40 protein-coding genes, 1 tRNA gene, 1 rRNA gene, 3 pseudogenes and 1 other annotated feature (1 of these 46 cut by a window edge) are annotated in these 46104 nt (G+C 64.8%); of the genes and pseudogenes, 34 read left to right on the top strand and 11 right to left on the bottom strand.

Annotation, left to right across the window (positions count from 1 at the left end):
• Positions 1 to 8: 8 nt before the first annotated feature.
• A 5S ribosomal RNA gene (gene rrf / locus ACP16H_RS19360) occupies positions 9 to 123 on the top strand.
• A 45-nt stretch (positions 124 to 168) separates the two neighbouring features.
• Positions 169 to 245, top strand: a tRNA-Met gene (locus ACP16H_RS19355).
• Positions 246 to 609: 364 nt separating this feature from the next.
• Here the strand turns inward: ACP16H_RS19355 and ACP16H_RS19350 are convergent.
• Positions 610 to 1826 (bottom strand): IS3 family transposase gene (locus tag ACP16H_RS19350; protein WP_425073887.1). Its coding sequence is split into 2 segments (ribosomal slippage): positions 610 to 1538 and positions 1538 to 1826, totalling 1218 coding nucleotides; the frame shifts between segments, so codons are not numbered across the junction.
• Positions 1429 to 1545 (bottom strand) — a sequence feature (AL1L pseudoknot). (Overlaps the previous gene by 117 nt.)
• Between ACP16H_RS19350 and ACP16H_RS19345 the strand changes: the two are divergent.
• From ACP16H_RS19345 to ACP16H_RS19320, 6 genes and pseudogenes are all read left to right on the top strand, one after another.
• A pseudogene (locus tag ACP16H_RS19345) lies at positions 1825 to 1968 on the top strand (transposase); the annotation flags it as partial. The gene ACP16H_RS19350 and the pseudogene ACP16H_RS19345 sit on opposite strands and share 2 nt — an antisense overlap.
• Before the next feature lie 547 nt (positions 1969 to 2515).
• Positions 2516 to 2896: pseudogene (locus ACP16H_RS19340) on the top strand (transposase); the annotation flags it as partial.
• A 93-nt stretch (positions 2897 to 2989) separates the two neighbouring features.
• Positions 2990 to 3340: pseudogene (locus ACP16H_RS19335) on the top strand (integrase core domain-containing protein); the annotation flags it as partial.
• A 293-nt stretch (positions 3341 to 3633) separates the two neighbouring features.
• Positions 3634 to 4083 carry a hypothetical protein gene (locus ACP16H_RS19330; protein ID WP_425073886.1) on the top strand — a complete coding sequence of 150 codons (450 nt, stop codon included), beginning with the start codon at positions 3634 to 3636 and terminating at the stop codon, positions 4081 to 4083.
• Positions 4080 to 6653: an HWE histidine kinase domain-containing protein gene (locus ACP16H_RS19325; RefSeq protein WP_425073885.1), complete on the top strand. Its 2574-nt coding sequence runs from the start codon at positions 4080 to 4082 to the stop codon at positions 6651 to 6653. Before ACP16H_RS19330 ends, ACP16H_RS19325 begins: the two co-directional genes overlap by 4 nt.
• 136 nt (positions 6654 to 6789) lie before the next feature.
• Entirely contained in the window at positions 6790 to 7407 is a 618-nt protein-coding gene (locus ACP16H_RS19320) for a PAS domain-containing protein (protein WP_425073884.1), read from the top strand.
• A gap of 12 nt (positions 7408 to 7419) precedes the next feature.
• On the opposite strand, the gene ACP16H_RS19315 is transcribed toward ACP16H_RS19320, so the two are convergent.
• On the bottom strand, positions 7420 to 8124 hold the full coding sequence (locus tag ACP16H_RS19315; protein WP_425073883.1) for a hypothetical protein: 705 nt from the start codon (positions 8122 to 8124) through the stop codon (positions 7420 to 7422).
• Positions 8125 to 8129: 5 nt separating this feature from the next.
• Positions 8130 to 8369, bottom strand: a complete 240-nt coding sequence (locus ACP16H_RS19310) for a hypothetical protein (RefSeq protein ID WP_425073882.1) — start codon at positions 8367 to 8369, stop codon at positions 8130 to 8132.
• A 187-nt stretch (positions 8370 to 8556) separates the two neighbouring features.
• On the opposite strand from ACP16H_RS19310, the gene ACP16H_RS19305 reads away from it, so the two are divergent.
• Positions 8557 to 9081, top strand: coding sequence for a hypothetical protein (locus ACP16H_RS19305; protein WP_425073881.1), 525 nt, complete (start codon positions 8557 to 8559; stop codon positions 9079 to 9081).
• 147 nt (positions 9082 to 9228) lie between these two features.
• Here ACP16H_RS19305 and ACP16H_RS19300 read toward each other — a convergent pair whose 3' ends face one another.
• Positions 9229 to 9711 (bottom strand): ureidoglycolate lyase, encoded by a 483-nt coding sequence (locus ACP16H_RS19300; RefSeq protein WP_425073880.1) that lies wholly within the window; start codon positions 9709 to 9711, stop codon positions 9229 to 9231.
• A 118-nt stretch (positions 9712 to 9829) separates the two neighbouring features.
• On the opposite strand from ACP16H_RS19300, the gene ACP16H_RS19295 reads away from it, so the two are divergent.
• A complete protein-coding gene (locus ACP16H_RS19295; RefSeq protein ID WP_425073879.1) occupies positions 9830 to 11218 on the top strand; it encodes a hypothetical protein in 1389 nt (462 codons plus the stop codon).
• A 1-nt stretch (position 11219) separates the two neighbouring features.
• Here ACP16H_RS19295 and puuE read toward each other — a convergent pair whose 3' ends face one another.
• Entirely contained in the window at positions 11220 to 12632 is a 1413-nt protein-coding gene (gene puuE, locus ACP16H_RS19290; protein ID WP_425073878.1) for an allantoinase PuuE, read from the bottom strand.
• Between the two features lie 492 nt (positions 12633 to 13124).
• Between puuE and smpB the strand changes: the two genes are divergently transcribed.
• The 4 genes from smpB (at position 13125) to ACP16H_RS19270 (ending at position 16117) form a co-directional block, all read left to right on the top strand.
• Positions 13125 to 13598: an SsrA-binding protein SmpB gene (gene smpB / locus ACP16H_RS19285; protein ID WP_425073877.1), complete on the top strand. Its 474-nt coding sequence runs from the start codon at positions 13125 to 13127 to the stop codon at positions 13596 to 13598.
• 105 nt (positions 13599 to 13703) lie between these two features.
• Positions 13704 to 13985 carry a hypothetical protein gene (locus ACP16H_RS19280; protein WP_425073876.1) on the top strand — a complete coding sequence of 94 codons (282 nt, stop codon included), beginning with the start codon at positions 13704 to 13706 and terminating at the stop codon, positions 13983 to 13985.
• A gap of 90 nt (positions 13986 to 14075) precedes the next feature.
• Positions 14076 to 14933 (top strand): 3-mercaptopyruvate sulfurtransferase, encoded by an 858-nt coding sequence (gene sseA, locus ACP16H_RS19275; RefSeq protein ID WP_425073875.1) that lies wholly within the window; start codon positions 14076 to 14078, stop codon positions 14931 to 14933.
• Positions 14933 to 16117 (top strand): aromatic amino acid transaminase, encoded by a 1185-nt coding sequence (locus ACP16H_RS19270; RefSeq protein WP_425073874.1) that lies wholly within the window; start codon positions 14933 to 14935, stop codon positions 16115 to 16117. Before sseA ends, ACP16H_RS19270 begins: the two co-directional genes overlap by 1 nt.
• A gap of 321 nt (positions 16118 to 16438) precedes the next feature.
• On the opposite strand, the gene ACP16H_RS19265 is transcribed toward ACP16H_RS19270, so the two are convergent.
• Together ACP16H_RS19265 and ACP16H_RS19260 are read right to left on the bottom strand one after the other, a co-directional pair.
• Positions 16439 to 16786: an antibiotic biosynthesis monooxygenase family protein gene (locus ACP16H_RS19265; RefSeq protein ID WP_425073873.1), complete on the bottom strand. Its 348-nt coding sequence runs from the start codon at positions 16784 to 16786 to the stop codon at positions 16439 to 16441.
• A 96-nt stretch (positions 16787 to 16882) separates the two neighbouring features.
• Positions 16883 to 17200: an NIPSNAP family protein gene (locus ACP16H_RS19260; protein ID WP_425073872.1), complete on the bottom strand. Its 318-nt coding sequence runs from the start codon at positions 17198 to 17200 to the stop codon at positions 16883 to 16885.
• 69 nt (positions 17201 to 17269) lie between these two features.
• Between ACP16H_RS19260 and ACP16H_RS19255 the strand changes: the two genes are divergently transcribed.
• Positions 17270 to 17833, top strand: coding sequence for a transcriptional regulator (locus ACP16H_RS19255; protein WP_425073871.1), 564 nt, complete (start codon positions 17270 to 17272; stop codon positions 17831 to 17833).
• Here the strand turns inward: ACP16H_RS19255 and ACP16H_RS19250 are convergent.
• Entirely contained in the window at positions 17818 to 20895 is a 3078-nt protein-coding gene (locus ACP16H_RS19250) for an error-prone DNA polymerase (protein WP_425073870.1), read from the bottom strand. The two genes, ACP16H_RS19255 and ACP16H_RS19250, sit on opposite strands and share 16 nt — an antisense overlap.
• Before the next feature lie 331 nt (positions 20896 to 21226).
• Here ACP16H_RS19250 and ACP16H_RS19245 point away from each other — a divergent pair, with 331 nt between their 5' ends.
• From ACP16H_RS19245 to rlmH, 6 genes are all read left to right on the top strand, one after another.
• A complete protein-coding gene (locus tag ACP16H_RS19245) occupies positions 21227 to 22309 on the top strand; it encodes a hypothetical protein (protein ID WP_425073869.1) in 1083 nt (360 codons plus the stop codon).
• Between the two features lie 51 nt (positions 22310 to 22360).
• Complete coding sequence (deoC, locus tag ACP16H_RS19240; RefSeq protein ID WP_425073868.1) at positions 22361 to 23368, top strand: deoxyribose-phosphate aldolase; 1008 nt, start codon at positions 22361 to 22363, stop codon at positions 23366 to 23368.
• Between the two features lie 78 nt (positions 23369 to 23446).
• Positions 23447 to 23731, top strand: coding sequence for a hypothetical protein (locus tag ACP16H_RS19235; protein ID WP_425073867.1), 285 nt, complete (start codon positions 23447 to 23449; stop codon positions 23729 to 23731).
• Position 23732: 1 nt separating this feature from the next.
• Positions 23733 to 26066 (top strand): aldehyde dehydrogenase family protein, encoded by a 2334-nt coding sequence (locus ACP16H_RS19230; protein WP_425073866.1) that lies wholly within the window; start codon positions 23733 to 23735, stop codon positions 26064 to 26066.
• 225 nt (positions 26067 to 26291) lie between these two features.
• Complete coding sequence (gene rsfS / locus ACP16H_RS19225) at positions 26292 to 26690, top strand: ribosome silencing factor (RefSeq protein WP_425073889.1); 399 nt, start codon at positions 26292 to 26294, stop codon at positions 26688 to 26690.
• A 7-nt stretch (positions 26691 to 26697) separates the two neighbouring features.
• Positions 26698 to 27168 (top strand): 23S rRNA (pseudouridine(1915)-N(3))-methyltransferase RlmH, encoded by a 471-nt coding sequence (gene rlmH / locus ACP16H_RS19220; RefSeq protein ID WP_425073865.1) that lies wholly within the window; start codon positions 26698 to 26700, stop codon positions 27166 to 27168.
• Between the two features lie 85 nt (positions 27169 to 27253).
• Here the strand turns inward: rlmH and ACP16H_RS19215 are convergent, their stop codons facing one another.
• Positions 27254 to 28057 (bottom strand): undecaprenyl-diphosphate phosphatase, encoded by an 804-nt coding sequence (locus ACP16H_RS19215; RefSeq protein ID WP_425073864.1) that lies wholly within the window; start codon positions 28055 to 28057, stop codon positions 27254 to 27256.
• Between the two features lie 231 nt (positions 28058 to 28288).
• Here ACP16H_RS19215 and ACP16H_RS19210 point away from each other — a divergent pair, with 231 nt between their 5' ends.
• The 13 genes from ACP16H_RS19210 to ACP16H_RS19150 all read left to right on the top strand — a co-directional run bounded on the left by ACP16H_RS19210 (position 28289) and on the right by ACP16H_RS19150 (position 45219).
• A complete protein-coding gene (locus ACP16H_RS19210; RefSeq protein ID WP_425073863.1) occupies positions 28289 to 29728 on the top strand; it encodes an NAD(P)-dependent oxidoreductase in 1440 nt (479 codons plus the stop codon).
• A gap of 195 nt (positions 29729 to 29923) precedes the next feature.
• Complete coding sequence (locus ACP16H_RS19205; protein ID WP_425073862.1) at positions 29924 to 30595, top strand: hypothetical protein; 672 nt, start codon at positions 29924 to 29926, stop codon at positions 30593 to 30595.
• Between the two features lie 86 nt (positions 30596 to 30681).
• A complete protein-coding gene (locus tag ACP16H_RS19200; RefSeq protein ID WP_425073861.1) occupies positions 30682 to 31065 on the top strand; it encodes a GFA family protein in 384 nt (127 codons plus the stop codon).
• Between the two features lie 137 nt (positions 31066 to 31202).
• On the top strand, positions 31203 to 35738 hold the full coding sequence (gltB, locus tag ACP16H_RS19195; protein ID WP_425073860.1) for a glutamate synthase large subunit: 4536 nt from the start codon (positions 31203 to 31205) through the stop codon (positions 35736 to 35738).
• Positions 35739 to 35823: 85 nt separating this feature from the next.
• Positions 35824 to 36183 (top strand): putative quinol monooxygenase, encoded by a 360-nt coding sequence (locus tag ACP16H_RS19190; RefSeq protein WP_425073859.1) that lies wholly within the window; start codon positions 35824 to 35826, stop codon positions 36181 to 36183.
• Positions 36184 to 36385: 202 nt separating this feature from the next.
• Positions 36386 to 37132, top strand: coding sequence for a monofunctional biosynthetic peptidoglycan transglycosylase (gene mtgA, locus ACP16H_RS19185; RefSeq protein ID WP_425073858.1), 747 nt, complete (start codon positions 36386 to 36388; stop codon positions 37130 to 37132).
• A 103-nt stretch (positions 37133 to 37235) separates the two neighbouring features.
• The gene (locus ACP16H_RS19180) at positions 37236 to 37901 is read left to right on the top strand and encodes a glutathione S-transferase family protein (RefSeq protein WP_425073857.1); all 666 of its coding nucleotides are present in this window, start codon (positions 37236 to 37238) and stop codon (positions 37899 to 37901) included.
• 122 nt (positions 37902 to 38023) lie between these two features.
• Positions 38024 to 39055 (top strand): tRNA epoxyqueuosine(34) reductase QueG, encoded by a 1032-nt coding sequence (gene queG / locus ACP16H_RS19175; RefSeq protein WP_425073856.1) that lies wholly within the window; start codon positions 38024 to 38026, stop codon positions 39053 to 39055.
• 429 nt (positions 39056 to 39484) lie between these two features.
• On the top strand, positions 39485 to 39934 hold the full coding sequence (gene msrB / locus ACP16H_RS19170) for a peptide-methionine (R)-S-oxide reductase MsrB (RefSeq protein WP_425073855.1): 450 nt from the start codon (positions 39485 to 39487) through the stop codon (positions 39932 to 39934).
• Complete coding sequence (msrA, locus tag ACP16H_RS19165) at positions 39931 to 40437, top strand: peptide-methionine (S)-S-oxide reductase MsrA (protein ID WP_425073854.1); 507 nt, start codon at positions 39931 to 39933, stop codon at positions 40435 to 40437. Before msrB ends, msrA begins: the two co-directional genes overlap by 4 nt.
• A 238-nt stretch (positions 40438 to 40675) precedes the next feature.
• Positions 40676 to 42139 (top strand): methyl-accepting chemotaxis protein, encoded by a 1464-nt coding sequence (locus ACP16H_RS19160; RefSeq protein ID WP_425073853.1) that lies wholly within the window; start codon positions 40676 to 40678, stop codon positions 42137 to 42139.
• Between the two features lie 365 nt (positions 42140 to 42504).
• Positions 42505 to 43116, top strand: coding sequence for a class I SAM-dependent methyltransferase (locus ACP16H_RS19155; RefSeq protein ID WP_425073852.1), 612 nt, complete (start codon positions 42505 to 42507; stop codon positions 43114 to 43116).
• 78 nt (positions 43117 to 43194) lie between these two features.
• Entirely contained in the window at positions 43195 to 45219 is a 2025-nt protein-coding gene (locus ACP16H_RS19150) for an FAD-dependent oxidoreductase (RefSeq protein WP_425073851.1), read from the top strand.
• Between the two features lie 165 nt (positions 45220 to 45384).
• Here the strand turns inward: ACP16H_RS19150 and rsmD are convergent, their stop codons facing one another.
• Positions 45385 to 45954, bottom strand: a complete 570-nt coding sequence (gene rsmD, locus ACP16H_RS19145; RefSeq protein ID WP_425073850.1) for a 16S rRNA (guanine(966)-N(2))-methyltransferase RsmD — start codon at positions 45952 to 45954, stop codon at positions 45385 to 45387.
• Positions 45951 to 46104 carry the 3' end of an NAD(P)/FAD-dependent oxidoreductase gene (locus ACP16H_RS19140; RefSeq protein WP_425073849.1) on the bottom strand. It continues 1052 nt past the right edge of the window, so only the last 154 of its 1206 coding nucleotides appear in the window; its start codon lies off the right edge, out of view; it ends in the stop codon at positions 45951 to 45953. The genes rsmD and ACP16H_RS19140 overlap by 4 nt, the downstream gene beginning before the upstream one ends.

Genomic DNA, 46104 nt, shown 5'->3' with positions numbered 1-46104 from the left:
TTCCTCGGTTTGGTGGTCATAGCGAAAGCAATACACCCAGTCCCATCCCGAACCTGGCCGTTAAGTGCTTCCACGCCAATGGTACTGCGTCTCAAGACGTGGGAGAGTAGGTAACCGCCAAACCTAGCAAAGACACAACTCTCTATACAAAACATAATACAAAATTGACGCGGGGTGGAGCAGCCCGGTAGCTCGTCAGGCTCATAACCTGAAGGTCGCAGGTTCAAATCCTGCCCCCGCAACCAAATCCAAATGCCTCAAAGGCCCGCCATCACGGCGGGCCTTTGGCGTTCGCAGCAGCTCCTTTTCCTTAAAAACTTAATCGCTCACAGGCACGATATGGGTCCTTCACTCATCGCGACAGGTGTATTTGGGGATTAGGTTTCTCGTCTGGCTCAAGCGAGCGGCAGGCTTGAACCGGTGCCTGGTTCGCCAGTTGGGACAGGGTTGGCAAAAATTTCGCTTCAACCGGTGCAGATTTTGTTGGGAAGTGCGTGACCTGCCCCCTGTCGGTCCCTCACTGTGATGTAGAGTCTGCGCCAACTCTGAAGGAGCAGACTTATGCGAAGGTGAACCGCCCCGGGTTTGCCGGAGGCTGATTTTCGTTAGTTAAGCGGCCATGTCTTCTGCGTAGAGGTTGGCTTCTGCCTCGGCTGGCGGGATATTCCCGACGGGCTCGAGCAGGCGGCGGTTGTTGAACCAGTCCACCCATTCCAGCGTGGCATATTCGGTTGCCTCGAAGCTGCGCCATGGGCCGCGACGGTGAATGACTTCGGCCTTGTAGAGGCCGTTGATCGTTTCGGCCAAGGCATTGTCATAGCTGTCGCCAACACTGCCGACCGATGGTTCGATGCCGGCTTCGCCCAGCCTTTCGGTGTAGCGAATGTACGGATATTGCGAGCCGCGATCGCTATGATGCACCAGCGGCATGGCCGTTGTCGGCCTTCGGTCATGGACTGCCTGCTCCAGTGAATCCAGGACAAGACCCGTCTGAGCCGAGGTGCTGGCGCGCCAGCCGACGATCTTGCGCGCGTTGGCGTCGATGACGAAAGCGACATATACGAACCCCTTCCAGGTGGCGACATAGGTGAAATCGCTGACCCACAGCATATTGGGCGCGGGGACGCGGAACTCGCGTTTCACCTTGTCCAGAGGACACGGGGCGTTCTTGTCGGTGATCGTTGTCCTATGTGGCTTGCCGCGGATAATGCTCTGGATATCCATGTCCCGCATGAGCCGTGCCACCGTGCAACGCGCGACAACGAAGCCTTCCCGGACAAGCTGCCGCCAGACCTTACGGACGCCGTAGATCTTGTAGTTCTCCTCCCAGACACGTTCGATCTCGGGCCGCAGGACAGAATCACGACGGGCGCGGTCCGACAAACGGGCCGGATTGGCCCGCTTCGCAAAATGATCATAGTAGGTGGAGGGGGCGATCGGCAGCACCGTGCAGATCGGCTCGACCCCATGCGCATCACGATGCGCCTCAATGAAATCCACCATTACTTCGACCGGCGGTCGAGCTCCGCCATCGCAAAATATGCGCTCGCTTTCCGCAGGATCTCGTTGGCCTGCCGGAACTCTCGGTTCTCCCGCTCCAGCGCCTTCATCCTCTCGGCCATGTCGCTGGGTATGCCTGCGCGCTTGCGACTGTCGACCTCGGCCTTCTTGACCCAGTCGTTCAGCGTGTTCGCCGAACACCCGATCTTCGCTGCGATCGACGTGATCGCCTGCCAGCGGGAGCCATGCTCGCCCTCGTTGCCGAGAACCATCCGCACCGCGCGCTCGCAGACTTCGGGGGAAAACTTATTCGTGGTCTTGCTCATGATGCTCCAACCTACTCAAGAGTTGGAGCCTCCGGCAAACCCGGAGCGGTTCAAACGGCAGTTGATGTGGCAGTCGGACTACAACCTGCTGTTCCGGTGGTTCGTCGGCCTGGGGATCGATGATCCTGTATGGGTCGCAACCGTGTTCACGAAGAACAGGGACCGACTGCTGACCACAGATATGTCCCGCAAGATCATGGCCGCCATCCTGGCGCATCGGGAGGTGGCACCACTGCTGTCCGACGATCACTTCTCGGTCGATGGGACTCTGGTGAAGGCATGGGCGTCGATGAAATGCTTCCAGCCGAAGGTCAACGAAGCGCCCGACGGGGACGACGACCCGGGTGATCCGCCAGATGACGGTGCCTCGCCCGTATCCTCCCCTGACCAATCCTCCACCAAGCCTGAACCGATGACCCGCCCCACACGCCGCAACGGTAACGCCGGAGTCGACTTCCGAGGTGAACGACGCTCGAACGCGACACACGCGTCGATGACCGATCCCGAGGCCCGGCTGTTCAAAAAGTCGCCCGGCGCCGGCGCCATGCTGTGCTTCATGGGGCATAGCCTGATGGAGAACCGTTCCGGCCTGATCGTGCAGGCCGATCCCACACGGGCGGATGGCCACGCCGAGCGCCGTGCCGCTATCGACATGCTCCATCGGCACTCGCCCGGTTCGACGCGGCGCCTGGGCCACGCGCCGCGTCCTGGCATGGCGGGTGTCGATAACGCTGGACGCAGGCTTCTGCATCGAGGCGCTGGAGGAAGCCTTGGCCCGCCACGGTCAGCCCGAGATCTTCAACTCGGATCAGGGCAGCCAGTTCACATCCACCGACTTCATCAAGGTTCTGGCGGCCCGGCAGATCAAGATCAGCATGGACGGTAAAGGCGCATGGCGCGACAACGTCTCCGTCGAGCGCCTGTGGCGGAGCATCAAGTACGAGGAGGTCTACCTTCGGGCCTACGCCAGCGTGTCCGAGGCGCGTGCCGGGATCGGGCGTTACATCGGCTTCTACAACGGCCGCCGTTCCCACTCATCGCTTGACGGCAGGACGCCTGATCAAGCCTACTCAACCCGCTTCTGCTCGATCTGGCAGCGGCGTAACCGAGGCGGAAAACCACTTAGAAAACGCCCGGAACCTGTTCAGGCAAACCGAACCACCTCTGAGTTCACCAGCCGGGCCATCCTGAAATGGGCCGACGAGAACACCGTGCCGTGGCATTACATCGATCCCGGCAAGCCGCAGCAAAACGCCTTCATCGAAAGCTTCAACGGCAGCTTGCGCGACGAGCTTCTGAACGAGGAGATCTTCGACAGTCTCGATGACGCGCGACGTAAGCTGGCCCTGTGGCGCTACGACCACAACACGGTCAGGCTGCACTCATCCCTGGGAAACCTGACGCCATAGCAAGCGCGCCGAGCGCTTGAGCAATTTGAGGCCTCCGCGCCCGGCGCGCTTGCGCAAGACGATGAAGCCGAATACCCAAATCCAACCTGCAGAATCTCGTTATGAATGAGGGACCGGCAGGGGCAGGTCAGCTCGCCTGTCGCTGGCTCGGCCGGTCGCAACGAGTTGAAAGTTTTTTGAAAAAAATTTCGGATCGGCGGAACCATTCAATTTCCAACAGCGTTGAAACACCTAGGGGATGTGTGACCAATCGGGACAAAAGTTTAATAATGACAGCATTCGACAACAGGTCGTCCGTACATGGCGGCTTTCGCCACGTGCTCCGAGGCGAAACGAAGGCGGCGCATGATGGCGCAGAAGCAATATTCGCCCGGTTCCATGACGATCCGGAAACTGAAATGACATGGTTCTTGGCCGCGCAGCGTGCCGGGCTTGGTGCGCTGTCGCTGGCGCGGACGGAAGGCGAGAGCCGCCTTTGCGAGGTGGTGTTGGAGGATCTGATCGAACGGCTGGATTTCGACCTTGCGGTGCGCGGCGCGCGGGCGGTCCCGGTGCTGGCGGACCGTACCTTGGCGGGGGCAGGCGTGGACTACATCGTTCTGGGGTCACGTCTGGGGACGGAAGTCATGCGGCGAATGCTTTCTGAGCGCTTGGGCCGGGCCGCACTCCCGACGTATTTCCTTGCGCCAAGCGACGGCGGTCTGTGGCAGCGGCATTGCGCGGCGTTGAACGCCGTGGCGCTGCACAGTGTCGAGGCAGCGCGCATCCGCGCCGACGTGCTGCATGGGTTCGAGGTGTTCACCCGTGCTGCTGAGGCGCAGCCTGAAGTACGTGGGGAAGCCGCATGACCGCACCTGACAATCTCCAGCGGACCCAGAGCGTTGATCTGACGAACTGTGACCGAGAGCCGATCCATCAACTTGGGCGCGTGCAATCCTACGGCGCGCTGGTGGCGGTGTCGTCGGACTGGCTGGTGCAGCATGTGTCCGAGAACCTGTTGCAGATCCTTGGGGTTGATGTGGACGATGCGCTGGGGCGTCCGCTGTATGAGTTGATCGTGTCGGACGGGTTCGATCGCATCCGCGACAGCCTGCGGCTGGTGGATGCCCGGGATTCGGTCACGCGGTTGTTCGGTGTGGCCTTGAAGGCGTCGGGGCAGAGTTACGACATCTGCCTGCACCAGTCCGGCCAGACGTTGATCGTCGAGTTCGAACCGAAGACCGAAAGCCGTCAGCGCGATGTGCTGACTGAGGTCTATCCACACATTGCGGGGCTGCGGAAGACCGGCGACCTGCGGTTGCTGGCGCGGGACGCGGCGCGCAGCCTGCAGCAGATCGCGGGCTTTGACAGCGTGATGGTCTACCAGTTCCAGCCCGATCAGTCGGGCAAGGTGATAGCCGAACAGCGCCTTGACGGCAAGGCGCGCTACGACGGGATGATGTTCCCGGCCTCTGACATCCCGGTGCAGGCCCGGGCCTTGTACACGCGGTCCTTGCTGCGGTTGATCGCGGATGTGAACGATCCGGGCAGCCCCATCGTGCCCGGTGTCAGCCTGATGGGCGAGCCGCTGGACCTGTCTTTGGCCGTGACGCGCTCGGTCTCGCCGATTCATATCGAGTACCTGAAGAACATGGGCGTGCAGGCGTCGATGTCGGTGTCGATCATGAAGGACGGCAAGCTGTGGGGCCTGTTCGCCTGCCACAACGACACGCCATGCTACATCGACTACGAGCGCCGCACGGCGGTCGAGATGTTCGCGCATATGTTCAGCTACGAGCTCACCAACTTTGACGAGCGTGAGCGCAAGGCCGTGGAGGACGGGGCGCGGCGCCTTCAGACGCATCTGATGGCGCATATGGCCAACGGGGCGTCGCTGGACAAGAGCCTGCTGGCGGTGTCCGAGGAGATCCGCAACATCATCCCGCATGACGGGTTGCTGCTGTACGAGAACGAGGAATTGCGCAAGACCGGCGACGTGCCGACCGAGGACGAGTTCCGCGAGATCTGCCGGATGCTTGATCGTGGCATGGGGACGCAGGTGTTTGCCACCGACCGGATGGCGAATTTCCTTGAAACGGCGCGGGAGTACGAGGATCGGACCGCCGGGATCATGGCGATCCCGATTTCCAAGCGCCCGCGCGATTACCTTGTGCTGGTGCGCCGCCCGGTGTCCGAAACGATACAATGGGCCGGTGATCCGACGAAGCCCGTGACGGTTGGTCCGAACGGGACGCGCCTGACCCCCCGCAAGTCCTTCGACGTCTGGAAAGAGACCGTGCGCGGGCGGTCCGTCCCTTGGGCTGCGCGCGAGGTGCATGCCGCCGAACAGTTGCGGACGGTGCTGCTGGAGATTTTCCTGAAGGTCACGGATGCGCAGAACCTCGAACGCAAGCGGGCGCAGGAGCAGCAGCAACTGCTGATCTCGGAACTGAACCACCGGGTGCGCAACATCCTGAACCTGATGCGCGGTCTGCTGGCGCAGTCGTCTTCCAGTGCCCGGTCGCTGGAAGAGATGACCGCCAACCTCGACGGGCGGATTCAGTCGCTGGCGCGGGCGCATGACCAGCTGACGTCGGAGCAATGGGAACCCACTTCGCTGCGCGCCCTGATCCGCACCGAGTTGGAGGCCTTTGCCGACCGCAAGTCCGCCCGGCTGGTGATGACCGGCCCGGATGCGATGATCTCGCCGCAGGCGTTCACCACGATGGCGCTGGTGATCCACGAACTGACCACCAACTCGATCAAGCACGGCGCGCTGTGCGACCAAAGCGGCAAGGTCTATGTCGACCTCGCGGTGGATGGCAGCGGCGGCCTTTTGATCGACTGGAAGGAACGGGGCGGCCCGCCCGTGACGCCGCCGAAACGGCGCGGTTTCGGATCGACGATCATCGAGAACTCGATCCCGCACGAGCTGCGCGGGGATGCCGAGATCTCCTACAAGATGACCGGGGTGGAGGCGCATTTCCGGCTGCCGCCGCGGGCGATCTCGCAGATCGTAGAGGATCATGACACGCAACCGCCGATGGAACTGCCGTCTATGACCAATGAGGGCGGTGCGAATGGTTTGACCGGCAAGGGGATGGTGCTCGAGGATACGCTTATCATCGCCATGGACGCCGCCGAGATACTCAAGGATTTGGGGGCGGCAGACGTGAAGATCGTGTCTTCGGTCGCGGCGGCCATGTCTTGGCTCGATTCCAATACGATCGACTTTGCGCTGCTGGACGTGAACCTTGGTGACGAGCAGTCGCTGCCGGTGGCAGAACGGTTGGCGGAAGCGGGCATTCCCGTGGTGCTGGCGACAGGCTACGGCGCGGCGCAGGAACTGGTCGATCTGTATCCCAAGGGGACGGTGATCGTGCAGAAACCGTTCTCGCAAAGCGCGCTGGAAGCGGCGTTTGCCAAGGCTGACAGTTAAGGCGTTTTTCTATGTTAAACACGATTACATGCCCGCAGCAAATGTTGCGGGCAGAGCTAAGATTAGGTTAAATTATTTCTTCAGAGGTTTCGATTCCACGCAGCGTGTGCATGGGATTGTCTGAGAGGAAATGCCCATGGATGTCATCGTTGCCTCGGAGCAGGCGAATGCTTCGACCATCTCCGCGATGGTGGGCTACCTGGAACAACGCTCTGCCGTCTGCGCAAAGGTACTGAACCGGAACGGGGAGGTCGTTGCGATCAACCGCCGCGGCCTCGAACTGTTGAAGGTCGACGTTCAGGACATCTGCGGCAAGATGTGGACGGCCTTCTGGAACGGCGAGACCCAGTCCGCCGCAGAGGCATCGGTACGCGAAGCGTTTGACGGACGGCCGTCGCGGTTCGTGGGTGATTTCCACGGCACCGGCGAGCGGACGGTCTGGGAGGTTGAGACCTTTCCGCTGGAGCGCGATGACGAGGGAGTGAAGACGATCCTCGTGATTTCGGTCAACATCACGGCGGCAGCCGGAGCGGACGAGCACACACAGAATATAGAAGTGATGCGCGCCTTGTCGGACACGCTGCACGCCATTTCGAACCTCTCGAGTATCAGCACCTCCAGCGCGCGGCTGCTGTCGCGCAACCAGGATGATCCGATGGTGCAGGACGTGGCAAAGGGGCTGGACGATGCCGCACGCCGCGCGGGCGACGCGGTGAAGATGCTGCGCGAGATTGCACAGCAGATCAGGAACTGAGCCGGGGGCGGCTCAGACCATTTCGATCACGCCCTTGTCGATGGCCAGGACATAGCCCCGGCGGGCGATGTTCTTGACCAGCAGTTCCGATACGATCTGGTTGCCCAACCCGTCGCGCAGGCGTTTGATCCGCGTGGCTCCGGCGGCCTCTTCGCAGTCGGTTTCCGCCTTGCCCGAGATCATGGATTCGATCTGCGCGCCGGTCAGCATCTCGTCGTCCAGACGTGCCTCGGCCAATACGGCGAGGGTTTCCATCATGGCGTCCGTCAGCTTGAACCCCATTGTGTTGAGGTAGACGGTGTTTTCCTCGCGCGAGATGATGAGCGACGAGACCTCGATCCCGGAGCGTTCCACCTGCGCCATGCGGCGGTTCATGGCGACCAGCATGACGAGAAACACCAGCGCGGCGACCATGAGCGCGGCGGCGAAGAGCAGCAGGATCAGGATGATGATGCGGTAGCTTGTCAGCACGTCGGCAAAGGCGGTGCCGGATTGCGCCAGCACTTCGAGCAGCTTCAGTTCCGCATCGCTGGTCAGCGTGTCGTTTTCGACAAAGATGCGTTCCACCCGCGCGTTGAAGGCATTGGCGTCGGGCAGGGTGAACAGCAGGACCGCGCCCGCCAGCAGCAGGGTGCCGACGATGGCGGCGATGCCTCCGATGACGATGCGTCCGCCGGAGCGGCGGCTGTCGGAAAGCGAGACCTCGGTCGATTGCATATGGTTCAGTTCCCCGGCGTCGTGCCCGTGACTTTCAACAGGATCCAGCCGCGCGCGGCAAGGGCTGCGCGGGTGTCGGCTTCGACCTGCGCGTCCGAGGTGCAGGCGGGCAGCGTGACGGTGCCGACGTCGAGGCGCAGGGGGTCGTCCTGCTTGGCCTTGTAGGCGACGATGCAGTCGGCGGCGGCCAGCGCCGGGGCGAAAAGGGCAAGGGCCAGAAGGGCCGGGGCGATGATCTGTTTCATGCCGCCAACCTGCGCTTTGACTGCGTGAAATTCAATAACAACGGGGATCTGAGGCGCGCGATATTCGATAACGGGTGGGTGATATTGCGATGATCCGTCCGGTGGGGGAAGCGTGGTGGCACGAGGTTCAGACACATCAGGACTGCAACCGGACACAGGCCCACCTCAACCCGAAAGGACTGCCCCAATGGCCCTCAAGCATCTGAAGTTCATCACCGCGATTCTCACCGCTGGCGCGTTTGTCGCCACCTTGTCGACGGCGGCCCCGGCGCATGCGGGCAATCGGGACGGTGTGAAGATCATCCTTGGAACGGCGGCGACGATCCTGCTGCTCAACGAGGTGACCAAGCATCAGAAGAAGAAGGACCGCAAGGAGCAGCGGGCCCATGCGCCGATCTCGCCGGCACCAGCGCCGCAGATGAACAGCCATGTCCGGCAGGACCAGCGCGGCAGGGGGGAGCGTTTCCAGGGCCACCATGATCGCCACGACCGTTTCGAGCGTAGCCGCCCCACCGCGCTGCCGCGTCAGTGCCTGCGCGACACCCGTCATCAGGGGCTGGTGATGGGCGCTGGCTGCCTGAACCGCAATTACGACGGAGCGCGTGCGCTGCCGGGGGCGTGCCGGACCGAGTTCCGCAACAATGGCAAGTTCCGTCAGGGCTACGACTACAGCTGCCTGCGCAGCCGCGGGTTCGCCTTGGCGCGCCGCTGACACCGCAAAGCCATCGGCCGGTGCGCGGCGTGGGATGATCCCCCTCTCGACCGCCGCGCACCGAAATCGAGCAGAGCCCCGGACTGTCCCCCGGGGAATGGGGCGAGAGCCTCCGCGGGAAGGGCCTTTGGGCCCTTCCTTCTTGCGTCAGTCGGTGATGATGACGGGGGCGTCGAGCGGGTATTCCTGCAGGTTCGCGGTGTCGCCGATGCGGTCCACCACGGCAAACAGCCCCGGCGCGTGCAGCGGGGTCAGCACGCCGTGCCAGGTGCCGCGATGAAAGTTCACACCCTGTCCGGGCGCGGCGCGAAAGGCGTGGATCGCGCCGGGCGTGTCACCGGCCTCGGCCACGATCACCAGCCAAGGGTGGGCGTGCATCGGCAGGAAGGCCTGGCTGCCCTCGGGGTGACGCTCGACGAGGTCGAGGCGGTAGGGCAGGTCGCGCGGCTCGGCGTCGAAGATCGAGAGGCCCGCCCGCCCGCCGGGGCCGAAGTCGAGCCTCGCCCGGTCGTGAAACCGCCCGCATTTCCCGAGGTTGATGATCTTGTCGGGTGCGCCCGCCGCTTCGAGGACGTCTCCGAAGGGGGCAAAGGCCTCGGCGGTCAGGGGCTGGATCTGGATGTGTTGCATGGGGCCTCGCACGTTTTCGGAGAAGGATAGGGCGCGGGACGGGGTGGGGGAAGCGGGATGTTCGGTTGCGCTGTGCGGGCGGCTTGCTACCATGGCGGAAGCCAAACGGGGGTGTGGTATGAAACAGGCGGTCGTGATCCTGCACGGCATGGGCGAGCAGATCCCCATGCAGACGCTGAATTCCTTTGTCGATACGGTCTGGACCCGCGATCGGTCACTGGTCGACAAGGATCGCCCCGACCCGGACACCGGCGGCAAGCGCACCGGCAATGTTTCTTGGGCCAAGCCCGACACCCGCAATACCTCGGCCGAGCTGCGGCGGGTGACGACCGAGCAGGACGATGCGGGCAACTACACGGATTTCTACGAATATTACTGGGCGCACATGATGCAGGGGAACACCTGGGAACATGTGAAGGCCTGGATCATGGACCTGCTCTTTCGCAGGCCGCCCGAGCGCGTGCGTCATGCGTGGATCGTGCTATGGGTCCTGACGCTGATCGTGGGCGGGGTGACGCTGTGGGGGCTGTGGCCGCGTCCGGCGCCTGCGCCCTGGGTGGTCTTTGTCTCGGCGCTGTTCGGGATCGCGGCCACGGGGTTCGTGTCGAACGTGCTGGTCAAGCGGTTCGGCGACGTGGCGCGCTACGTGAAGGCCTGGCCCGCCAATGTCGCCCGCCGCAAGGAGATCCGCGAGACCGGGGTCAAGCTGCTGAAGGACCTGACGGAGTGCGGCGATTACGACCGGATCATCGTGGTGGCGCATTCGCTGGGCACAATCGTTGCCTATGACATGCTCACGCAGCTGTTCGCACAGTACAATTCGGACATCGGGCGCGACACCGGCCCGCAGCCGCAGCGCCACCGGCTGGAAGATATGATCCGCGCCGCGCGCGACGGCGGGACGCTGGATCTGGATGCCTACCAAGCGCAGCAGGCGAAGGTTCTGGAAGAGGCGCGGGCGCTGGGCTTCAAGTGGTGTATCAGCGATTTCGTGACGCTGGGCGCGCCGCTGACCCATGCGGAATTCCTGGTGGCGGACAGTCGTGCGGACCTGCGGGCAAAGCAGGCGCGGCGGCGCTTGCCGACCTGTCCGCCGGTGCTGGAGTTCGATGGGACGACGAAGCTGCATCACTTCACCTATTCTAACGCCCGCGGGCGCAAGCCGGAGGATCGCCGAGTGCCGCATCACGCGGCGCTGTTTGCCTACACGCGCTGGACGAACCTCTATGCGCCGGAAAAGGCCATCGTCACCGGCGATCTGATCGCGGGTCCGGTGGGCGAGGTGTTCGGGCTGGAACACGAGGGCCGCGTGATACAGGGCGTACGCGATATTGCCGTGCTGCCCCGTCTGGCGGCTGACGGATCGGTGGCCAAGGGGCATCGGCGGTCGGGCTTTGCGCACAACAATTACTGGGCGATGGACAAGGGCACCGAAACCGATGAGGTCGCGGTGCCCTGGCATATCGAACAGCTGCGCAAGGCGCTGGGCCTGTTGCAGAAAAGGTAGGTTACAGCAGCGCTTCGAGCCGCAGGCGGGCGATGCGTTCGACCTGACGGCAGGCCTCGGCGAATTCGGTCTCTGCGTCGTTGTCGAGGCGTCGCTGGAAGGCGTCGAGGATCTGCGCCTTTGTGTGGTCGCGGACGGCGATGATGAAGGGGAAGCCCTGCTTTTCCGTATAGGCGGCGTTCAGTGCCTCGAACTGGCTGCGTTCGGCGTCGGTCAGCGCGTCCAGTCCCGCCGAGGCCTGCTCGGAGGTGCTGTCCTCGGTCAGGCGCTGGGCCTTTGCCAGTTTGCCCGCCAGATCAGGGTGGGCGCGCAGCACGGCGAGGCGCTCGTCGGGCGTGGCGCGGCGGAAGGCGCGGGCCAGCGCATTGGCCAGACCTGCGGGGCGGTCGTGGGCCGGACCCAGTTCGAGGTCGAAGGCGCGTTCGGCCACCCATGGGGAGTGCTCGTAAATCCCGCCGAAGGTGCCGACAAATGTGTCGTGGTCCATCTCGCTGGGGCGGGGTTTGCGGACGGGCGGATGGGTCTTTGCCCAGTGCTGCGCGATGTCGATGCGGCGGGCGACCCAGACGTCATCGAACTGCTGGATATGGTCGAGGAAGCGCATGAGGCCCGCGATCTTGCCGGGGCGACCGACAAGGCGGCAATGCAGGCCGACGCTCATCATGGCGGGTTTGCCGGCGTGGCCCTCGGCGCGGAGCGTGTCGAAGGCGTCGATCAGGTATTCCTCGAAATCATGCCCGGTGACCCAGCCCGGCGCGCCCGCAAAACGCATGTCGTTGGCTTCGAGCGTGTAGGGAATGACCAGCTGGTCGCGGTCCCCGACACGCAGCCAGTAGGGCAGATCGTCATCGTAAGTGTCTGAGATATATCCCAGAACGCCAGTCTCGGCGGTGAGGCGCACGGTGTTCATCGAGCAGCGGCCGGTGTACCAGCCGCGCGGCGCGTCGCCCACGACCTCGGTGTGCAGGCGGATGGCTTCGGCGATCTGGGCGCGCTCGACCTCTTCGGGCATGTCCTTGTGTTCGATCCACTTGAGCCCATGCGAGGCGATCTCCCACCCGGCGTCCTTCATGGCCTCGACCTGTTCGGGACTGCGCGCCAGCGCCGTGGCGACGCCATAGATGGTCAGCGGCAGGTTGCGCTGGGTGAAAAGGCGGTGCAGGCGCCAGAACCCGGCGCGCGCTCCGTATTCGTAGATCGATTCCATGTTCCAGTGACGCAGGCCGGGCCAGGGCTGCGAGCCGGGAATGTCCGACAGGAAGCCTTCGGACCCGGTGTCGCCGTGCAACAGGTTGTTTTCGCCGCCTTCCTCGTAGTTCAGGACGAACTGGACACAGACCTTTGCCCCGTTGGGCCATTGCGGATCGGGGCGGTTCGGGCCGTAGCCGATCATGTCGCGGGGGTAGCGGTTCATATGGAAGTCCTCTTTGCCGTCGCTTCCTGCAAAGCGGATTTGCCGGGGGCTTGGCAAGGGGGAGAGTGCGCATTGTGCCATGGCATCAGGCGAGGCGCCTTGTTCGCGGGCAGGGCCATAAGGTTGACGCAGGGTGCATGGAGCGAGCGGTCGCGTGAACGCAACGCACGCTGATAGATATGGGGGCGGTCTGGGTCAAATCCACAAGGCTGTTAGTGCATGTTCACCATACTTAACCTGCTTGAAGGGGTGAACCGGCCGGATTGCCGGGGTTTTCCGGCCGGTTGTTAACCGGATTCTTGTCTGGATTGTTTTTGGAATTTTAAGTCGCCTTCATGTGGGGTGCGGGCGTTAATCGTGCAAATTTTCTGATCGCCTGAGGGCGGAGACTTGGTATTTCTCCGGGGCCCTTTCCTTGGAAGAAAGCGGCGGGATGCACCGCAAATCGGTCCATATGGACAACCGGCCCTGGCGCGCCTATCTAAACCCACCATGGCCAAGAAACCGAAGACAGACCCGAACTACAAGATCATCTCCGAGAATCGGAGGGCGCGCTACGATTATGCCATCGAGGATGACATCGAGTGCGGGATCATCCTCACGGGGTCCGAGGTGAAATCGCTCCGTGAGAAGTCCGGCAACATCGCCGAGAGTTACGCTGCCGTCGAGGAGGGCGAGCTGTGGCTGGTGAACAGCTACATCGCGCCCTACGAGCGCGCCATGTTCAAGCACGAGGAAAAGCGGCGCCGGAAGCTTTTGGTTTCGAAAAAAGAGCTTTCCAGACTGTGGAATGTGACCCAGCGCCAAGGCATGACCCTCGTTCCTCTGGTGATGTATTTCAACCATAAGGGGATCGCCAAGATCAAGCTGGGCATCGCCAAGGGTAAGAAAAACCACGACAAACGCGAGACGGAAGCCAAGCGGGATTGGTCCCGCCAGAAGCAGCGGCTTCTCAAGCAGTCGTAACGGGGAAATTTCCCTCACAGCTTCCCGTAGAAACTGGTAACACGTCTTGGTAGAGCCGGGTCGCGTCAAAGTTGGGCGCGTCTCAGCGTGAAAGGCAAGATGGGAATGGGCGTCGTGATCGGGCTGATCGCGGGCGTCTCGGGGGCAATGCTCGTGGGGCGCCTGATACGGGGATATGATCAGGGGTGGATCGTGAGCGGGCTGGCGGGCCTTCTGGGGGGCGGGCTGGCGCTGGCTGCACTGGGGTTGCCGGGTGCGCATGGTCTTGCCTATGCGCCGCAGGGGTCAGTGGTGGTCCTGCTGACGCAGCAGGCGCTGGCCGGGCTGGTCGGCGGTGCGGTGATCCAGGGCACCGTGGGATTTCTGCGCGATTTGCTGTTGAAATAAGGGATTTGCGGCGCGGCGCGGCACCGGATCACCTTGCATGATCGCGCGCGCTTGCCTAAGCGTGTGCTGCAAGGCAACGCGAGGTGCATGATGGCCACTGACGATCCCAAGGTGCTGGTTTCGACGGACTGGCTGTCGAAACATCTCAACGACCCGGACCTGCGCATTCTGGATGCCAGCTGGTATCTTCCGGACATGGGGCGCGACGCAAAGGCGGAATACGCCGAGGCGCATATCCCCGGAGCGCGGTTCTTTGACATCGACGACGTGTCCGACGCGCGGTCCGAGCTGCCGCACATGGCGCCGGAGCCGGAGAAGTTCATGTCGCGGATGCGCGCCATGGGCGTGGGCGACGGGCATCAGGTGGTGGTCTATGACGGCGCGGGCGTGTTCTCGGCGGCGCGGGTCTGGTGGCTGTTCAAGCTGATGGGCAAGGACGACATCGCCGTGCTGGACGGTGGTCTGCCGAAGTGGCAGGCCGAGGGCCGCGAGATCGAGGATCTGCCGCCGGTGATCCGCGACCGCCACATGACGGTGCGGCGTCAGGCGCATCTGGTGCGCGACGTGACGCAGGTCAGCGCCGCGGCCAAGCTGAAGGATCACGAGATCCTCGACGCGCGATCCCTCGGCCGCTTTGCCGGGGCAGAGCCCGAGCCGCGCGCGGGTCTGCGCTCGGGTCATATTCCTGGCTCAAAGAGCATGCATTATAAGCGCCTGTTGACGGAGGAGGGCAGCCTGAAGGCGCCCGACGCCCTGCGCGCGGAATTCGAGGCGGCAGGCGTCGACCTCTCGAAGCCGGTCATCACGAGCTGTGGCTCGGGGGTGACGGCGGCCATCATCAACCTGGCGTTGGAGGTCATCGGCAAGACGGACCACGCGCTGTATGACGGGTCATGGGCGGAATGGGGTGCATTCCCGACGCTGCCCGTCGCTACCGGAGAGAACTGATGTTCGAACTTCTCAAGGAACAACCCGCAGACAAGATCCTGATGCTGATGCAGGCCTTCAAGGAAGACCCGCGCGATCAGAAGATCGACCTGGGCGTCGGCGTCTACAAGGACGCGCAGGGCCGGACCCCGGTGATGCGCGCCATCAAGGCGGCGGAAAAGAAGCTGTGGGAGATCGAGGACACCAAGACCTACACCGGTCTAGCGGGCGACATCGGCTATGCCGACGCCATGGTCGACCTGCTGCTGGGCGACGCGGTCCCGCGCGACGCGGTGGCGGCGGCGGCGACGCCGGGCGGTACGGGCGCGGTGCGTCAGGGCTTTGACCTTGTGCGGATGGCGAACCGCGAGGCGCGGGTGTTCGTCAGCGATCCGACCTGGCCGAACCACCTGTCGATCCTGAAGCACATGGAAATGCACATGGTGCCCTATCGGTATTTCAATGCCGAGACGCGGGGCGTGGATTTCGACGGCATGATGGAAGACATCGCCGATGCGCGCATCGGCGACGTGGTGCTGCTGCACGGCTGCTGCCACAACCCGACCGGCGCGAACCTGACCACCGAGCAGTGGCAGCAGGTGATCGACCTCCTGAAGAAGACCGGCGCCGTGCCGATGATCGACATCGCCTACCAAGGCTTTGGCGACGGTCTGGACGAGGACGCCGAGGGCACCCGCATGGTGGCCGCCCAGCTGCCCGAGGTGCTGATTGCCGCGTCGTGCTCCAAGAACTTTGGCGTGTACCGCGAGCGCACCGGACTGTTGCTGGCCGTGGCGCACGATGAAGCGCGCCGCAAGGTCAACCAAGGGATGCTGAACTACCTGAACCGGCAGAACTATTCCTTCCCGCCGGACCACGGGGCCCGTCTGGTGACGATGGTCTTGCAGGACCCGGAGCTGCGCGCCGACTGGGAAGCAGAGGTCAAGGAAATCCGCGAGGGCGTGCTGGCGCTGCGTCAGCAGCTGGCGGCGGAACTGAAGCGGCTGACGAATTCGGACCGTTTCGATTTCCTCGCCGAGCATCGCGGCATGTTCTCGCGTCTGGGCGCCACGCCCGAGCAGGTCGAGAAGATGCGCGTGGACAGCGGCATCTACATGGTGGGCGATTCGCGCATGAACATGGCCGGCCTGAACAAGGATACCGTGCCGGTGCTGGCAAAGGCGATCGTCGACGCCGGGGTGTAAGACCGGCGTCTTGGCCCGATCGGCGGATCGCGGTTTTCCAGAAATTGAGCGGGGGGTGTGGCTGGCGCCACGCCCCCCGCGCTTTTTGTCTCGGCTGCGGCCTTTGGCCTCCGCCTCGGCGGAGCAGGCGGCTTGGGACTCACCAAGGCAAAGACCCTGGCCTGCGCCGTCCATCACCTGAGCCTTGCCTGACAGCCGCTGCCGCCCGGAGCAAGGAAAATAGCGGTTTCCCCTGCGGGGAGCCTCCGCGATTTTCCTTGCCCCGGGCCGCAGCGCCCGTCTGTCCGGTCTCAGGCGACGGACGGCTCCGAGGCAAAGGCCTCAGCCCGAATGGTGAGCGTGGCTGTCGGCGGGGGCCTCGGCGCGGTCGTGTTTGCCGTAGTCGCGCAGGACATGGGCGACGCGGAGGCGGTAGTCGTCGAAGAGCGCGTTGCGTCCGGCGGATTGTGCGGCGCGGTGCTTTTCCAGCGCGCGCCAGCGGTCGACGGCGGCCTCGTCCTCGAAGAAGGAGATCGACAGGAGTTTGCCGGGATTGGTGAGGGACTGGAAGCGTTCGACGGAGATGAAGCCTTCGACCTGTTCCACCAGAGGGCGCATGGTGGCGGCGATGTCGAGGTAGGCGTCCTGTTTGCCCTCGGCGGGGATGACTTCGAAGATGATGGCGATCAAGGTATATTCCGTTTCTTTGCTGAAGGGTGGCGGGAAACCCGGTCGACCGGAGGGAAAGGCAGGGTTTGCCGTCTCCGATCAAACGGAATGTGCCCGCTATGTTCCATGTGGTGTCGAGGTCAGCTTCAGGAAGGTGCGGTCCTCGCGCAAGATGAACCTTTCTGATTGCGCGAATTCGTAGTTCTCGCGGCCGAGTGGATCGGCGGCGAGGCTTTTCCGATATCGTTCGTAATCGGCCAGCGAGGCGACGTTGTAGATGCCGTAGGCGAGGGTGGTCGAGCCTTCGTGCGGGGCGTAGTAGCCGATGAGCTCGGCGCCGTTGCGCGGGATGCACTGGCCCCAGTTCTGGGCGTAACGTTCGAATTGCGCCTTTTTCGTCGGGTCGATCTGGTAGCGGATGATGCAGGTCAGCATGGGTCTCTCCTTTGGATGGGCCCAAGGTAGCAGCTTGCAGTGCGCGAATGCTTCGGTCGGGGTCGAAGCATGAAAACAGGTCCTGACATGGCCGCCGTGGCGGCGCTGATCGGCGATCCGGCGCGGGCCAACATGCTGGCGGCGCTGATGGGCGGGCGTGCCTTGACGGCGCGTGAGATGGCGGAGGAGGCCGGGGTCACGGCGCAGTCGGCGGGCCACCAGCGCACCCGGACGGGGCCAAAGGATGTCGCGCTGCGCGAGGCGCGGGTCTGCTACAACCACCTCGCCGGAGAGATGGGCGTGCGGATGTTCGACTCGCTTGCGAGGCGCGGACTGATCCGGGTCGAGGGCGAGGATGTGGCGCTGACCGAGGCAGGGGAGGGGTTTGCCGAGGGGTTCGGCATCGACCTTGCGCCGCTTCGCAGGGCGCGCGCGCCGCTGTGCCGCGCCTGCCTGGACTGGAGCGTGCGGCGCAGTCATCTGGCGGGCAGCCTGGGGCGGGCGCTGATGGCGCGGATGCTGGAACAGGGCTGGGCGCGGCGCGATCCGCAGGGGCGCGCGATCCGGTTCACGGCACAGGGGCGGCGGGCCTTCGATGCGGCCTTTCCGGCGATGGATCAGGAGCGCGTCTGACTGCCCTTGTGGTTTTCCCATGTCCGCGTGATCGGCCCCGGCATGTCGCGGGGGTGGCGCGCCTTGACCGTGGCAAGCTGCGTTCGTGCTTCTTTGGTTTCACAAATACCCTCGGGGGGAGCTCCGAAGGAGCGGGGGGCAGAGCCCCCTTGCGCCCCGTCCACAGCCGCGGGCGGCGTCAGCAGGTGCCGCAGCAATGCCACGGGATGGGCGCGCAGCGACAGGCGCATGGCGACGTAATCCTCGACGACCTCTTCGCCCAGGGTCATCTGCGGCAGCAGGGCGGCGGGTTCCTGGATCGCCTCGCCGTCGAGGTCCCCCGAGAACAGCGGCAGTTCCGGTCCCTTCACCAGGGCCTTGGCCTCCCACAGCGCTTCGCGGCGGTTCAGCCCCAGAGAGGTGAAGGCATCCGCCTCGGCCAGGCGCGCCAGCAGCGCGGGGGCCAGCCCGGCGCGGCGCCAGACGTCGCGCACCGTGCGGTAGCCGTTGCCCCGCGCGCCGGCGATCCAGGCGGCATCGTCTTCGGGCAGGCCCTTGATCTGGCGAAAGCCGAGCCGCAGCGCCAGACCGCCCCGCCCGTCCGGTTCCATCACGTTGTGCCAGTAGCTGGCGTTGATGTCGACGGGGCGCACCTGCACGCCGTGTTCGCGCGCATCGCGCACGATCTGGGCGGGGGCGTAGAATCCCATGGGCTGGGCGTTCAGCAACGCGCAGGCGAAGATGCCGGGGTGGTGGCATTTCAGCCAGGCGGAGGCATAGACGAGCAGGGCAAAACTGGCGGCGTGGCTTTCGGGGAAGCCATACGATCCGAACCCTTCGATCTGGGAAAAGCAGCGCTCGGCGAAGTCGGGATCATAGCCGTTCGCTGCCATGCCGCGCAGGAAGCGGGTGCGGAACTCTGACACGCTGCCATGTTTCTTGAAGGTCGCGAGGGAGCGGCGCAGGCGATCGGCCTCGGTGGGCGTGAAATTTGCCCCGGTGATGGCGATCTGCATGGCCTGTTCCTGGAACAGCGGCACGCCCAGCGTCTTGGCCAGCACGCGGCCCAGGTCGTCCGAGGGGAAGGTCACCGGCTCCTCGCCGTTACGGCGGCGGATGTAGGGATGGACCATGTCGCCCTGGATCGGGCCGGGGCGGATGATGGCCACCTCGATCACCAGGTCGTAGAAGTTGCGCGGCTGCATGCGTGGGAGAAAGTTCATCTGCGCGCGGGATTCGACCTGGAAGACGCCAAGGCTGTCCGCGCTCGAGAGCATCCGGTAGACCTTTGGGTCCTCCTGCGGGAGGGTGGCGAGGGTCCACGTCTGGTTGTGGTGCGCCTTTATCAGGTCAAAGGCCTTGCGGATGCAGGTGAGCATCCCGAGGCTGAGCACGTCGATCTTCAGGATGCCAAGCGCGTCGATGTCGTCCTTGTCCCAGCAGATCACGGTGCGCCCCTCCATGGCGGCGTTCTCGATGGGGACGAGTTCGTCGAGGCGGCCTTCGGTGATAATGAAGCCGCCGACATGCTGCGAAAGGTGGCGCGGGAAGCCGATGATCTCGTAGATCAGTTCCATCGTCAGTTGCAGGCGGCGGTCGGTGGGGTCGAGGCCGATCTCACGCATGCGTTCATCCTCGAGGCCCCTGGTGGAAAAAAACCCCCAGAGCTGGCTGGAGAGCGCGGCGAGGGTGTCGTTCGACAGGCCCATGGCACGGCCGACCTCGCGGATGGCGCGCTTGCCGCGGTAGTGGATGACGGTGGCGCAGAGGCCCGCGCGATGGCGGCCGTAGCGTTCGTAGATGTGCTGGATGACCTCCTCGCGGCGCTCGTGTTCAAAGTCGACGTCGATGTCGGGCGGCTCGTCCCGCGCCTCTGACACGAAGCGCTCGAAGACCATGGTGCCGATCTCGGGCGAGACCGAGGTGATCCCAAGGCAGTAGCAGGTGATGGAATTGGCCGCCGAGCCGCGCCCCTGGCAGAGGATGCCGCGCGAGCGGGCAAAGGCGACGATGTCGCGGACGGTCAGGAAGTAGGGCTCGTATTTCAGCTTGCCGATGAGGTCGAGCTCATGAGCCAGCTGCCGGCGCGCACTGTCGGGGGCCCCTTGGGGGTAGCGCCAGTCCAGCCCCTCGTGGGCAAGGCGGGACAGGCGCTGGGGCGCGGTTTCCTGCGCGGTGACCTCGGAGGGGTATTCATAGCGCAGCGAGGCAATGTCGAAGGTACACCGCTGCGCCAGCGCGCCGGCACGGTCTACGGCTTCGGCGTGGGGGCCAAGCAGGCGGCGCATCTCGGCCTCGGAGCGCAGGCGTAGTTCGGCATTGGCCATGGCACTGCGGCCAAGATCGTCGACCTGCTGGCCGGTGCGGATCGCGGTCAGCACATCGGCCATCCGGCGGCGGCGTCCGTGATGCATCATGGGCGCGGCGCTGGCTATCGTCGTCATGTCGAGACGTTCGGCCAGCACGGCGACCATGTCGTAATGTTCCGCGTCGAGGCCGTCATAGGCGGGAGACATCACGAGATGCATCTGCCCGGGGAAGCGGCGTGACAGCCGTTGCGCCTGTTGCAGCCAGTCTCTCGCGCCGCCCTGCACCGTTGGTCTGCGTGGCGGGTGGAGCAGGAACTCGAGTCCCGAGAGATCGCCGGGCAGGTCCTCGAGCGACAGGTGACAGTCCCCCTTCGGCGAGCGGCGGCGCCCGAGGGTGAGCAGGCGGCACAGGGTGGCCCAGCCCGCGCGGCTGCTTGCGAGGGTGGTCATCTCCAGCCCTTCGCGAAAGCACAGGCGGGCGGCGGGAATCAGACGTGGCACGATGTCTAGGGGCAAGCCGGGCGGCTTTGGCAGATGCGGCGGTGCGGGTGGCCCGATCGGGCCGGTGCGGGCCAGGGCCTCGGCGCGCTCACGGATCTGGTGGGCGATCTCCCTTGCCTGCGTGTGTGCGCGCACGATCCCTGCCACCGAGTTGCGGTCGGCGATGGCAATTGCCCCGATCCCGAGAAGGGCGGCGCGCTCCACGTACTCCTCGGGGTGGGAGGCCCCGGTGAGGAAGGTGAAGTTGGAGGTGATGCAGAGTTCGGCGAACATGACTTGCAGTTTAGTTCATGATTTGTTCCTTTTGGAGTCTTGCTGTGGGGTGGCAGTCTTACCGTTGTTCCGCGTGGCTTCGGTGTGTCGTGGACCGTAGTTGAAGAAAGGGATGGGGGCTCTGCCCCCGCCGCTCCTTTGGAGCGACTCCCCCGCGGTATTTGGATCAAGATGAAAGCAGCGGCGCGCGCTTTTCCCTTCATCTTGATCCAAATACCCTCGGAGGGGGTCGTCGGAGCGGAGCGACGGCGAAACCCGGTTGGGGGCGCCGCTTGAAGGCAGTGGAGGTTCCGTGCATAGGGCTTTGGCAGTGCGACGAAGGGATGGGTCCGTGCAGGATTTCGCGACATTGACGCTGGACGGCAGCGGGCTGGCACGGGTGCCGCGCGTGCGTGACGCGTTCCGCGAGGAGGATTACCTCGAGCGTTTCGACGCTGCGACGCTTTGGGTGGATGCGGTCTGGCGTGACGGGGTTGTGCGGCTGATCTGTCCGCGTCTGAACAACCTGCGCGGTGCAGTGGCCGGAGCGCTGTTCGCGCTGGATGGGCGGGCGGTGCGAGGACGCGTTCGCAATTACGACCGGCATTCGGTGGTGGCCTTGCGCTGTCACGAGGCGCCCGCGCGGGTATCGGTCGAGATCGGGGGCTGGCGGGGCGAGAGCATGGTGCATCGTGCCGACAGCGGACTGGACGGGTGCAACGTGCTGGTGACACTGTCGAAGGACAACGATCCGGCGTGGATCGAGGATTGGGTGCGCTTTCATGTCGTGCACCACGGCGCCGAGGCGGTGGTGTTTGTCGACAATGGCTCTGCCTATGGGGCGGAGGTCATCCGCGCGGCCATCGCGCGGGCGGGGATCGCGCCGGAGATGGCGCGGGTGCTGGTGACTGACCTGCCATATGGGCCGCGGGGCAAGAAGCCCTATGCCAATTCCGAGCTGTTCCTGCAGTTTTGCGTGTTGAACGCGGTGCGGCACAGGTTTCTTTGGAACGCCCGCGCGGTGTTGAACTGTGACATCGACGAGCTGGTGTTCTGCGAGGGCTCGATCTTTGACCGGGCGGTGGAGAGCCGTTTCGGCTATGTCGCCTTTCCCGGCTACTGGGTGCATCCTGAGCCGGGGTTCGAAGGGTTCCCGTCGCATCGTACGCATGGCTACCGCGAAGACCCGCGCAGAGAGTGCCCGGACAAGTGGTGCATGGTGCCTTCGGGGCCGCTGCGGGGGTTCGAATGGCGGCAGCACCGGCTGGAGCGGTTGCCCTTTCCGAGTTGGTTCCGGGGCGCGGCGGGATTCTGGCATTGCCGCAATGTCACCAATGGCTGGAAGCTGCTGAAGCGCACGCGCGTACAGGAGGCGACCGTGCCGGACGCGGCGTTGCAGCAGGCGGTTGCGGTCTTGCCGCAGCGGGACGCTTGAATTCGGGGCGCGCCGGGGGCAGGGTCGTCAGGCCGTGACAAGGAGGCCGCCATGAGTGTCAGCGAAGACGTGAGCATCGCGCAGGGTGTCAAGGACGCGCAGTTGCCGCAGGTCCACGAGCCGCGCAATCCGGGCATGGCGCTGGACATGGACTGGGTGCGCTCGGCACGGGCCAACCGGTCGGCCATCGAGCGGCGCGCGGCGAGCTTGCCGGGGCGGCGCACGGTGAAGAAGGATTACCAGGCGGCCTGGCTGGCGCGGGCGATTTCCTGCATCGACCTGACGACGCTGGCGGGGGATGACACGCCGGGGCGGGTGGCGCGGCTGTGCGCCAAGGCGAAGCAACCGGTGCGGGCGGACCTGCTGGAGGCTTTGGGTCTGCCGAATCTGACCGTCGGAGCGGTCTGCGTGTACCATGACATGATTGCGCCTGCCGTGGCGGCCCTGGACGGGTCAGGCATCCCGGTGGCCGCCGTGAGCACGGGGTTCCCGGCGGGGTTGTCGCCGTTCCACCTGCGCGTCGCCGAGATCGAGGAGAGCGTGAAGGCCGGTGCGGCGGAGATCGACATCGTGATCTCGCGCCGGTTGGTGCTGCGCGGCGACTGGCAGGACCTGTACGACGAGATGTGCGCCTTTCGGGCGGCCTGTGGCGAGGCGCATGTGAAGGCGATCCTGGCGACCGGCGAGTTGGGCACTCTGGCCAATGTGGCGCGGGCCTCGCTGGTCTGCATGATGGCCGGGGCGGATTTCATCAAGACCTCGACCGGCAAGGAGTCGGTGAACGCGACGCTGCCGGTGTCGCTGGTGATGATGAGGGCAATCCGCGAGTATCACGACCGGACCGGCATCCGCGTGGGCTACAAGCCTGCGGGCGGGATTTCCAAGGCGAAGGATTCGCTGGTCTACCTGTCGATGGTGAAGGAAGAGCTGGGCGACCGCTGGCTCAGGCCGGATCTGTTCCGCTTTGGCGCGTCGTCGTTGCTGGGCGATATCGAGCGGCAGTTGGAGCATCACGTGACGGGAGCCTATTCGGCGGGGTGGCGTCATGCGCTGGCCTGACCTTTCGGGTGCTCTGTCCGGGGAGTCGGGGCGAGCCCCGACCTACGCGACACTCAAGGGGCGCGCCTGATGGGCGGCATGAGCCCGCAGTGGTCGCTGGCCATGGTGGCGGTCTTTGCGGTCACGTTGGCGGGGGGCTGGCAGAAGTCGAAGATCCGCCGCGCGGTGCGCAACCTGTCGACGGCAGCGCGGCGCGCGTTGGGCGAGGGGCCGGACTATGCGCCTCCGGACGGGGAACTGACGCCGGAGTTGGCGGGATACGCGGCGCTGTACCGGCGCACGGAAATGATTGTCAAAGGCGTCTGGGTGATGGCGCTGATATGGCTGGCCTATGTGGTCTGGCTGGTGATGGGGAGCGCGTGAGATGGGCGTGAAGGAGATTTTCGACAGCATGGCCTATGGATCGGCCCCGGAGGCAGCGGGGGATGCGCTGGCGTGGATCGTGGATCGCGGCGCGGCTTTTGGCTGTTTCATCGACGGCGCGTTCAGCGAGCCGGGCGAGGCCTTCGAGACGCGCAATCCGGCCACCGGAGAGGTGCTGGCGACGCTCACCCAGGCTACGCAGGGCGACGTGGATGCGGCGGTGGCGGCGGCGCGGGCAGCCCAGCCGGAGTGGGAGGCGCTGGGCGGCAGGGGCCGGGCGCGGTATCTGTATGCGCTGGCGCGGATGTTGCAGAAACATGCCCGCCTGTTTGCAGTGCTGGAGACGCTCGACAATGGCAAGCCGGTGCGTGAGGCGCGCGACATCGACGTGCCTCTGGCGCAGCGGCATTTCTATTATCACGCCGGGTTGGCGCAGCTGATGGATCAGGAGTTGCCGGGGCGGCGCGCGCTGGGCGTCTGCGGTCAGGTGATCCCGTGGAACTTTCCGCTGCTGATGCTGGCGTGGAAGGTCGCGCCGGCGCTGGCCATGGGCAACACGGTGGTGTTGAAGCCTGCGGAGTGGACCTCGCTGACGGCGCTGCTGTTTGCGGATATCTGCCAGCAGGCGGGTCTGCCTGCGGGCGTGGTGAACATCGTGACCGGGGACGGTGCGGTGGGGGCCATGGTCGTGGATGCGGATGTGGACAAGGTGGCCTTTACCGGGTCGACCGAGGTGGGCCGCAAGATCCGCGAGGCGACGGCGGGGCGCGGGGTGGCGCTGACGCTCGAGCTGGGGGGCAAGTCACCCTACATCGTGTTCGAGGATGCCGACATGGATTCGGCGGTCGAGGGGCTGGTGGATGCCATTTGGTTCAACGGCGGACAGGTCTGCTGTGCCGGGTCGCGGTTGCTGGTTCAGGAAGGCATCGCGGAGGAGTTCCATCGCCGTCTGAAGGTGCGGATGGCGGCGCTGCGCGTCGGTGATCCGCTGGACAAGACAGTGGACGTGGGTGCCATCGTGGACCCGGAGCAGCGCGACCGGATCGCCGCGATGGTGTCGGGTTGTGGCGGAGAGGTCTTTACGCCGGAGGGCGAGATGCCGAACGGCTGTTTCTATCCGCCGACGCTGGTATCGGGACTGTCGCCCGCGGATCGGCTGATGCAGGAGGAGATCTTTGGTCCGGTGCTGGTGTCGTCGACCTTCCGCACGCCCTCCGAGGCGGTCGAGATCGCGAACAACACGCGGTACGGACTGGCGGCTTCGGTCTGGTCGGAGAACATCAACACCGCGTTGGAGATCGCGCCGAAGCTGGCGGCGGGGGTCGTCTGGGTGAATGGCACGAACATGTTCGACGCGAGCGCCGGGTTCGGTGGCGTGCGCGAGAGCGGATTTGGCCGGGAAGGTGGCTGGGAAGGTGCGCTGGCCTATACGCAGGTCGACGAGGTCTTGGCGGAACTGGCGCCGGTCGAAGCGTTCTCCGGCGAGCTGGTCGAGCCTCAGGCGGTGGATCGCACCGCCAAGATGTATATCGGCGGCAAGCAGGCGCGGCCCGATGGCGGCTATGCGCGGGTGATGTTCGATGCGTCGGGCAAGATGCTGGGGCAGGCGCCGATCGCCAACCGCAAGGACCTGCGCAACGCGGTCGAGGCTGCGCGGGGCGCGTCGGGCTGGGCCGGGGCGACGGCGCACAACCGCGCTCAGGTGTTGTATTACATCGGCGAGAACCTGTCGGCGCGGGCCGCCGAGTTCGCCACGGCGCTGGACCGGATGACCGGGCGGTCGGATGGGGCGGCGGAGGTTACGGCTTCGGTCGACCGGCTGTTCACCTATGCCGCTTGGGCAGACAAGTTCGAGGGCGCGGTCAAGCCGGTGCCTATGCGCGGCGTGGCCATGGCGCTGCACGAACCTTGTGGGGTGGTCGGGGCGCTGTGCCCGGATGAGCGGCCCTTGCTGGGGTTGGTGTCGCTGATGGCGCCGATCATCGCCATGGGAAACCGGGCCGTGCTGGTGGCGTCGGAGCCGTTCCCGCTGGCGGCGCTGGAGTTCATGCAGGTGCTGGAAACCTCGGACGTTCCGGGAGGGGTGGTGAACATCCTGACGGGCTCGGCGGCAGAGCTGGCGGGGACGCTGGCGACGCATATGGATGTGGACGCGGTCTGGAGTTTCGCCGGGCCGGACCTGTCGGGCGTGATCGAGCGCGGGGCGGCGGGTGTGCTGAAGCGGACATGGGTCGAGCGCGGGGCGCGCGACTGGCTGGGGGCGCAGGGCGAGGGCCGCGTGTTCCTGGAGGCCGCGACGGAGGTCAAGACGGTCTGGGTGCCTTACGGCGCCTGAACGGCGTCCGGTTGCAGGGGCTGCGGGGCTCCGCCCCGGCCTGTGAGGTCTGAAATCGCGGGTCCCGGGGCTTGCGTTTGCACGCGGAATCGGCATAGGAGCGCGCTCTTGTCATTCCGCTGTGCAGTGACATTGAGATTTTACGCTTTCGATGCTACCTTATGGGTATCCCGGCACCGGGGATTTGCGGTGCGAGACGCAAAGGAGGACGATGTCCTGTCTGCCATGCAACACGCGGATGCTTCCGCTGCAGCGAGTGGGCCTGTGACGGCCGCGACTCACCCGGACTACACCAGCGAGGAATTGCTGGCGGCGGTCCTCACCATCCTCGACGACAACAAGGCCGAAGATGTCGTGCAGATCGATCTGCGCGGCAAGACCTCTGTCTGCGATTACATGGTGATCGCCTCGGGGCGGTCGTCGCGTCAGGTGGCGGCGCTCGCCGAGAAGCTGTCCGAAGAGCTGAAACGCGATTTCGGGATCCTGTCCAAGATGGAGGGCAAGGAGACCGGCGACTGGGTGCTGATCGACACGGGCGACGTGGTCGTGCACCTGTTCCGCCCCGAAGTGCGCGAGTTCTACCAGCTCGAGAAGATGTGGGCGCCCCAGGCCGGTCAGGCCTGACCCAACGATGCGCGTACATCTATGCGTGGTGGGCCGGCTGCGGGCCGGTCCAGAGCGCGAACTTGTTTCCGATTACATCGACCGCTTCGACAAGACCGGGCGCGGGATGGGGCTGGGCCCCGTCACCGTGACCGAGGTGGAGGACCGCAAGGGCGGTGGCATGGCAGCCGAGGCGGTTCTGCTGCGCAAGGCCTTGCCGGGTGGTGCCAAGCTGTGTGTGCTGGATGAGCGTGGGCGGGTGATGACTTCGCCGGAGTTCGCGGGCGAGATGGCGAAGTGGCGCGATACGGGGTGTTCCGACGTGGCCTTTGTCATCGGTGGCGCGGACGGGATCGACCCGGCGCTGCGGGCCGAGGCGGACTTCGCCCTGAGTTTCGGCAAGATGGTCTGGCCGCATATGCTGGTGCGGGTGATGTTGTCGGAACAGTTGTACCGGGCGGCGTCGATCCTTGGCGGCGCGCCATACCACCGGGAGTGAGCGCTGGTGCGCTCAGCGAGAGTTCCACTCTCGCGCTCTCGGAGGTATTTGGGTCAAGATGAAGGGGCGCGGGCGGCGCCCCTTGTCATGTGAAGGCGATGGCCAGCAGGATCGCGCCAAGGATGATGCGGTAGATAACGTAGGGTGTGAAGCTGACGGAGCGCAGGAGGCGCATCATCAGGGTCAGCGCGGCGAGGGCGGCGGCAAAGGCGAAGGCGGCACCGATGGCCGCGTCGCGCAGCAGGCCGGGGGTGGTTTCGCCGATCACGTCCAGCGCCAGCAGGCCGCCCGAGGCCATGATGGTCGGGATCGACATGAGCATGGAGAGTTTGGCGGCGTCGTGGCGGGTGTAGCCCAAGAAGCGGCCCGCCGTGATGGTAATGCCCGAGCGCGAGGTGCCGGGGATCAGGGCGACGGCTTGCCAGAGGCCCATCTTGATCGCGTCCGTCGGGGTCCAGTCCGAGGCTTCGAGTTCCTGCGGGCCGGTACGGTCGGCCCACCAGAGCACGACGCCGAAGATCAGCATGGTGGCGCCAATGACGGCCGTGGAGCGCAACAGGTCGTTGAGGCCGGTGACCTTCATCACGAGGCCGATCAGGATCACCGGGATGGTGGCGATCAGCAAAAGGAAAGCGAGGCGCGCGCCGGGGGTGTCGGTCCTGCCCGTCAACATGCGGGGGGTGCCGATGGCGGCTTCGCGCACGTCGCGCCAGAAGTAGAGGATGACCGCGCCGAGGGTGCCAACGTGCACCGCCACGTCGATGGCGAGGCCCTGGTCCTGCATGCCGGTGAGGGCCGGGAGGAGGATCAGGTGGCCCGATGAAGAAATTGGCAGGAATTCGGTGATGCCTTGGATCAGGGCAAGAATCAGTAGGTGCAGCAGCGGCATGGCTGTATCCTTTGGTGAGCCTGCGCGCAGGTATAGACCCATGATTCACAATGGGAAGGGTGAAATTGGGTCCGGGATGATACCTAAATTTCCGTGAGTGGAGCGAACTTTCGCGCTCGGGACCTTGGAAAAGCGCATTTAGGTCAGCTTTTCTGACTTTTCTTTGTGCGAGGCCTTGGATATTGAGGCGCGACACACTCGAAGTCTATTCCTGCAGAAGGTTCGCGACCCATGGCAAAGCAGCCGATGTTGAAATTCGTCACCACCGCGCGTGAAATGCCGCAGAAGCGTGAGGCGGGGGTCCGCAACAAGGATTTCGACGAGATCTATGCCGAGTTCGCCAAGGCCAAGGCCGAGGAGCAGGCGTCGCGCTGCTCGCAGTGCGGTGTGCCGTATTGCCAGAGCCACTGCCCGCTGCACAACAACATCCCCGACTGGCTGCGCCTGACGGCGACGGGTCGTCTGGAGGAAGCCTACCAGATCAGCCAGGCGACGAACACCTTCCCGGAGATCTGTGGCCGCATCTGCCCGCAGGATCGCCTGTGCGAGGGCAACTGCGTGATCGAGCAGTCGGGCCATGGCACCGTGACCATCGGGTCGGTCGAGAAGTACATCACCGATACCGCCTGGGAAAACGGCTGGGTGAAGCCTGCCGCGCCTGCGGTGGAGCGTTCTGAGAGCGTCGGTATCATCGGCGCTGGCCCGGGCGGGCTGGCCGCTGCCGACATGCTGCGTCGCGCTGGTGTGCAGGTCACGGTCTATGACCGCTATGACCGCGCGGGCGGTCTGCTGACCTACGGCATCCCCGGCTTCAAGCTGGAGAAGGACGTGGTCATGCGTCGCGTCGAGCAGCTGGAGCAGGGCGGCGTGCGCTTTGTGCTGAACTGCAACGTGGGCGAGGACATGTCCTTTGAGGAGATCCGCGCACAACATGATGCGGTCATCATCGCCATCGGCGTCTACAAGTCGCGTGACCTTGGCGGGCCGGGTGCCGGTGCCAAGGGTATCGTGAAGGCGCTGGATTACCTGACGGCGTCGAACAAGACGGCGAACTTTGGCGACTCCGTGGCCGAGTTCGAGGACGGTACGCTGAACGCCAAGGGCAAGCGCGTGGTGGTCATCGGCGGTGGTGACACCGCGATGGACTGCGTGCGGACCGCGATCCGTCAGGGCGCGGAGTCGGTGAAGTGCCTCTATCGTCGTGACCGCGCCAACATGCCCGGCTCGCAGCGCGAAGTGCAGAACGCCGAGGAAGAAGGCGTGGTGTTCGAGTGGCTGACCGCGCCGGTGGGCTTCAAGGGCGGTGACGTTGTCAGCGCCGTGACCGTGCAGAAAATGCGCCTTGGTGCGCCGGATGCGTCCGGTCGTCAGAGCCCGGAGCTGATCGAAGGTTCGGATTACGACGAGCCTGCCGATCTGGTGGTGAAGGCGCTGGGTTTCGAGCCGGAAGAGCTGCCGAAGCTTTGGGGCACGGACGGGCTGGAAGTGACCCGCTGGGGCACCGTGAAGGCGGAGTTCACTACGGGCCGCACCTCGGCCGAGGGGGTCTATGCGATAGGCGACATCGTGCGCGGTGCCTCGCTGGTGGTCTGGGCAATCCGCGACGGGCGCGACTGTGTGGAGGCCCTGCTGGGAGATCTTAACGCCAAGGCGGCGGTCGCGGCAGAATGATCCAGGCGTGTGCCTTTTGGCGCACGACGACCGGATAGATTGCAAGAACCGGCCGGTTTGCCCGGTCATTCCGGCCGGTTGTTAACCCGATGTGCAGATATGCACAGGGGGCTTCTGACAAAGGTTAAGCGTCAGCGAGGCTGACCCGAAAGGCGGAAAAGGTTGAGAAAGCGTGAAGCAATGCAGGGTGTTTGCGTGGCGGGGCTGATGGCCCTTGCGCCTGCGTCCTTGCATGCGGCGCAGCTTTTCACGCCGCCGGAGGGCTGCGAGGTTTTCCTGACCGTGCAGATGAACCAGTGCCGGGTGGAGCATCACTATGAATGCGCCGCGTCCGGGACGGATCGCTGGCGGATCGTCTACCTCGAAGAGGGGCCAGTGTTCCTGAGCCGGATCGACGCCGAGGCGCAGTGGGTGTCCTCGGTCGATCTGCCCACGGGAAACGAGACGGTGACGGTACTGCCGCCGCGTGATCCGGCGTCTGTGTCCAACCTGTTGGCGACCGGTGCCGATACCTTTGATTTCGACCAGCGCCGCGCCGATGGCAGCATTGAGCGTATCCGGGGCGAGGACCGCATCGTCGAGCGCAACGTGCTGATCGACGGCGAGGTGCTGAACCGCACCGCCTTTACCGTGACCTACGAGACGGCGGACGGGCAGGAAATCGGGCGCTACACCGGGGCGGAATACGTGTCGGATACGCACCGCAAGTTCTTTGCCGGGCGGGGGACGAGCCTGTTCGACGGGGTGCAGTCGTCCTTCGACCGCACGCCGCGCGAGTTCATCTATCCGGGCGAGGCGGGCTTTGCCTCGGTCGTGCCGCTGTATGACTGCGGCGAGATGATCAGCGCGCTGGAGGTGCGGTCATGAGCGCGCGCGCCGGTGAGATTCGTGCCGGGGAACAGGTTGGTGGCTGCCTGTGCGGGGCGGTCCGTTTTTCTGCGAAAAACGTGCCCGTGGCTGTCGGTGCGTGCCATTGCGAGATGTGCCGCCGCTGGACGGGGTCTGCGCTGATTGGCGTGACGGTCCCGACGGAGGACGTGGTCTGGTCGGGGGAGGTCTCGGTCATACAGTCGTCGGACTGGGCGGAGCGCGGGTTCTGTGCGCGCTGCGGATCTGGGCTGTATTTCCGGGTGACGCGCGAGGGGCAGTGGTTCGGCAAGACGGAATTGCCGATCGGGATATTTGACGATGCCGACGGGTTCGAGATGACGAACGAGATCTACATCGACCACAAGCCGGACAGCTTTGCCTATGCGGGTGAGGGGCGGCGGTTGCTGACGCGCCAGGACTGCGTCGAGCGGTTTGGTGTGCTGGAGGGCGGTGGCCCGGAGGATTGAGGCCTGCGCGCGTGACGCCGTGGGTTTGAGTATTTGGAAAGCAGAGAAGCTGGGGCTTTGGCGCTTTTCGGGAATTGGGTCGCGAGACCCTGTGGACTGAGACGGCCCGAGAGGGCCTTGAACGGAGGGCGTGAGCCATGACCAAGTACGATGCTGAATGGGTCCGGGCCGAGGAAGCCAAGCGCAAGTGGATGTCGGAGAACGGCATGTACCACGAGAGCGAAGAGCATTCGTCGTGCGGTGTGGGTCTTGCGGTGAGCCTTGACGGCAAGCCGTCGCGCAAGGTCGTGGAGGCGGGGATTACCGCGCTGAAGGCGATCTGGCACCGCGGGGCTGTCGATGCCGACGGCAAGACCGGCGACGGGGCGGGCATCCACGTGCAGATCCCGGCACCGTTCTTTTACGACCAGGTCGAGCGGACGGGGCATACCCCGCGCAAGGATCAGCTGATGGCCGTGGGGCAGGTGTTCCTGCCGCGCACGGATTTCGGCGCGCAGGAGGCCTGCCGGACCATCGTCGAGACCGAAGTGCTGCGCATGGGCTATTACATCTACGGCTGGCGTCATGTGCCGGTGAACGTGGATTGCCTTGGCGAGAAGGCGAACGCGACCCGTCCCGAGATCGAGCAGATCCTGCTGTCGAATTCCAAGGGCGTGGACGAAGAGACCTTTGAGCGCGAGCTGTACGTCATTCGTCGTCGTATCGAGAAGGCGGCGGCGGCGGCGGGCGTGGGCCAGCTGTACATCGCGTCGCTGTCCTGCCGGTCGATCATCTACAAGGGCATGATGCTGGCGGAGCAGGTGTCGGAGTTCTATCCGGACCTGCAGGACGAGCGCTTTGAGTCGGCGTTTGCGATCTATCACCAGCGCTATTCCACCAACACCTTTCCGCAGTGGTGGCTGGCGCAGCCGTTCCGGATGCTGGCGCACAACGGCGAGATCAACACGCTGAAGGGCAACGTCAACTGGATGAAGTCGCACGAGATCCGCATGGCCTCGTCGACCTTTGGCGAGCTGGCGGAGGACATCAAGCCGATCATCGCGAACGGGGCTTCGGATTCGGCGGCTTTGGATGGGGTGTTCGAGGTTCTGGTGCGCGCGGGCCGGTCTGCGCCGATGGCGAAGACCATGCTGGTGCCGGAGAGCTGGTCCAAGCAGGCGGTGGACTTGCCGGAATCGTGGCGGGATATGTATTCCTACTGCAACTCGGTCATGGAGCCCTGGGATGGTCCGGCGGCGCTGGCGATGACCGATGGCCGTTGGGTCTGTGGCGGGCTTGACCGCAACGGTCTGCGTCCGATGCGCTATGTGGTGACGGGTGACGGGCTGCTGATCGCGGGGTCCGAGGCGGGCATGGTCCCGGTCGAGGAAGCGACCGTGCGCGAGAAGGGCGCCCTGGGGCCGGGTCAGATGATCGCGGTCGATATGGCCGAGGGCAAGCTGTACCACGACACCGAGATCAAGGACCGTCTGGCGGCCTCGCAGCCGTTCGGCGAGTGGGTCGGCAAGATCAACGAGCTGGACGAAGAGCTGGGCAAGATCACCGAGACGGCGATGTTCGAAGGTGCGGAGCTGCGCCGTCGTCAGATCGCGGCCGGTTACACCATCGAGGAGCTGGAGCAGATCCTTGCGCCGATGGCCGAGGACGCCAAGGAGACGCTGGCGTCCATGGGTGACGACACGCCGAGCGCGGTCCTGTCCAAGAAGTACCGCCCGCTGTCGCATTACTTCCGCCAGAACTTCAGCCAGGTGACCAACCCGCCGATCGACTCCCTGCGCGAATTCCGCGTGATGAGCCTGAAGACGCGGTTCGGCAACCTGAAGAACGTGCTGGATGAATCGTCGTCGCAGACCGAGATCCTCGTGCTGGACACGCCGTTCGTCGGCAACGCTCAGTTCGTCGAGCTGCAAAAGCAGTTCAACGCGCCCTGCACGACCATCGACTGTACCTTTGTCCCCGGCAAGAACGCGCTGCGGGACGGGCTGGCGCGCATCCGCGCCGAGGCCGAGGAGGCGGTGTCCTCGGGAGCGGGTCACATCATCCTGACCGATGAGGCCGTCAGCGAGGATCGCATCGCCATGCCGATGATCCTGGCCACCAGCGCGGTGCACAGCCACCTGACGCGCAAGGGCCTGCGGACCTTCTGCTCGCTCAACGTGCGGTCGGCGGAATGCATCGACCCGCATTACTTTGCGGTGCTGATCGGTGCGGGCGCGACCATCGTGAACCCCTACCTCGCCGAGGACAGCCTTGCGGACCGCATCAAGCGCGGCCTGCTGGACATGTCCCTGACCGAGGCCGTGGCGCGTTACCGCGAAGCCATCGACCAAGGCCTGCTGAAGATCATGTCCAAGATGGGCATCTCGGTCATCTCGTCCTATCGCGGCGGTCTGAACTTCGAGGCCGTGGGCCTGTCCCGTGCCATGTGCGCGGAATACTTCCCCGGCATGATCAGCCGCATCTCGGGGATCGGTGTGAACGGGATCCAGAAGAAGGCCGAAGAGGTCCACGCGCTGGGCTTCAAGGGCGGGCGCGACGTGCTGCCGATCGGTGGCTTCTACAAGGCGCGCAAGTCCGGCGAGACCCACGCGTGGGGTGCGCAGACCATGCACCTGATGCAGGCGGCCTGTGACCGCGCGTCGTATGAACTGTGGAAGCAGTATTCGAACGCGATGCAGGCGAACCCGCCGATCCATCTGCGTGACCTGCTGGCGATCAAGCCGCTGGGCAAGGCGATCCCGATCGAAGAGGTGGAATCGATCACCTCGATCCGCAAGAGGTTCGTGACGCCGGGCATGTCGCTGGGGGCGTTGTCGCCCGAGGCGCACAAGCTGCTGAACGTGGCGATGAACCGTATCGGCGCGAAGTCGGATTCGGGTGAGGGCGGTGAAGATCCGGCACACTTCGTGCCGGAGCCCAACGGCGACAACCCGTCGGCGAAGATCAAGCAGGTGGCCTCGGGTCGTTTCGGTGTCACCGCCGAGTACCTGAATCACTGCGAGGAACTGGAGATCAAGGTCGCGCAGGGGGCGAAGCCCGGCGAGGGTGGCCAGCTGCCCGGCATGAAGGTCACCGACCTGATCGCGCGCCTGCGTCACTCGACCAAGGGCGTGACGCTGATCTCTCCGCCGCCGCACCACGACATCTACTCGATCGAAGACCTCGCGCAGCTGATCTACGACCTCAAGCAGATCAACCCGCGCTGCAAGGTGACGGTGAAGCTGGTGGCGTCTTCGGGCGTCGGCACCATCGCGGCGGGCGTGGCGAAGGCGAAGGCCGACACCATCCTGATCTCGGGCCACAATGGCGGCACCGGGGCGTCTCCGGCCACCTCCATCAAATACGCGGGTCTGCCGTGGGAGATGGGTCTGACCGAGGCGCATCAGGTTCTGGCGATGAACAACCTTCGGTCGCGCGTCACGCTGCGGACGGACGGTGGTCTGCGCACCGGTCGTGACATCGTCATGGCGGCGATGATGGGGGCCGAGGAATACGGCATCGGCACCGCCGCGCTGATCGCCATGGGCTGCATCATGGTGCGCCAGTGCCAGTCGAACACCTGCCCGGTCGGCGTGTGTACGCAGGACGAGGCGCTGCGCGCCAAGTTCACCGGGACGGCGGATAAGGTGGTCAACCTGATCTCCTTCTACGCCACCGAAGTGCGCGAGATCCTTGCGGAAATCGGTGCGCGGTCGCTGTCCGAGGTGATCGGTCGTGCGGACCTGCTGACGCAGGTGTCGCGCGGTGCGGAGCATCTGGACGATCTGGACCTGAACCCGCTGCTGATCCGCGTCGATGGCTCGGACAAGATCGAGTACGACCGTGACCGTGCGCGCAATGCCGTGCCGGACACGCTGGATGCCGAGATCGTCCGGGATGCCGCGCGCTTCCTGCAGGATGGGGAAAAGATGCAGCTGTCCTATTCGGTGCAGAACACGCACCGGACTGTGGGCACGCGGGTCTCGTCGCACATCGTGTCGAAGTTCGGCATGCGCAACGCGCTGCAACCGGATCACCTGCACATCAAGCTGACGGGCTCTGCCGGTCAGTCGCTGGGGGCGTTCGCGGCACCGGGTCTGAAGATCGAAGTGTCGGGCGATGCCAACGACTATGTCGGCAAGGGCCTGTCGGGCGGCACCGTGGTGGTGCGTCCGCCGCTGGTCTCGCCGCTGGTGGCCTCGGAGAACACGATCATCGGCAATACCGTTCTGTACGGGGCGACCGACGGTTACCTCTTTGCAGCGGGCAAGGCCGGTGAGCGTTTCGCGGTGCGGAACTCCGGTGCGAAGGTCGTGGTCGAAGGCTGCGGGTCGAACGGGTGTGAATACATGACCGGCGGCGTTGCGGTGATCCTGGGCGGGATCGGTGCGAACTTTGGCGCGGGCATGACCGGCGGCATGGCGTACCTGTACGACCCGAAGGACGAGGCCAAGGACATGATGAACATGGAGAGCCTTGTCACCTGCAAGGTCACCGTGTCCGCATGGGAAGACCAGTTGAAGGATCTGATCCAGCGTCACTTTGACGAGACCCGGTCGCAGAAGGCCGCCGAGATCCTGCAGCACTGGGATCTGGAGAAGGGCAATTTCGTCCAGGTCTGCCCGACCGAGATGCTGAACAAGATCCCGCATCCGCTGGGCATCGAGGAAAGCAAGGCGGTCCCGGCGGAGTAATCCGCCCGGTCCAGGCCCGACGTTTGGAGATTTGCGCGTCCCGGGGTATCCTCGGGGCGCGTTTTTTCGTTTGAGGGATTTGGAGATGATCGAACTGGCAGGGGAATTGATCTGCGTGTCACCGCAAGAGGCCGAGGTCGTGCGGGCCTATCTGCCTGACCATGTGGCGCTGACGCGGGAAGAGGAGGGCTGTGTCCTGTTCGAGGTGCTGCCGGTGGGCGGCGGCGTCTGGACGGTGCATGAGCTGTTCACGGATATGACGGCCTTCGAGGCGCATCAGGCGCGGGTACAGGTGTCGGAGTGGGGGCGGGCAACGGCGGCGATCCGGCGCAACTACGATGTGCGCGAGGTGGCGGACCCGGTGGAGCCTGCTGCGGAGCATGTGCATGACCATCCCCATGAGCACGATCACGCCCATCATCCCCATGGCGGTGACGCTGGGTGAATCTCCCCCCTTTCGCCGCAATTGTGTCCGTTGGTTGGCTAAATTTGGCGACATAAAGGGATTGTTCGCATAGTGGCGATATGAAGGACCTTGAATGAAGTCGATCTCTCAGTCTCACGGGGCGGGGCGGCGCTGTCCGGCGATGGGCGGGGCCGCCTCGTTTTTTGCTCGCGCCCGGGGACGGGCGGTGTAGACAGGGCGCATGGCGACACGGGCAAAGACGGCGCGCCCCGGCAAGGCGCGCAAGGGAACAGGGGCAAAGGGCGGTCTGCGGACGCGCCTGCGGCGCGTCGTGTTCAGGGGAGTTCTGGCTTTGGCAGGTTTCGTCGTTCTGGCTGTGGCGCTGTTCACCGTGGTGAACCCGCCGACCACGCATACCATCTGGACCGAGGCCGCGCGGTTGGGGTCGGTGGACCGGCAGTGGGTCGACGTGGATGACGTGGCGCCGGTGATGCTGCGGTCCGTCGTGGCGGCGGAGGATGCGAATTTCTGCGAGCACTGGGGGTTCGACATGAGCGCCATCCGGGCCGCGATCGAGGAAGGCGCGGCGCGGGGCGGGTCGACGATCTCTCAGCAGGTGGTGAAGAACGTGTACCTCTGGCAGGATCGGTCGTGGCTGCGCAAGGCGCTGGAGGCCGGGCTGACCCCGCTGGTCGAAGGCATGTGGTCCAAGCGGCGCATCCTCGAAGTCTACCTGAACGTTGCGGAATTCGACGAGGGCGTGTTCGGCGTACAGGCCGCATCGGAGCGCTATTTCGGCGTGCAGCCGGCAGACCTGAGCCCGCGGCAGGCGGCGCTGCTGGCGGCGGTGCTGCCTTCGCCCAAGACCCGCGATGCGGCGCGCCCGGACAAGGCGCTGAACCGCCGCGCCCGCGCCGTCGAGGATGGGGCGGCAACGATCCGCGCCGATGGCCGCGCGGCCTGTTTCGAGGGCGGACAGGCCGGGTGATCCCTGCCGCAACGACGGCAAAGCCGCGCCGTGGCTTCTCCTGTGGCTTGAATCCGGGGGCGGTTCGGGGGTAGGACGGGGCGTCTTCTACATCGGGATTTTCATGGCAAAGCTGTATCACGTGCCGCTCTCTCCCTTCTGTCGCAAGGTGCGTCTGAGCCTCGCGGAGAAGAAGATCGAATGCGAACTGGTCGAGGAACGCTACTGGGAACAGGACCCGGATTTCCTGCGTCGCAATCCGGCGGCCAAGGTGCCTGTGCTGCGCATCGACGGCAAGACCATGGCGGAATCGGCGGCCATCTGCGAGTGGATCGAGGAGAAGTATCCCGAGCCGTCGCTGATGCCGCGCTCGGCCGACGGGCGCTACGAGGTGCGGCGGCTGGTGAGCTGGTTCGATGACAAGTTCCACCACGAGGTGACCTCGAAGCTGCTGTACGAGCGGGTGAACAAGAAGGTCATGAAGGCCGGTTTCCCGGATTCCGGCAACGTGAAGTCCGGGGCGAAGGCGATCAAGTATCATCTGGATTACCTCGCCTGGCTGCTGGAGCATCGGCGCTGGCTGGCCGGGGACAACATGACGCTGGCGGATTTCGCGGCCGCCGCGCATCTATCGTCGCTGGATTACATCAGTGACGTCGACTGGAACCGGTCGGAGGCCGTGAAGGACTGGTACGCCAAGATCAAGTCGCGCCCGGCCTTCCGGTCGATCCTCGCCGACCAGGTGCCGGGCTTTCCGCCGCCGGCGCATTATGCGGACCTCGATTTCTGAGGGGGGACGATCTTTCTGCGAAAGATCGGGCGCGGGCTGCGCCCGCGTCGGGGGCTCTGCCCCCGGTCTGCCGCTGGCAGACTCCCCCGAGGGTATTTTCGTCAAGATGAAGGGGCAGGGGTGTGCTTGAGCTGACGGCTGCGCTGAAGGTCGAGGCGGATGCCGTGGGTTTCTCGGCCTGCCGGGTGTGTCGTCCGTCGGATGTGCCACAGGTGGCGGAACGCCTGGCAGAGTTCGTGGCGCTGGGGCGGCACGGGCAGATGGGCTGGATGGCAGAGCGCATGGGGTGGCGGGGCGATCCCGGCGCGCTTTGGCCCGAGGCGCGGTCGGTGGTGATGCTGGCGGAGAATTACGGGCCGGAGGGCGATCCTTTGGCGGTGCTGGGGCAGCGTGACCGGGGGGCGGTCAGTGTCTACGCGCAGGGGCGCGATTATCATGACGTGGTGAAGAAGCGCCTGAAGCGGCTGGGGCGTTGGTTGATCGACGCGTCAGGTTCCGATCCTGAAATCAAGGTCTTCGTGGATACGGCGCCGGTCATGGAGAAGCCGTTGGGGCAGGCGGCGGGCTTGGGTTGGCAGGGCAAGCATACGAATCTTGTCAGCCGCGCATTGGGGTCGTGGTTCTTCCTGGGCTGCATCTTTACCACGCTGGAGTTGCAGGTGGATGCGCCGGAGGTGGATCACTGCGGGTCCTGCCGGAAGTGTCTGGACATCTGCCCGACGGGGGCTTTTCCCGCGCCTTATCAGTTGGATGCACGGAGGTGTGTGTCGTACCTGACGATCGAGCACAAGGGACCGGTGGACGAGGCGCTGCGTCCGGGGCTGGGCAACCGCATCTACGGGTGTGACGATTGTCTTGCGGTCTGTCCGTGGAACAAGTTTGCGCAGGTGGCGGTAGAGGTGAAATATGCGGCGGCGGTCGGGGCGCCGCTGCTGGAAGACCTGGCGGGGCTGGATGATGCGGCCTTTCGGGCGCGATTTTCCGGGTCGCCGATCAAGCGGATCGGGCGCGACAGGATGGTGCGCAACGTCTTGTATGCCATCGGAAATTCCGGAGAGGCGCGATTGCGGAGCGTGGCGCAGTCCTTGTGTGACGATCCGGACGCGGCGGTGCGGGACGCGGCGCGCTGGGCGGTGGGATGTCTGGCGTTGTAACGCGGCCCTGATGCCACAATTTGCGCGAGATCGGCGCTTTTGCACGACGTTGGGTCAAACGGACTCTTGCATACTATACAAAAGCGTGATGGAGTCGGCGCACGCCGAGTGGGGGACGTGCTGCCAATACGCAATCACTCAATGGTGAAATGACAGGTAACCGTTATCGGTTGCCCAATTGTGACGCGTGCAAGCCGCGTCGCTTTTGGGTGGGTATGACGGGCGCAGAGCTGCCATCTCCGCGCCCGAGGCGACTTTCGTGATCTTGGGAGAAAGCGGTCGTCACCCGCCTGTTACATGGCAGGCGCAGGCAATTCACGCAACCCTCACGCACGAACCCGTGTGCGATGTTTCGCCGAGCTTTGCTTATCGGCAACAGCCCCTATTTGATGCATCATGGTTGAGACGCGGCCGCACAGGAGGGAAATCGTGGCAAAATATGAACGACGCCCGGAGGTTATCGAACAGCTGACGCCGGAACAGTACCGCGTCACGCAGGAGAGCGGGACGGAGCGGCCGGGGACCGGTGCATACCTGTCGAACAAGGCTGCGGGCATCTACGTGGACATCGTTTCGGGTGAACCTCTGTTCGCCAGCGCCGCGAAATACGAATCGGGGTGCGGTTGGCCGAGCTTTGTAAAACCGATCGAGCCGGACAACGTGGTCGAGTTGCGCGACCTGAGCCACGGGATGGTGCGGGTCGAGGTCCGCTCGAAGCACGGTGACAGTCATCTGGGGCATGTGTTCCCGGACGGGCCGATGGATCGCGGTGGCCTGCGCTATTGCATCAACTCGGCGGCGCTGCGATTCATCGCCAAAGAGGACATGGAGGCGGAAGGGTACGGTGCGTACCTGGCCCAGGTGGAGGACGTGGTATGACGGAACGGGCTGTTTTGGCGGGCGGATGCTTCTGGGGAATGCAGGAGTTGATCCGCAAATTGCCCGGAGTGGAGAGCACAAGGGTCGGCTACACCGGGGGAGATGTGGAAAATGCGACCTATCGCAACCACGGGACCCATGCGGAGGGAATCGAGATCCTCTTTGATCCGGAGCGGATTTCGTATCGTCGGCTGTTGGAGTTTTTCTTTCAGATCCACGATCCGACGACGCCGAACCGGCAGGGGAACGATCTGGGGATGAGCTATCGCTCTGCGATCTATTACGAAAATGACGCTCAGAGAGCCTGTGCGCTGGAAACCATCGCGGATGTCGAAGCATCCGGGTTGTGGCCTGGAAAGGTCGTGACCGAGGTCGAGCCGGTGGGTGATTTCTGGCAGGCGGAGGCCGAGCATCAGGACTACCTGCAGCGTCTGCCAAATGGTTACACTTGTCATTTTCCGAGGCCTGACTGGGTGTTACCGGCCCGAAACGCGGCTGAGTGACGGCAGCCATTAAGGGGATGGCAAGACGAGACGGCTAATCGTTGCTGCGCCGGGGTCCGTTTGGACCCCGGCGCTTTTCGATACGGGGCCGTTCCGCATGACTGTGAAATCCGAAGTCGCCTCGCGCGAAGCCTGCAATCTGTCATTGGTCGCCATGGCGTTGATTGCGCCGTTTCCTCCCGTGGCGGCTTGGCATGCAGGGACAAGCGTCGCCATTCCGCTTGTGGGGGTCACAGTCATGATGGCACTGGGCTTTCTGGCGCGGCGTACACGCACGCGTGCAAGTGATTTCACGTTGGTTGCTGCGATGACGGGCTTGCCGATGATGGCGGCCGCCGCGTCGGCCGGGAATGGCTGGCAGTTGGACATGCACATGCTGTTCTTCGTGATGCTGGCGGCCGTGTCCTCGCTGGCGTCGATCTCGTTGTTGCTGTGGTGCGCGGCCCTGACCGCGGTGCATCACATCACGTTCACGGTGTGGTTTCCTTCGCTGGTCTATCCCAGCGCTGATTTGATGGAAAACGTGTTCCGTACGGGTGTGCATGCGGTGATCGTACTCATCGAAACCGGGGTGCTGGTTATGCGGGTCCTCAGCCGCAATCGGATGCTGGCTCAGCTGGGTGCGTCGGCAGAGGAGCAGACGCGGCAGAGCGCTCTAGCGCGCGAGGCGCGGTCGCAGGCCGAAGACGCACAGAAGCGGGCCACGCAAGTGGTCGATCTGCTGCGTGCGCGGCTCAGCCGGTTGGCGCAACGTGACCTCACCTGTGTGATCGAACAGCGGCTCGAGGGCGGCTATGAGGAGATGCGCCGCGATTTCAACGGTGCGGTCGAAACGCTGCGCGGCGCCATCGCAGAGACGGCGAGCGCGGCACACACCTTCCACGACGAGGCTGCGGCGCTGACTGCTTCGACCACCGACCTGTCGCGCCGTGGGGAATCGCAGGCACATGATCTGGCGCAGACCAACGCGACCTTTGGCGCGATGACCGATGCGGTACGGTCCACGGCGGAAAAGGCGGGGGAAGCCTCGCGCGCAGCGCAGGAAGCCAATTCAAAGGCGGAGCGCTCGCGCGAGATCACCGGTCGCGCCATGGAGGCGATGCGCTCGATCGAGAGTTCGTCGGGTGAGATCGCGCGCATCATCGACCTGATCGACGACATCTCTTTCCAGACCAACCTGCTGGCGCTGAATGCTGGCGTCGAAGCAAGCCGTGCCGGGGAATCCGGCAAGGGCTTCGCCGTTGTGGCGATGGAGGTGCAGCAACTGGCGCAGCGCACCGCCGAGGCCGCCAGCGGCATTCGCGACCTTATCGTCGAGAGCGAGGAGCGGGTGAGCGAGGGCGTGGAATTGGTGTCTGGCGCTATTGCTTCTCTCGAAGAAATCAGGGCTGAGGTGCATCGTGTGAGCACATTCAACAAGGAGATCAGCGCAAAGTGTGCCGAGCAGAGCGAGGCGCTGGACGGACTGACCCGCACCATGACCGCAATCGACCACAACACTCAGTCCACCGCTGCCATGAGCGAAGAGCTGGCAGCAATGTCTGACCGGATCGCGCGCGCCGCGCAGGATCTGGCAGGACGCATGGAAGGGTTCACGACGCGGATGGGGGCTGGCGGAGGGCGCGTGTCGGCTCAGGACGAGGATCAGGGATGGCCCATGGAGGAGGGCGATGGCACGGAAGAAGGAATGCGGGCGGCCTGAACGCTCAGCAGGCCACGTGACCCTTCGGGGCCAGTATCGGAAAGTGCGCTACGGCGCTTCGAATTCAGCGTCTGGGGAGTTCCGGGTGAAATTGTGCCGCTCAACGCGCACGTCACGGAAACCCGCAGGGATTAGGCATATCTACGATTTGAATTGAACTGAGGGCGCTGGCTCCTGTCACGTTGCGTGTCCTTAAAGCCTCTGGTTCGATGACAGGAGGCTACATTTTGGGGCAAGTCATGGTGGGCGCAAAGCGGCAAGCCTTCTTTGCATGCCGTCCTGTATGGATACTCTGCGCAAACTGTGGATGGCCGTTGGGCGATCATCAGGGCTAGGGTCATTTCGCGACTACAGCGGAGGGCACCATGGCTGATGTGGCATTCTGGGACAGGATTGCGGACAGATACGCGGCGCGGGCGGTTGGCAACGAAACCGCCTATGCGGGGACGCTCGAGCGGGTGCGCGCCTGGCTGCGCTCTGACATGTCGGTGATGGAGATCGGGTGCGGAACCGGAACGACTGCTTTGCGACTGGCTGGATCCGTGGCGCACTACCTCGGGACCGATCTATCGGGAGAGATGCTGCGGATTGCGCGGGGGCGGGCAGCGGGCGTTCCAGTGGTGAGCTTCGAGCAGGCCGCGGCAGAGACGGCGGGTGCCGGTCGACGGTTTGACGCCATTTGCGCCTTCAACCTCATGCATCTCGTGGAGGATCGCGGGGCGGTTCTGGCGCATGTGCAGGATAGGCTTTCGCCGGGCGGTTTGTTCATCTCGAAAACGCCCTGTCTAGGGCACAAGCCCTGGCTGCGCCCAGTCGTCTGGGGGATGCAGTGCTTTGGCAAGGCGCCGAGCGTGGCGCACTTCCTCAAGGTCGCGGAGTGGGAGCAGGAGCTTGTTCAGGCGGGCTTTGACATCGTCGAGACCGGAGATTACCCGGCGGGTCTGCCCAATCATTTCGTGGTTGCCCGTTTGCCGTGAGCCGCGACTGACGTGACGTGTCGCGTGACAAGGGAAGCCTGATCGTGTGTGCTGCGCCCTGATTTAGGGAGGCTTACCATGACCGCATATCCGCATTTGCTGCGCCCGCTCGACCTTGGGTTTACCACGTTGAAGAACCGGGTGCTGATGGGGTCCATGCACACGAACCTCGAAGAGCGGGGCGATTGGAACGCGGTGGCGGAGTTCTATGCCACGCGGGCGCGCGGCGGCGTCGGCCTGATGGTCACGGGCGGCATGGCGCCGAACCGCGAGGGGGGCGTGTTCCCCGGCGCAGCGGGGCTGTTTTCGGGTGAGGACATTGCCAATCACCGGATGGTCACGGACCGGGTGCATGAGGGGGGCGGCAAGATCGCGATGCAGATCCTGCACGCGGGGCGCTACGCCTACGGGCCGGACTGCGTTGCGCCGAGTGCGGTGAAGTCGCCGATTTCTCCCTTTCCGCCAAAGGCTTTGGACGAGGAGGGGATCGAGAAGCAGATCAGTGACATGGCCACGGCGGCGGCGCGGGCGCGCGAGGCGGACTATGACGGTGTCGAGGTGATGGGGTCGGAGGGATACTTCCTGAACCAGTTCCTCGTGACCCATACCAACAAGCGCGAGGACCGCTGGGGCGGGTCGTACGAGAACCGGATGCGCCTGCCCGTGGAGGTGATGAAACGGGTGCGCGCTGCGGTGGGCGACGATTTCATCGTGATTTTCCGCCTGTCGATGATTGACCTCGTGCCCAATGGGTCGACCCATGAGGAGGTCGTGCAGCTGGCGCAGGCTGTCGAGGCGGCGGGGGCCACGATCATCAACACCGGGATTGGCTGGCACGAGGCGCGGGTGCCGACGATTGCCACGAGTGTGCCGCGGGCGGCCTTTGCCTGGGTGACGCAAAAGCTGATGGGGAAGGTGTCGGTCCCGCTGATCTGTTCCAACCGGATCAATACGCCGGAGGTGGCGGAGCGGGTGTTGGCGGAGGGTTGTGCGGACATGGTGTCCTTGGCGCGGCCCTTCCTTGCGGATCCGGAGTTCGTGAACAAGGCGGCGCGGGGGCGGGCGGACCTGATCGCGCCGTGCATCGCCTGCAACCAGGCATGTCTGGATCACACGTTCTCGGGGAAGGTGTCGTCCTGCCTGGTGAACCCGCGTGCGGCGTTCGAGACGACTTTGAAGGTCGAGCCTGCGGCAGCGGTGAAATCCGTGGCCGTGGTGGGCGCGGGGCCTGCCGGGATGGCGGCGGCGGTGACGGCGGCGCAGCGCGGGCATCGGGTGGTGTTGTTCGACCGCGCCGAGGAGGTCGGCGGGCAGTTGAACATGGCCAAGCAGGTGCCGGGCAAGGAGGAGTTCCACGGGTTGGTGGACTGGTTCCGGGCGTCGCTTAACGAGGCCGGGGTCGAGCTGAGGCTGGGCGTTGAGGCTGATGTCGACGCTTTGGTGGGCTTTGACGAGGTGATCGTGGCGACGGGCGTGAACCCGCGCGATCCCGGCATTCCGGGGCAGGATCATGCCAAGGTTGTCGGGTATGTCGATGTTTTGCGGGGTCGCGCGGAGCCGGGCAAGCGGGTCGCGGTTATCGGGGCCGGGGGGATTGGCTTTGACGTGTCGGAGTTCCTGGTGACCGGGGAAAGCCCGACGGAGAGCCTGCCGGACTGGATGCGCGAATGGGGCGTGACGGACCCGGAAACGGTACGGTCGGGGCTGGCGCCCGAGGGGCCGCAGCCGGATGCGCCTTTGCGCGAGGTGGTGATGTTGCAGCGCAAGGCCGAGAAGCCGGGCAAGCGTCTGGGCAAGACGACGGGCTGGATCCATCGGGCGACGCTTCAGATGAAGGGTGTGCAGATGAAGGCCGGGGTGAATTACGAGCGGATCGACGATGCGGGGTTGCATGTGTCCTACGGCGAGGCGCGAGAGCGGCCCGAGGTGATCGCCTGTGACACCGTGGTTCTGTGTGCCGGGCAGGTGAGCGAGCGGTCTTTGGCGGATGCGCTGGAGGCGGCGGGGCTGACGTGCCACGTGATCGGCGGGGCGGATGTGGCCGCCGAGCTGGACGCGAAGCGGGCGATTGACCAGGGGGTCAGGTTGGCGGCTGGTTTGTGAGGCAGGTTTTGGGGGTGGGTGCGATTTGGCGACGCCAAATCGAATGCCGGGGAGGCTCTGCCTCCCCGGACCCCTCCGAGGGTATTTCCATCAAGATGAAGGCAGGGGCGCGCCGCTGATCGTCGGCGTGGGACGCTTGGTGATGGGGCGCAGGAGGGAGTGTTTTTAGGGCGCGCGGAGCAGGGTCACGTGGGTGTCGCCGTAGCGGCGGCTGTTGAGCAGGGTGAAGCCTGCCGGGGGCTGTTGGGGGGCCGACTCTTCCCAGACGATCAGGGCGTTCCGGGCGAGCCAGCCTTGGGACAGGGCTGAGGTCAGGGCCTTGGTGCCGAGGGATTTGCCATAGGGTGGGTCGAGGAAGACGAGGCTGGCGGGTTCGGGCGCGGGTGGCAGACGGGTGGCGTCGCAGGTCAGCAGCGTCGCGTAATCGTGGCCGTTCAGCAGGTCGAGGTTCTCGCGGATGAGGCCCGCGCCGATGCGGCCGCTTTCCACGAAGGTGCAGTGATCCGCTCCGCGCGAGAGCGCTTCGAGGCCGAGGGCGCCGGTGCCTGCGAACAGGTCGAGCACGCGGGCGCCGTCGAAGGGATCACCTTCTGGCCCGTCGAAGCGGCCGCCGGAGAGCATGGAGAAGAGCGACTCGCGCACGCGGTCGGTGGTGGGACGCAGATGCGCGCCCGGGTCGCCTTTGCCCACGTTGGCGAGGCGGCGGCCGCGCCAGTCTCCGGCGATGATCCTCACGCTTTCAGCAGGGCCTTCATGTTCGTCTCCGGGTTGGCGATGTCGGCCTTGGACGGGGATTTCCCCGCTTCGATCAGGCGTTTCCCCACCATGTAGGATTTCGAGTCGTTCATGGCGTCCACCGCCAGCAGGGTGTCGCCTTGGTAGTAC

Source organism: Sagittula sp. S175, from assembly GCF_049800975.1.
Taxonomy (GTDB): Bacteria; Pseudomonadota; Alphaproteobacteria; order Rhodobacterales; family Rhodobacteraceae; genus Sagittula.
The sequence above is the reverse complement of the archived record's forward strand: the minus strand, read 5'-3'. Positions and strand labels throughout refer to the sequence as shown.

Coding starts and splice junctions, on each gene's coding strand:
- ACP16H_RS19330 (WP_425073886.1), top strand. CDS start 3,634: ATGACATGGTTCTTGGCCGCGCAGCGTGCCGGGCTTGGTGCGCTGTCG.
- ACP16H_RS19325 (WP_425073885.1), top strand. CDS start 4,080: ATGACCGCACCTGACAATCTCCAGCGGACCCAGAGCGTTGATCTGACG.
- ACP16H_RS19320 (WP_425073884.1), top strand. CDS start 6,790: ATGGATGTCATCGTTGCCTCGGAGCAGGCGAATGCTTCGACCATCTCC.
- ACP16H_RS19315 (WP_425073883.1), bottom strand. CDS start 8,124: ATGCAATCGACCGAGGTCTCGCTTTCCGACAGCCGCCGCTCCGGCGGA.
- ACP16H_RS19310 (WP_425073882.1), bottom strand. CDS start 8,369: ATGAAACAGATCATCGCCCCGGCCCTTCTGGCCCTTGCCCTTTTCGCC.
- ACP16H_RS19305 (WP_425073881.1), top strand. CDS start 8,557: ATGGCCCTCAAGCATCTGAAGTTCATCACCGCGATTCTCACCGCTGGC.
- ACP16H_RS19300 (WP_425073880.1), bottom strand. CDS start 9,711: ATGCAACACATCCAGATCCAGCCCCTGACCGCCGAGGCCTTTGCCCCC.
- ACP16H_RS19295 (WP_425073879.1), top strand. CDS start 9,830: ATGAAACAGGCGGTCGTGATCCTGCACGGCATGGGCGAGCAGATCCCC.
- puuE (WP_425073878.1), bottom strand. CDS start 12,632: ATGAACCGCTACCCCCGCGACATGATCGGCTACGGCCCGAACCGCCCC.
- smpB (WP_425073877.1), top strand. CDS start 13,125: ATGGCCAAGAAACCGAAGACAGACCCGAACTACAAGATCATCTCCGAG.
- ACP16H_RS19280 (WP_425073876.1), top strand. CDS start 13,704: ATGGGCGTCGTGATCGGGCTGATCGCGGGCGTCTCGGGGGCAATGCTC.
- sseA (WP_425073875.1), top strand. CDS start 14,076: ATGGCCACTGACGATCCCAAGGTGCTGGTTTCGACGGACTGGCTGTCG.
- ACP16H_RS19270 (WP_425073874.1), top strand. CDS start 14,933: ATGTTCGAACTTCTCAAGGAACAACCCGCAGACAAGATCCTGATGCTG.
- ACP16H_RS19260 (WP_425073872.1), bottom strand. CDS start 17,200: ATGCTGACCTGCATCATCCGCTACCAGATCGACCCGACGAAAAAGGCG.
- ACP16H_RS19255 (WP_425073871.1), top strand. CDS start 17,270: ATGAAAACAGGTCCTGACATGGCCGCCGTGGCGGCGCTGATCGGCGAT.
- ACP16H_RS19250 (WP_425073870.1), bottom strand. CDS start 20,895: ATGTTCGCCGAACTCTGCATCACCTCCAACTTCACCTTCCTCACCGGG.
- deoC (WP_425073868.1), top strand. CDS start 22,361: ATGAGTGTCAGCGAAGACGTGAGCATCGCGCAGGGTGTCAAGGACGCG.
- ACP16H_RS19235 (WP_425073867.1), top strand. CDS start 23,447: ATGAGCCCGCAGTGGTCGCTGGCCATGGTGGCGGTCTTTGCGGTCACG.
- ACP16H_RS19230 (WP_425073866.1), top strand. CDS start 23,733: ATGGGCGTGAAGGAGATTTTCGACAGCATGGCCTATGGATCGGCCCCG.
- rsfS (WP_425073889.1), top strand. CDS start 26,292: ATGCAACACGCGGATGCTTCCGCTGCAGCGAGTGGGCCTGTGACGGCC.
- rlmH (WP_425073865.1), top strand. CDS start 26,698: ATGCGCGTACATCTATGCGTGGTGGGCCGGCTGCGGGCCGGTCCAGAG.
- ACP16H_RS19215 (WP_425073864.1), bottom strand. CDS start 28,057: ATGCCGCTGCTGCACCTACTGATTCTTGCCCTGATCCAAGGCATCACC.
- ACP16H_RS19210 (WP_425073863.1), top strand. CDS start 28,289: ATGGCAAAGCAGCCGATGTTGAAATTCGTCACCACCGCGCGTGAAATG.
- gltB (WP_425073860.1), top strand. CDS start 31,203: ATGACCAAGTACGATGCTGAATGGGTCCGGGCCGAGGAAGCCAAGCGC.
- ACP16H_RS19190 (WP_425073859.1), top strand. CDS start 35,824: ATGATCGAACTGGCAGGGGAATTGATCTGCGTGTCACCGCAAGAGGCC.
- mtgA (WP_425073858.1), top strand. CDS start 36,386: ATGGCGACACGGGCAAAGACGGCGCGCCCCGGCAAGGCGCGCAAGGGA.
- ACP16H_RS19180 (WP_425073857.1), top strand. CDS start 37,236: ATGGCAAAGCTGTATCACGTGCCGCTCTCTCCCTTCTGTCGCAAGGTG.
- msrA (WP_425073854.1), top strand. CDS start 39,931: ATGACGGAACGGGCTGTTTTGGCGGGCGGATGCTTCTGGGGAATGCAG.
- ACP16H_RS19160 (WP_425073853.1), top strand. CDS start 40,676: ATGATGGCACTGGGCTTTCTGGCGCGGCGTACACGCACGCGTGCAAGT.
- ACP16H_RS19155 (WP_425073852.1), top strand. CDS start 42,505: ATGGCTGATGTGGCATTCTGGGACAGGATTGCGGACAGATACGCGGCG.
- ACP16H_RS19150 (WP_425073851.1), top strand. CDS start 43,195: ATGACCGCATATCCGCATTTGCTGCGCCCGCTCGACCTTGGGTTTACC.